This is a genomic window from Streptomyces sp. CNH189, assembly GCF_000527195.1.
The window spans coordinates 81,140-138,810 of sequence record NZ_AZUS01000021.1; the positions used below are offsets into that span (position 1 = coordinate 81,140).

At 71.9% G+C, this 57,671-nt stretch carries 52 protein-coding genes (1 of these 52 cut by a window edge); 4 read left to right on the plus strand and 48 right to left on the minus strand.

Features of this window, described 5'->3' with window-relative positions; translation table 11 throughout:
• Positions 1-126 precede the first annotated feature (126 nt).
• The 12 genes from B100_RS0126030 to fmt form a co-directional block, all read right to left on the minus strand.
• Positions 127-1,332: an MFS transporter gene (locus B100_RS0126030; protein ID WP_024887348.1), complete on the minus strand. Its 1,206-nt coding sequence runs from the start codon at positions 1,330-1,332 to the stop codon at positions 127-129.
• A 100-nt stretch (positions 1,333-1,432) separates the two neighbouring features.
• Positions 1,433-3,613, minus strand: a complete 2,181-nt coding sequence (locus tag B100_RS0126035) for a glycosyltransferase (RefSeq protein ID WP_024887349.1) — start codon at positions 3,611-3,613, stop codon at positions 1,433-1,435.
• The gene (locus B100_RS0126040; protein WP_024887350.1) at positions 3,613-4,311 is read right to left on the minus strand and encodes a hypothetical protein; all 699 of its coding nucleotides are present in this window, start codon (positions 4,309-4,311) and stop codon (positions 3,613-3,615) included. Before B100_RS0126040 ends, B100_RS0126035 begins: the two co-directional genes overlap by 1 nt.
• A gap of 88 nt (positions 4,312-4,399) precedes the next feature.
• A complete protein-coding gene (locus B100_RS0126045; protein WP_024887351.1) occupies positions 4,400-4,852 on the minus strand; it encodes an Lrp/AsnC family transcriptional regulator in 453 nt (150 codons plus the stop codon).
• 10 nt (positions 4,853-4,862) lie between these two features.
• Positions 4,863-6,341, minus strand: a complete 1,479-nt coding sequence (locus B100_RS0126050) for an amino acid permease (RefSeq protein ID WP_024887352.1) — start codon at positions 6,339-6,341, stop codon at positions 4,863-4,865.
• A 248-nt stretch (positions 6,342-6,589) separates the two neighbouring features.
• Positions 6,590-8,032 (minus strand): GuaB1 family IMP dehydrogenase-related protein, encoded by a 1,443-nt coding sequence (locus B100_RS0126055; RefSeq protein ID WP_024887353.1) that lies wholly within the window; start codon positions 8,030-8,032, stop codon positions 6,590-6,592.
• A 92-nt stretch (positions 8,033-8,124) separates the two neighbouring features.
• The gene (locus tag B100_RS0126060) at positions 8,125-8,493 is read right to left on the minus strand and encodes a barstar family protein (RefSeq protein ID WP_024887354.1); all 369 of its coding nucleotides are present in this window, start codon (positions 8,491-8,493) and stop codon (positions 8,125-8,127) included.
• Positions 8,490-8,879, minus strand: coding sequence for a ribonuclease domain-containing protein (locus B100_RS0126065; RefSeq protein WP_024887355.1), 390 nt, complete (start codon positions 8,877-8,879; stop codon positions 8,490-8,492). The genes B100_RS0126060 and B100_RS0126065 overlap by 4 nt, the downstream gene beginning before the upstream one ends.
• Positions 8,880-8,919: 40 nt before the next feature.
• Entirely contained in the window at positions 8,920-9,963 is a 1,044-nt protein-coding gene (locus B100_RS0126070) for a sugar-binding domain-containing protein (RefSeq protein WP_024887356.1), read from the minus strand.
• Positions 9,964-10,041: 78 nt separating this feature from the next.
• Positions 10,042-10,728, minus strand: a complete 687-nt coding sequence (rpe, locus tag B100_RS0126075; protein WP_024887357.1) for a ribulose-phosphate 3-epimerase — start codon at positions 10,726-10,728, stop codon at positions 10,042-10,044.
• A gap of 272 nt (positions 10,729-11,000) precedes the next feature.
• A complete protein-coding gene (locus B100_RS0126080) occupies positions 11,001-12,428 on the minus strand; it encodes a transcription antitermination factor NusB (RefSeq protein WP_024887358.1) in 1,428 nt (475 codons plus the stop codon).
• 67 nt (positions 12,429-12,495) lie between these two features.
• The gene (gene fmt, locus B100_RS0126085; protein WP_024887359.1) at positions 12,496-13,428 is read right to left on the minus strand and encodes a methionyl-tRNA formyltransferase; all 933 of its coding nucleotides are present in this window, start codon (positions 13,426-13,428) and stop codon (positions 12,496-12,498) included.
• 293 nt (positions 13,429-13,721) lie between these two features.
• Between fmt and B100_RS0126090 the strand changes: the two genes are divergently transcribed.
• The gene (locus B100_RS0126090) at positions 13,722-14,270 is read left to right on the plus strand and encodes a hypothetical protein (RefSeq protein WP_024887360.1); all 549 of its coding nucleotides are present in this window, start codon (positions 13,722-13,724) and stop codon (positions 14,268-14,270) included.
• 308 nt (positions 14,271-14,578) lie between these two features.
• Here the strand turns inward: B100_RS0126090 and B100_RS0126095 are convergent, their stop codons facing one another.
• From B100_RS0126095 to pyrR, 14 genes are all read right to left on the minus strand, one after another.
• A complete protein-coding gene (locus B100_RS0126095; RefSeq protein WP_024887361.1) occupies positions 14,579-16,726 on the minus strand; it encodes a primosomal protein N' in 2,148 nt (715 codons plus the stop codon).
• A 258-nt stretch (positions 16,727-16,984) separates the two neighbouring features.
• Positions 16,985-18,193, minus strand: a complete 1,209-nt coding sequence (gene metK, locus B100_RS0126100) for a methionine adenosyltransferase (protein ID WP_024887362.1) — start codon at positions 18,191-18,193, stop codon at positions 16,985-16,987.
• 237 nt (positions 18,194-18,430) lie between these two features.
• Positions 18,431-19,633 (minus strand): bifunctional phosphopantothenoylcysteine decarboxylase/phosphopantothenate--cysteine ligase CoaBC, encoded by a 1,203-nt coding sequence (coaBC, locus tag B100_RS0126105; protein WP_024887363.1) that lies wholly within the window; start codon positions 19,631-19,633, stop codon positions 18,431-18,433.
• A gap of 122 nt (positions 19,634-19,755) precedes the next feature.
• Entirely contained in the window at positions 19,756-20,028 is a 273-nt protein-coding gene (gene rpoZ, locus B100_RS0126110) for a DNA-directed RNA polymerase subunit omega (protein ID WP_003988945.1), read from the minus strand.
• Positions 20,029-20,090: 62 nt separating this feature from the next.
• Positions 20,091-20,684 (minus strand): guanylate kinase, encoded by a 594-nt coding sequence (gene gmk / locus B100_RS0126115; RefSeq protein ID WP_078541187.1) that lies wholly within the window; start codon positions 20,682-20,684, stop codon positions 20,091-20,093.
• Positions 20,685-20,744: 60 nt separating this feature from the next.
• Positions 20,745-21,068: an integration host factor gene (locus B100_RS0126120; protein ID WP_003977346.1), complete on the minus strand. Its 324-nt coding sequence runs from the start codon at positions 21,066-21,068 to the stop codon at positions 20,745-20,747.
• Between the two features lie 256 nt (positions 21,069-21,324).
• Complete coding sequence (pyrF, locus tag B100_RS0126125; RefSeq protein WP_024887365.1) at positions 21,325-22,170, minus strand: orotidine-5'-phosphate decarboxylase; 846 nt, start codon at positions 22,168-22,170, stop codon at positions 21,325-21,327.
• Positions 22,167-23,273, minus strand: a complete 1,107-nt coding sequence (locus tag B100_RS0126130) for a quinone-dependent dihydroorotate dehydrogenase (protein WP_024887366.1) — start codon at positions 23,271-23,273, stop codon at positions 22,167-22,169. Before B100_RS0126130 ends, pyrF begins: the two co-directional genes overlap by 4 nt.
• Before the next feature lie 48 nt (positions 23,274-23,321).
• A complete protein-coding gene (gene carB / locus B100_RS0126135; protein WP_024887367.1) occupies positions 23,322-26,636 on the minus strand; it encodes a carbamoyl-phosphate synthase large subunit in 3,315 nt (1,104 codons plus the stop codon).
• Positions 26,629-27,771 (minus strand): glutamine-hydrolyzing carbamoyl-phosphate synthase small subunit, encoded by a 1,143-nt coding sequence (gene carA, locus B100_RS0126140; RefSeq protein ID WP_024887368.1) that lies wholly within the window; start codon positions 27,769-27,771, stop codon positions 26,629-26,631. The genes carB and carA overlap by 8 nt, the downstream gene beginning before the upstream one ends.
• Positions 27,768-28,328: a PH-like domain-containing protein gene (locus B100_RS0126145; protein ID WP_024887369.1), complete on the minus strand. Its 561-nt coding sequence runs from the start codon at positions 28,326-28,328 to the stop codon at positions 27,768-27,770. Before B100_RS0126145 ends, carA begins: the two co-directional genes overlap by 4 nt.
• Positions 28,325-29,611: a dihydroorotase gene (locus B100_RS0126150; protein ID WP_024887370.1), complete on the minus strand. Its 1,287-nt coding sequence runs from the start codon at positions 29,609-29,611 to the stop codon at positions 28,325-28,327. Before B100_RS0126150 ends, B100_RS0126145 begins: the two co-directional genes overlap by 4 nt.
• A gap of 5 nt (positions 29,612-29,616) precedes the next feature.
• Entirely contained in the window at positions 29,617-30,612 is a 996-nt protein-coding gene (locus tag B100_RS0126155) for an aspartate carbamoyltransferase catalytic subunit (protein ID WP_024887371.1), read from the minus strand.
• Between the two features lie 106 nt (positions 30,613-30,718).
• Positions 30,719-31,303 (minus strand): bifunctional pyr operon transcriptional regulator/uracil phosphoribosyltransferase PyrR, encoded by a 585-nt coding sequence (gene pyrR / locus B100_RS0126160; RefSeq protein WP_024887372.1) that lies wholly within the window; start codon positions 31,301-31,303, stop codon positions 30,719-30,721.
• A gap of 263 nt (positions 31,304-31,566) precedes the next feature.
• On the opposite strand from pyrR, the gene bldD reads away from it, so the two are divergent.
• Complete coding sequence (bldD, locus tag B100_RS0126165) at positions 31,567-32,070, plus strand: transcriptional regulator BldD (protein ID WP_024887373.1); 504 nt, start codon at positions 31,567-31,569, stop codon at positions 32,068-32,070.
• A gap of 149 nt (positions 32,071-32,219) precedes the next feature.
• On the opposite strand, the gene nusB is transcribed toward bldD, so the two are convergent.
• From nusB to B100_RS0126260, 19 genes are all read right to left on the minus strand, one after another.
• Positions 32,220-32,651: a transcription antitermination factor NusB gene (gene nusB / locus B100_RS0126170; protein ID WP_024887374.1), complete on the minus strand. Its 432-nt coding sequence runs from the start codon at positions 32,649-32,651 to the stop codon at positions 32,220-32,222.
• Positions 32,652-32,653: 2 nt separating this feature from the next.
• Positions 32,654-33,220, minus strand: coding sequence for an elongation factor P (gene efp / locus B100_RS0126175; RefSeq protein ID WP_006131211.1), 567 nt, complete (start codon positions 33,218-33,220; stop codon positions 32,654-32,656).
• 70 nt (positions 33,221-33,290) lie between these two features.
• On the minus strand, positions 33,291-34,397 hold the full coding sequence (locus tag B100_RS0126180) for an aminopeptidase P family protein (protein ID WP_024887375.1): 1,107 nt from the start codon (positions 34,395-34,397) through the stop codon (positions 33,291-33,293).
• Between the two features lie 135 nt (positions 34,398-34,532).
• Entirely contained in the window at positions 34,533-35,372 is an 840-nt protein-coding gene (locus B100_RS34275) for a Pro-rich N-terminal domain-containing protein (protein WP_024887376.1), read from the minus strand.
• A 133-nt stretch (positions 35,373-35,505) separates the two neighbouring features.
• Positions 35,506-36,600: a 3-dehydroquinate synthase gene (gene aroB / locus B100_RS0126190; protein ID WP_024887377.1), complete on the minus strand. Its 1,095-nt coding sequence runs from the start codon at positions 36,598-36,600 to the stop codon at positions 35,506-35,508.
• The gene (locus tag B100_RS0126195) at positions 36,597-37,109 is read right to left on the minus strand and encodes a shikimate kinase (protein ID WP_024887378.1); all 513 of its coding nucleotides are present in this window, start codon (positions 37,107-37,109) and stop codon (positions 36,597-36,599) included. Before B100_RS0126195 ends, aroB begins: the two co-directional genes overlap by 4 nt.
• A complete protein-coding gene (gene aroC / locus B100_RS0126200; RefSeq protein ID WP_024887379.1) occupies positions 37,106-38,290 on the minus strand; it encodes a chorismate synthase in 1,185 nt (394 codons plus the stop codon). The genes B100_RS0126195 and aroC overlap by 4 nt, the downstream gene beginning before the upstream one ends.
• 178 nt (positions 38,291-38,468) lie before the next feature.
• Complete coding sequence (locus B100_RS0126205) at positions 38,469-38,828, minus strand: hypothetical protein (RefSeq protein ID WP_024887380.1); 360 nt, start codon at positions 38,826-38,828, stop codon at positions 38,469-38,471.
• A 51-nt stretch (positions 38,829-38,879) separates the two neighbouring features.
• Positions 38,880-39,707, minus strand: coding sequence for a shikimate dehydrogenase (locus tag B100_RS0126210; protein WP_024887381.1), 828 nt, complete (start codon positions 39,705-39,707; stop codon positions 38,880-38,882).
• Entirely contained in the window at positions 39,707-41,443 is a 1,737-nt protein-coding gene (gene mltG, locus B100_RS0126215) for an endolytic transglycosylase MltG (RefSeq protein ID WP_037723523.1), read from the minus strand. Before mltG ends, B100_RS0126210 begins: the two co-directional genes overlap by 1 nt.
• Positions 41,444-41,569: 126 nt before the next feature.
• Positions 41,570-42,076: a Holliday junction resolvase RuvX gene (gene ruvX / locus B100_RS0126220; RefSeq protein ID WP_037723525.1), complete on the minus strand. Its 507-nt coding sequence runs from the start codon at positions 42,074-42,076 to the stop codon at positions 41,570-41,572.
• Positions 42,073-44,745 (minus strand): alanine--tRNA ligase, encoded by a 2,673-nt coding sequence (gene alaS, locus B100_RS0126225; protein ID WP_024887384.1) that lies wholly within the window; start codon positions 44,743-44,745, stop codon positions 42,073-42,075. The genes ruvX and alaS overlap by 4 nt, the downstream gene beginning before the upstream one ends.
• Positions 44,745-45,116, minus strand: a complete 372-nt coding sequence (locus tag B100_RS0126230) for a hypothetical protein (protein WP_024887385.1) — start codon at positions 45,114-45,116, stop codon at positions 44,745-44,747. The genes alaS and B100_RS0126230 overlap by 1 nt, the downstream gene beginning before the upstream one ends.
• Positions 45,117-45,123: 7 nt before the next feature.
• A complete protein-coding gene (locus B100_RS0126235) occupies positions 45,124-45,573 on the minus strand; it encodes a DUF948 domain-containing protein (RefSeq protein ID WP_106967097.1) in 450 nt (149 codons plus the stop codon).
• 197 nt (positions 45,574-45,770) lie between these two features.
• Positions 45,771-46,385, minus strand: coding sequence for a 30S ribosomal protein S4 (rpsD, locus tag B100_RS0126240; RefSeq protein WP_019523761.1), 615 nt, complete (start codon positions 46,383-46,385; stop codon positions 45,771-45,773).
• A gap of 301 nt (positions 46,386-46,686) precedes the next feature.
• Positions 46,687-48,042 (minus strand): replication-associated recombination protein A, encoded by a 1,356-nt coding sequence (locus B100_RS0126245; protein WP_024887387.1) that lies wholly within the window; start codon positions 48,040-48,042, stop codon positions 46,687-46,689.
• Positions 48,043-48,084: 42 nt separating this feature from the next.
• Positions 48,085-48,753: a vitamin K epoxide reductase family protein gene (locus tag B100_RS0126250; RefSeq protein WP_024887388.1), complete on the minus strand. Its 669-nt coding sequence runs from the start codon at positions 48,751-48,753 to the stop codon at positions 48,085-48,087.
• 264 nt (positions 48,754-49,017) lie between these two features.
• Positions 49,018-50,280, minus strand: a complete 1,263-nt coding sequence (hisS, locus tag B100_RS0126255) for a histidine--tRNA ligase (RefSeq protein WP_024887389.1) — start codon at positions 50,278-50,280, stop codon at positions 49,018-49,020.
• Between the two features lie 11 nt (positions 50,281-50,291).
• Positions 50,292-50,999, minus strand: a complete 708-nt coding sequence (locus B100_RS0126260; protein ID WP_024887390.1) for an MBL fold metallo-hydrolase — start codon at positions 50,997-50,999, stop codon at positions 50,292-50,294.
• Between the two features lie 184 nt (positions 51,000-51,183).
• Between B100_RS0126260 and B100_RS0126265 the strand changes: the two genes are divergently transcribed.
• Both B100_RS0126265 and B100_RS0126270 read left to right on the plus strand, forming a co-directional pair.
• On the plus strand, positions 51,184-52,005 hold the full coding sequence (locus B100_RS0126265) for a peptidylprolyl isomerase (protein WP_024887391.1): 822 nt from the start codon (positions 51,184-51,186) through the stop codon (positions 52,003-52,005).
• A gap of 138 nt (positions 52,006-52,143) precedes the next feature.
• Positions 52,144-53,373, plus strand: a complete 1,230-nt coding sequence (locus B100_RS0126270) for a DUF349 domain-containing protein (protein WP_024887392.1) — start codon at positions 52,144-52,146, stop codon at positions 53,371-53,373.
• Between the two features lie 72 nt (positions 53,374-53,445).
• Here the strand turns inward: B100_RS0126270 and relA are convergent, their stop codons facing one another.
• From relA to secF, 3 genes are all read right to left on the minus strand, one after another.
• Positions 53,446-55,971, minus strand: coding sequence for a GTP pyrophosphokinase (gene relA / locus B100_RS0126275; RefSeq protein ID WP_024887393.1), 2,526 nt, complete (start codon positions 55,969-55,971; stop codon positions 53,446-53,448).
• Positions 55,972-56,164: 193 nt separating this feature from the next.
• A complete protein-coding gene (locus B100_RS0126280; RefSeq protein WP_024887394.1) occupies positions 56,165-56,713 on the minus strand; it encodes an adenine phosphoribosyltransferase in 549 nt (182 codons plus the stop codon).
• A protein-coding gene (secF, locus tag B100_RS0126285; RefSeq protein WP_024887395.1) for a protein translocase subunit SecF crosses the window boundary here: on the minus strand, positions 56,710-57,671 show its 3' portion. 157 nt of this gene lie beyond the right edge of the window; only the last 962 of its 1,119 coding nucleotides appear in the window; its start codon lies beyond the right edge, outside the window; the stop codon is at positions 56,710-56,712. The genes B100_RS0126280 and secF overlap by 4 nt, the downstream gene beginning before the upstream one ends.

Sequence of the window (57,671 nt, forward strand, 5' to 3'; positions counted from 1 at the left end):
CGCCCGCCCCCACCACACCGCAACCCTGCGCCGCAGGCGTCACACCCCAGCCCCCACCGACCGCAACGCTGCGCCGCAGGCGTCAGCCCCAAGCCCCCACCAGACCGCAACCCCGCGCCACAGGCGTCACACCTCAGCCCCCACGCGCCCCCTCCGCCGCACCAAGGCCAGCCCCACCGCCAGCACCACGTACGGCACCGCCGACACCGCGAACGCCGCACCGTGCCCGTGGCCCGACGCGATCACCGCGTACCCCGCGAACACCGTCAGCGTCACGGCCTCCGTGCAGAGCCCCGCCACCGACGTGAGCGTCGCCCGCCCCGTCGACTCGATCCGGTGCTGCAGGCGCGCCTCCGCCAGCACGGTCGCCGCCTGGAACGCGCCGAACGCCACCGCGACCAGCAGCAGTCCCGCCACCGTCCCGGCGACAGCGCCCACCGCCAGGGCCACGCCGCCCGCGCCCAGCAGCAGAGCGAGCCCGCCCGTGCCGAACCGCTCCCCCTCCCCCGCCAGCAGACTTCCGGCGGTGGCCCCGCCCCAGATCACCAGCAGCACCCACGGCACGGCCACGTCAGCGACCCCCGCCTCGCGCACCAGCAACGGCGTGTACTCGTCCAGCGCCCCCCACACCGCCGCCACCGCCGGCACCAGCAGCAACGCGCCCCGCACGGACCGGTCCCGTCGAGCCTCACCCAGACCGGCCCGCAAGGCGTCGCCCCAGCCTGGACGCTCCTCGGCCCGCGCCACCCGGTGCTCGGGAAACCTCAGCGCGGTCACCGAGGTCAGCAGGCACACCAGCACACTCGCCGCCCCCACGGCCGCATGGCCGCCCCACGCGAGCACAGGTCCGGCCAGTCCCATCGCCGCCATCACGGCGACCAGGCCGGCCGCCCGCGCCCGTCCCAGCACTCGCGCGTACCGGTCGGACGCCCCGCTCCGCTCCAGCTCGTCGTAGACGAGAGCCTCCAGCGCACCGGAGCACAGCGCCCCGCCGGTCCCCCACAGCACGAACCCCGCCGCGAAGGCGGCGTACGACGGCACGAGGATCCACAGGGCGAACCCGGCGCCCGTCAGCAGCGGACCGATGACCAGCAACAGCCGCCGTGACACCGCGTCGGCCCACGCCCCGGACGGAACCTCCAGCACCACGGCGGTGACGGACCACAGGGCGAACAGGGACGAGATCTGCCACACGGACAGCCCGGCGTCGCTGAACAGCAGCGCGTACACCGGGTACAGCAGGACGAATTCTTCGAGGAACGAGTAGCCGTACAGCGTGGTCGTCAGCCGACGCACGCGCACGTCGACGGCACGCGTGGGCGTGAGAGTCATGAGGCCTTCCCGTAAGGGCGGTTCGGACACCGGACGCTGAGGTCGAACGGCGCCCGCGGCGGCCCTCGGGAGGCACTACGGATGAATCAATGTCGCCAGGTCATACCCCCGAGGGTAGTCCTCCGCCCCTCGGCGGCACCACCACATTCCCCTTCCGCTTCATCCGCTGCCACGGCAGCCGGTACCCGCTGACCGCGGTGAGACAGGCCTGCACCAGCACGAGGTACATGACCTGCCGGTACACGACCTGCTGCACCGGCAGCGCCCACAGCGGCCGCAGCGGCTCCCCGTCGAGACGGAAGGCGTATGCGGCGCACACCCCCTGCACGGCCAGCACCCCCAGCCAGGCCAACGCGGTGAGGAGCGGGTTGCCGAACACCAGCCCGTACACGGTCAGCAGGTCGATCAGCGGGGCGAGCAGCGGCGTGAGGATCTGGAACACCGCCAGCAACGGCAGCCCCACCCGCCCGAACCGCCCCGCGTGCCCGCGCTCGACGAGGGCGTGCCGGTGCTTCCACGCGGCCTGCATCGTGCCGTAGCTCCACCGGTACCGCTGGCGCCACAGCTGCCGCAGCGAACCCGGTGCCTCGGTCCAGGCGAGCGCGTGCTCGGCGTAGCGGACGTCCCAGCCCGCCCGGTGCAGGGCCATGGTGATGTCGGTGTCCTCCGCGAGGGTGTCCCCGCTCATCATCCCGGCCTGCCGCAGGGCGGAGACCCGGAAGGCCCCGACGGCACCGGGGACGGTGGGCATGCAGCGCAGCAGGTCGTACATGCGCCGGTCGAGGTTGAAGCCCATGACGTACTCGATGTGCTGCCAGCGGCCGAGCATGCCGCGCCGGTTGCCGACCTTGGCGTTGCCGGCGGTGGCGCCGACGGACGGGTCGGCGAACGGCTCGACGAGGCGGCCGACGGTCGAGGGCTCGAAGACGGTGTCGGCGTCGAGCATCACGACGACCTCGTGCGAGGCGTGCAGCACTCCGGTGTTCAGCGCGGCGGCCTTGCCCCGGTTGGGGGTGCGCACCACGGTCACCCCGGGCAGCCCCAGCGCCTCGGCGGCGTCGGCGGTCCCGTCGTCGGACCCGTCGTCCACGACGACGATCTGCACGGGGTGGTCGCTCGCGACCAGCGACCGCAGTGTCTTGCCGATGCACACGACCTCGTTGTACGCGGGCACGACCACGCTGACCGGCCCGGTGGCGGGCGGCCCCGGCCCGGCGCGCGGACGCCGGCGTGCGAGCCGCGCGTGACGGTGTGCCAGCCCGAGCATCACCACGCACCGCGCCAGCACCAGCCCCCCGACGACCAGCAGCAGCGCGCTCAGCACGGACACCGTCGTCCCCGACACGGTCACAGCGGTCACGAACACCCACCCCTGCCACCGCTCCGCGGTGTCGACGCCGCCCGTGAGGCGTTCCACGCCCACCAGCTCGGCGACCGTGGAGAAGCGGTAGCCGTCCGCCTTCAGCCGCGGCACCAGCGTCTCCAGCGCCCGCACGGTCTGCGAGCGGTCGCCTCCGGAGTCGTGGAGCAGGACGATCGTCCCCCGGCCGGGCACCTCGGGGACGGCCGCGTCGGCGATGGCCCGGGCGCCGGGCCGGCTCCAGTCGCGGGTGTCCTGGTCGACGAAGGCCAGCACGTACCCCTTCTCACCGAGGTGCCGGGCGACGGCCCAGGAAGGGCCGTCCAGGGCGGCGGGCGTCGAGGAGTACGGCATCCGCAGCAGCGAGCTGTTGATCCCGGCGGCCCCGGCGAGGGCGAGCTGGGTGAACGCCAGCTCCCGGTCGACCGCGTCCTCGGACTGCGTGGCCAGGTCGGGGTGGGAGAAGGTGTGCACCCCGATCTCGTGTCCCGAGCGGATCAGGTCCCGTACGAGGTCGGGGTGGCGGACCGTCTGCCGTCCGGTGACGAAGAACGTGCCCGGCACGTCGTGGCGGTCGAGGACCTCGCGGATCCGGGGCGTCCACGCGGGGTCGGGTCCGTCGTCGAAGGTCAGGACGACCGTCCTGACCGGGGCCCGGTAGGTGCGCGGCGGATCGTGGCCCGCGTCGACGACCGGTCCCCCGCCCGCGACCTCCGGGGGCACGCCCGCCCCGCTCCGGCCGGCCCGCTCCCCGCGGCCCTCCTGGTCCCCGGCGAAGCCGCGGGAGGTGTAGCCCTCGACCGCGAGGACGGAGACGACGAAGGCCAGCAGGACCAGCGGCACCACGATGCGGAACCAGCGCCGCCGCGTCCCCGGTGTCGCGGGCGGTGGACCGGCCGGGCGGTGCGGTCGCCCCCGCATCAGGGGGTCCCGGCGGCCGGTGGGTCGTCGGGCAGGGAGGCGCCGGGGTTCTCGGACGGCGCCTCGGGCGTGGGCTGCGGCGTCCCGGGCGGCTCGGGCGGGTTGTCCGTGCCGGGCCCGGACGGCTCGTCGGTGCCGGGCGGCGGCGCCTCGGAGTCGCCGCCGTCGCCGGGCACGGACGGCTCACCGGCGCCCGGTTCCTGCGGGTCCTCGGGCGCACCCGGCTCCTCGGCGTCGTCGCCGGGCTCCTCGGAGGGCGCCGGCCCGTCCGTGACCTCGACCCCGCCGGCGTCCGGCGGCTCCACCGGCACCCCGGCGACGCTCCCGGGATCGGCGCCGGGCGGCAGCAGCAGGGAGCCCGCCGGATCCTCACCGGCGATGAGCGGGATCAGCGGCGTGCCCGGCCCCACCCCGGCCCCGGCCTCCTCGCGCGGCCGGGCGTCTCCCTCGGCGTCCTGGCGCAGCGGGGCGGTCGGGGAGGAATCACCGGGCAGTGGCGGCAGCAGGGCCTCCGGGGCGAACGGGGTCGCCCCCATCAGGCTCAGCGCGAGCACGCTCAGATAGCCGGCCGCCAGCCCGGCGGCCCCGTATCCGGCCCGCCGCAGCAGCCGGGCCCGCCGGCCGGAGGCGTCGACGAAAACCGGATCCGGCCCTTCGGGCTCACCGGTGACCGCACCGGAATCGGAGGGCTGCCGCATACGCCCCAGATTACGCCGATTCAGTGACCCTCACGCGGGGACGGCCCGCCGGGGCGGCCGTCCGACGTGGACGACCTCGGGTCACGGCCTAGGCCGGCGAGCCGGACGAGAACCGCCGCAGCAGCGGCGACAGCACCAGCACGGACTTGGTGCGCTCGACGAAGGGCTCGCCGGCGATGCGCTCCAGCACCCGTTCGAAGTGGCGCATGTCGGAGGCGAAGACCTGGGCGACCGCGTCCGCGTCACCGGTGACGGTGGAGGCGGCGACGACCTCCTGGTAGCGCTCCAGGCCCCGCTGGATGGTCTCCGGGGAGGTGTTGCTGCGGCAGTAGATCTCGACGAACCCCTCCGTCTGCCAGCCGAGGGCCGCGGGGTCCACCCGTACGGTGAAGCCGGTGATGGCCCCGGTCGCGCGCAGCCGGTCCACGCGCCGTTTCACGGCGGGCGCGGACAGACCGACGAGCTGGCCGATGTCCGCGTAGGAGCGGCGGGCGTCCTCGGCGAGGGCGTGCACGATGCGTTCGTCGAGATCGTTCAGCACTGCGGGTGGTTCACTTCGCTTCTGGTGCGGCGGGGACGGCGAGCCGGGAGCGGCGGTAGCCGTAGAGGAAGTAGAACACGAGGCCGACGGCCATCCAGACACCGAAGACCACCCAGGTGACGGTGGACAGGCTGCCCATCATCCACAGGCAGAGGCCGAAGCCGACGGCGGGCAGCAGCGGGGACAGCGGCACGCGGAACGTGCGCGGCATGTCGGGGCGGCTGCGGCGCAGCACCACCACGGCGACGTTGACCAGCGCGAAGGCGAAGAGGGTGCCGATGCTGGTGGCGTCGGCGAGCTGGCCGAGCGGGACGGCGGCGGCCAGCACACCGCAGAACACGGAAACGATCAGTGTGTTGGCGCGGGGCGTGCCGCTGCGCGGGCTGACCCGGGCGAACACCTTGGGCACCAGTCCGTCCCGGGACATGGCGAACAGGATGCGGGTCTGGCCGTAGAGCACGGTGAGGACGACGCTCGCAATGGCGATGACGGCGCAGAACGCCAGCAGGGTGCCCCAGAAGCTCTGGCCGGTGACCTCGCGCATGATCTGGGCGAGGGTGGCTTCGGAGTCGGTGAACTGCCGCCACGGCTTGGCGCCCACGGCGACGGCGGCGACCAGGACGTACAGCGCGGTGATGATGGCGAGCGACAGCAGGATGGCGCGGGGCAGGTCGCGCTGGGGGTTCTTCGCCTCCTCACCGGCGGTGGAAGCGGCGTCGAAGCCGATGTAGGAGAAGAACAGGGTGGCTCCGGCGGCGCTGACGCCGGCCATGCCGAGCGGCATGAAGTTGTCGTAGTTGCCGGAGCGGAAGCCCTGGACGCCGATGGCGCAGAACAGGACCAGGGCGCCGATCTTCACGAGGACCATGACGGTGTTGGCGCGGGCGGACTCACGGGCGCCGCCCAGCAGGAACGCCATGGCGAGCAGGACCACGATCAGCGCCGGCGCGTTGAAGATGCCGCCGTCACCGGGCGGGGCGGACAGCGCGGCGGGCAGGGTGACGCCGATGGTGCCGTCGAGGAGTTCGTTGAGGTACTCGCCCCAGCCGACGGCGACGGCGGCGACCGAGACGCCGTACTCCAGCATCAGGCACCAGCCGCAGACCCAGGCGATCAGTTCGCCCATCGTTGCGTACGCATACGAGTAGGAGGAGCCCGAGACCGGGATGGTGCCGGCCAGTTCGGCGTAGGAGAGGGCCGAGAAGAGGGCCGTCAGACCGGCGATGACGAAGGACAGCGTGACCGCGGGCCCGGCCTTGGGGACGGCCTCGCCGAGGACGACGAAGATGCCGGTGCCGAGCGTGGCACCGATGCTGATCATGGTCAGCTGCCACAGTCCGAGGGACCGCCGCAGCGTGCCGCCCTCGCCCTGGCCACCCTCCGCGACCAGGCGTTCCACGGGCTTGCGGCGCATCAGGCGCATGCCGATGCCCGATGACTGCGGGGCGGAGGGACCGCCGTCGTGCGAGGGTGCGCCCTGGTCGAGCACGCGCTGACTCCTTGATCGCTGCCGGGCTTCCGCGGCCGGGGACCGACGGCACCCCGCGACAGCCGGGACCCGTCGAGCGGGGTCCCCGCCACACACGTACAGCGCGTAACACTACGAGGTTCTCCGTTGCTGCTGAAATGCAGCAACCTTGCGCACCACCGCAAGATCATTGCGTTCCTCGAGGTGAGGCGGGTGTTCGTTGCGCCGGCCGTGTGGGCCGTTCCACACCCGCCTCTCCCGCCGCGGGGTCAGCTCCAGCTGGCGTGCAGCGGCTTGCCCTCCGCGTAACCGGCCGCGCTCTGGATGCCGACGACGGCCTTCTCGGCGAACTCCTCCAGCGAGCCGGCACCGGCGTAGGTGCAGGAGGAGCGGACGCCCGCGATGATCGAGTCGATCAGGTCCTCGACGCCGGGGCGCTCCAGGTCGAGGAACATGCGGGAGGTGGAGATCCCCTCCTCGAACAGCGCCTTGCGGGCGCGGTCGTAGGCGGACTCCTCGGAGGTGCGGTTGCGCACGGCACGGGCGGACGCCATGCCGAACGACTCCTTGTAGGGGCGGCCGTTCGCGTCGTGCTGGAGGTCGCCCGGGGACTCGTAGGTGCCGGCGAACCACGAGCCGATCATCACGTTGGACGCGCCGGCCGCGAGGGCCATGGCCACGTCGCGCGGGTGGCGCACACCGCCGTCGGCCCACACGTGCTTGCCGTACTTCTTCGCCTCGGCGGCGCACTCCAGCACCGCGGAGAACTGCGGCCGGCCGACGCCGGTCATCATGCGGGTGGTGCACATGGCGCCGGGGCCCACGCCGACCTTGACGATGTCCGCGCCGGCCTCGATCAGGTCGCGCACGCCCTCGGCGGAGACGATGTTGCCGGCGACCACCGGGACCTGCGGGTCGAGTCCGCGCACCAGCCGCACGGCGTTGATCATCGACTCCTGGTGGCCGTGCGCGGTGTCGATGACGAGGGTGTCGACGCCCGCCTCGAGGAGCTGCTTGGCCTTGCCGGCGACATCGCCGTTGATGCCGACGGCGGCGGCGACGCGCAGCTTGCCCTGGGCGTCCGTGGCGGGCGTGTACAGCGTGGCGCGCAGGGCGCCCTTGCGGGTGAGGATGCCCGCCAGCCGGCCCTCACGGTCGACGGCGGGCGCGTAGCGGCGGTTGGCGCCGTCGAGGGTGTTGAAGGCCTCGCGCGGGTCCATCTCGGCGTCCAGGAGGATCAGGTCCTTGGACATGACCTCGTCGAGCTGGGTGAAGCGGTCCACGCCGGACAGGTCGGCGTCGGTGACCACGCCCACCGGCCGGTGTTCCGCGTCGACGACGACGCCCGCGTTGTGCGCCCGCTTCGGCAGCAGGGACAGCGCGTCGGCGACGGTCTGGTGCGGGGCCAGCACGATGGGGGTGTCCAGCACCAGGTGGCGGCCCTTCACCCAGGAGACGACCTCGGCGACGACCTCGATGGGGATGTCCTGCGGTATGACGACGAGTCCGCCGCGCCGGGCCACCGTCTCCGCCATGCGGCGTCCGGCGATGGCGGTCATGTTGGCGACGACGAGCGGGACGGTGGTGCCCGTGCCGTCCGGGGAGCTGAGGTCGACGCCCTGCCGCGAACCGACCGCGGAGCGGCTCGGCACCATGAAGACGTCGTCGTACGTCAGGTCGTACGCGGGCTGGATGTCGTTGAGGAAACGCACGTGCTGCACATCCCAGTCGATCAGAGGTGGCCCCCGGACAGGTCAGCCAGGGGGAAGAGCACGTACTTCATTCTCCCATGGCGACCGGAATGTCAGCCCCGGTCGGATCGTCCAGCCTGGTCCGGGAGGTGCTCGGCGGATCCTCCAACGGCGAGCGCCACGGTGAGGGAGGGGGTGCGGTCCGCGGCCTCCGCGAACACCTCCTGGGCGGTCGCCCATTCCTCCGGGTGCGCCGTCGCGTACGCCCGCCAGCCGCGGACGACGAGCAGCAGCCCGCGTTCCACCGCGCCCTCGGGCCAGACGGTGTGGTCGGCGAGGGAGTCCACCAGGGCGTCCCAGTTGCGGCCGAACCACTCGGGGAGCGCCAGCGCACGGGCGCACCGGTCCATCAGGCCCGCCTTGTCGGTCACCCCGTCGAGGTCGACGGGAACCACGAGCCGGCCGGTGAGATCCTGTGTCATCTCAGTACCGCCCTGAACGATGCGTAGTGGTCGTCGGTGTAGTACGTCTCTCTGTTCCGGCCGGTGACGATGCGCCGGGCGCCCCGGTCGTCCGATCCCGGCGTCGGCACCGTGTACTCGTGGTAGTAGCCCCGGTCGTGCTGGGGCAGCAGTCCTTCGAAGTTGCCGAACACGACGCCGTCCCGCTCGTAGGGGAAGGGGCCGCCCTCGTCGATGAGCTCCAGGGTGCGGCGGGCCTCGGCGGGCAGGTCGGAGGCCTGCACGGTGGGCAGTCCCTCGGCCCACGCCGGCACCCCGCCGTCGTCGCCCGCGGTCGAGCAGCCCGCCAGCAGGGCGAGCAGCAGGCAGGCCACGAGACGCGGGAGGAGGGCGCGTCGCAGCATCATGCGGCCGATGCTGCCAGCCCCCTCCCGGTCCCACCCGCCGTCAGGGGCCGTCCGGGTCCGCGCGGTTCAGGGAGGACCGCGGGGCGGGTCCTGCGGACATCAGGTAGTCGGCGGCGGAGGTGTCGGTCACCAGGCTGGTGACGAGGCCGGAGCGCAGCACCGCGTCGATCGCCGGTCCCTTGCGCTGTCCGCCGGCGATCGCGACGACCTCGGGCACCTTGCGCAGCTGGTCGGTCTTGACCGTGATGCACCGCTCGCCCAGGTCGCGGCCGACGCGGCGGCCCTCGGCGTCGAAGAGGTGGGCCGACATCTCGGCGGCGACACCGAGGGAGGCGTAGTGCGCCCGCTCCTCGTCGCTGAGCATGTCGTGCACGGTGGAGATGCCCGGCTCCCAGGAGCCGATGGACACACAGGCGACGGTGACCTTGTCGAAGTACTCGAAGGCCCGCGCGATGCCCGTCTGGTGGCGCAGCGCCTCCGCGGTGGCGGCGTCGGGCAGGAGCATCGGCGCGTAGATGGGGTGGGCGTCGCCGCCGGACACCTGGGCGGCGCGGCGCACGGCCTCCACCGAGCCTCGCTCGGCGGTGCCCGCGTCGTACACGCCGGTCAGCTGGACGACCGTGCAGGGCGGCAGCCGGTCGAGGGCCGCCGCCATGTGGATGGTGGAACGGCCCCAGGCCAGGCCCAGCACATCGCCTTCGTTGACCAGCTCGCCGAGCAGGTCGGCGGCCACCTCTCCCAGGTTCTCCGGGTCGGGGGTCTCCTCGGCCTCGGCCGGGGACTCGACCACGACGGCGTGCCGCAGGCCGTAGCGGGCGCGGAGCGCGTCCGAGCGCTCGGCGTCCAGCTCGGCGGGCACGCGGATCTCGATGCGTACCAGATCACGCTCGAGGGCGGTCTCCAGGACCCGGGCCACCTTGAAGCGGCTGACGCCGAACTCCTCGGCGATCTGGATCTTGGACTTGCCCTCGAGGTAGAAGCGGCGGGCCATGGCCGCCGCCTGCACCAGCTCAGCGGGTCCCATCCGCATGGCTGACCGGCCCGCCGACATACCCGACACGGCGCTCTCCTCACTGCTGTTCACACTCTGGACTCGCCGTTCATCCTTGCAGATCCGGCGCTGTCGATCAGCCCTGCTGACCGCCGTTCACGTATATGACGCTCAGTGGTCGTGCAACCACGACGCCTTCGACGTCGCCGCCTCCGCCTGCTTGCGCAGGGCACGGACCGCCTCGGCCGGGTCCGAGGCGCCGTACACCGCGGAGCCCGCGACGAAGACGTCGGCGCCGGCGTCGGCGCACCGCTCGATGGTGGAGGCCGAGACACCGCCGTCGACCTGCAGCCACAGCTGCAGACCGTGCTTGCTGATCAGTTCACGGGTGCGGCGGATCTTCGGCAGCATGATGTCGAGGAACGCCTGCCCGCCGAAGCCCGGCTCGACCGTCATGATCAGCAGCATGTCCAGCTCGGGCAGCAGGTCCTCGTACGGCTCGATCGGCGTCGCGGGCCGCAGGGCCATGGACGCGCGGGCGCCCTTGGCGCGGATCTCCCGGGCGAGCCGGACCGGCGCGGTGGCGGCCTCGACGTGGAACGTGACGGAGGAGGCCCCCGCCTCCACGAACTGCGGCGCCCAGCGGTCGGGCGCCTCGATCATCAGATGGCAGTCCAGCGGCGTGTCCGTGGCACGGGCGAGCGACTCCACGACCGGCACGCCGAGGGTCAGGTTGGGGACGAAGTGATTGTCCATCACGTCGACGTGGAGCCAGTCGGCTCCCTCCACGGCTTTCGCCTCGTCCGCGAGCCGGGCGAAGTCGGCGGACAGGATGCTGGGACTGATCTGCGGGGCCATGCCCCCAGCGTATGCGCTGCGCCGCGCGGCGGTACCAACGGTCCGGGGACTGGTCAACGGCGGGTGGTGACACGGATCTTCCGTGCCGCCACCCGCCGTTGACATGTCCCACCCGGGCCCGTCGCGCACGGCGGCCCTGGCCTGGTGGCCGCTGGGCGCGGGCGGGGCGGGCCGTCCGGCGCCCACGAGAGGCTGCGTCGAGCCGCGGCTCAGGCGTGCCCCGACGACACCGGTGTGTCCGCCGAGGCCGGAGGGCGCACGCGTCCTCCGGGTCAGGCCGTGCGGCGCAGCAGCGCCAGATACATCGCGTCGGTGCCGTGGAGGTGGGGCCAGAGCTGGATGTCCGGGCCCTCGCCGAGGTCCGGGACGTCCGGGAGGAGCGGGCGGGCGTCGATCAGTTCGGCGTCCGGGAACTGCTTGAGCAGGTCCGCCACCACCGCCCGGGTCTCCGCGAGGTGCGGCGAGCAGGTCGCGTAGCCGACGACACCGCCGACCCGTACGGACTCCAGCGCGGTCCGCAGCAGTCCGCGCTGCAGGGGCGCGAAGCCGTCGAGGTCCTCGGGGCGGCGCCGCCACCGCGCCTCGGGCCGGCGTCGCAACGCGCCCAGACCGGTGCACGGCACGTCGACCAGCACCCGGTCGAAGCTTCCGGGGCGCCACGGCGGCCGGGTCCCGTCGGCGGCGACCACCTGGTACGGCCCGGGGTTGCCGGCCAGCGCCTTGGCGACCAGGCCCGCGCGGTGCGGCTGCTTCTCGGAGGCGAGCAGCACGGCACCGCGCTCGGCGGCGATCGCACCGAGCAGTGCCGCCTTGCCGCCGGGCCCCGCGCACGCGTCCAGCCACCGGCGGTCCGGCCCCTCGACGGGCGCCGCCGCGAGCGCGAGCGCCACCAGCTGGCTGCCCTCGTCCTGCACGCCGGCCCGCCCCTCGGCGACCGCCGGGACCGCGCCGGGCTCCCCGCCCTCGGTGAGCCGCACCGCGTACGGGGACCAGCGGCCGGGGACGGCGGCCTCCTCGTCGAGCAGTTCGTCGGCCGTGGACCGTCCTGGACGGGCGACCAGCGTCACCTCGGGCCGTTCGTTGTCGGCGCGCAGCAGCTCCTCGACGCCGGCGCGTCCGCCGCCGAGGGAGTCCCACAGCGCGGAGACCACCCAGCGGGGATGCGAGTGCACGACCGCGAGGTGGTCCTCGGGGTCCTCGTCGTAGGGCGGCGCGACCCGCTCCAGCCAGCCGTCCAGGTCGTCCTGGGCGATCTTGCGCAGCACGGCGTTGACGAACTTGGCACGCCCGTCGCCGAGCACCACCCGGGCCAGTTCCACGGTCGCGGACACGGCGGCGTGCGTCGGGATCCGCGTGCCGAGAAGCTGGTGAGCGCCGAGGCTCAGCACGTCGAGCACCGGCGGGTCCACCTCGCGCAGCGGGCGGTCGACGCAGGCCGCGATGACGGCGTCGTAGGTGCCCTGGCGGCGGAGGGTGCCGTACACCAGCTCGGTGGCGAGCGCCGCGTCCCGCGCGTCGAACTTCTCGGGTCCCTCGCTCTCGCGCGCCTTGCGCAGCAGCGGGGGCAGGACGAGGTTGGCGTACGCGTCACGCTCGTCCACGGCCCGCAGCGCCTCGAAGGCGAGGATGCGGACGGGGTCCTTCTTGGGGCGGCGGTAGGGCTTGGCGGGCCTGTGGGGCCGACGGGGCTGGTCGCTCACGTAAAAGGTGCTCCGGATGTGGGGTGAAGTGCGCGCTCCAGCCTACGTCGTGGAGCAGCCGGGGGCGTCAGCCGCCGAGGGTCTCCCCGGCCGCGATCCGCACCCCGCGCGCCCAGTCGGCGGCGCGCATCGGCTTCTTGCCCTGGGCCTGCACCCACAGCAGCTCCACGGCGTACGAACCGGTCCCGACGTACACGTTGTTCTTCCCCGCGTGCAGCTGCCCGGGGGCGAGGTCGGTCCGGTCCGGTACCGGCACGGCCTGGACGATCTTCAGCCGCTCGCCGCGGAAGGTGGTCCAGGCGCCGGGCGCGGGCGTGCAGCCGCGGACGACCCGGTCGACGCGCAGCGCCGGGGTCCCCCAGTCCACACGGGCGTCCTCGACGTTCACCTTGGGGGCCAGGCTGACGCCGTCGGCGGGCTGCGGTACGGCCTTCAGGGTGCCGTCCTCGATGCCGTCCATGGTCGCGGCGAGCAGCCCCGAGCCGGCGAAGGCGAGCCGGGTGAGCAGGTCACCGCTGGTGTCCGTGGGGCGGATCTCCTCGGTGACCGTGCCGTAGACGGGCCCGGAGTCCAGGCCCTCCTCGATCAGGAAGGTGCTGGCACCGGTGATCTCGTCGCCCGCCATGATCGCGTGCTGCACGGGGGCGGCTCCGCGCCAGGCGGGCAGCAGTGAGAAGTGCAGGTTGACCCAGCCGTGGGCGGGGATGTCGAGGGCGACCCGGGGCAGCAGGGCGCCGTAGGCGACGACGGGGCAGCAGTCCGGTGCGATCTCGGTGAGCCGCTCCAGGAACTCGGGGTCGCGGGGCTTCGCGGGCTTCAGCACCTCGATCCCGGCCTCCTCCGCGCGCTCGGCGACCGGCGAGGCGACGAGCCTGCGGCCACGGCCGGCGGGCGCGTCGGGGCGCGTCACGACGGCGGCGACCTCGTGCCGCCCGGAGGCGAGAAGAGCGTCCAGTGCGGGAACGGCGACCTCGGGGGTACCGGCGAAGACGAGCTTCATGGGGTGCTGAGGGCCTCTCGGGCGGGAACGTTCGGGCGACGCACCAGTCTATGGGGCGGCCCTCCCCTGCGGACGCGGGGACGACGTGCCGCGCCCGGCACGCCGCCCCCGCGGTGCAGGAACGTTCCGAGCTGGGGCCCCGCCGTACGAGGTGGTCCTCGCAGGGGCGTACGCATATGCCGCCGCGCCCCCAGCCCGTGACCCGCGGACCGAATCGGCGTTGGTCAAGAAAGAGTTGACCACGGGCCCTGACAGGGTCCATCCCTTTCAACGCCGGTTCGAGAGGCTTGTTCATGGCCGACCACGCAACCCACGACGCCCAGGCTCGGGCCAGCCTGCACTTGCTGGTGCGGGACATCGAGCGGGTCCGCCGGCAGGTGGACGCACTGCGCACGCTCACCGCCCAGCTCGGCAACGTCTACCGCCCGCGCCGCTCCGGCCCCTCCACGGGCTTCGTCGTCTACGGACGCGCCCCCGCCCCGACCGTCCGTCTCGCCCAGGAGCTGCGGGACAGCGTCGAGACCCTGGTCACGGCCGCCGTGGACTTCGACCGCTCCCTCGGCTTCTCGTGGGACGCGGTGGGCTCCGCCCTCGGGGTCACCAAGCAGGCGGTGCACCGCCGGTACGGCGCCCGCCGGGCGACCGCGCAGGCAGCGGCTCCCGTCGAGGGCGAGCGGGCCCCGGAGCCGTCCACCACCCGCACGGTCAACGTGGGCGCCGGTGTCACCACCGTGCCCACCGTGCCCGCGGCCCGCTCCATGCCGACCCAGCCGACGGCGGGCAGCCCGTCCCTCCGCGACGACCCGCGCCCCACGGCCTTCCCGACCCCCCGCAACGGCTGACGCACCAGCCCTCCGTACCGCCCTCCCGGTTCGCCGTCCCGGGAGGGCCCCTCCATCCGGCCCCGAGGGTTCGCCCCGGGCCGCATGACGCGGAACGCCGCGCACGACCGTCGGCCGGCACCCGCCGGTCGACGGCCCTCGGCCGGATGTCCGGCGGAACTCAGCCGACGCCCGGAGACTCTCAGCCCACGTCCGGCGGAACTCAGCCGACGCCCGGAGACTCTCAGCCCACGTCCGGCGGAACTCAGCCGACGCCCGGAGACTCTCAGCCGACGTCCGGGAGCTCTCAGCCGACATATCGGCGGATCTCAGCCGATGTCCGGTGGGTCGATGCGGACCCACACCGCCGTACCGCCGCCCCGCGCCATCCGCGCAGCCTGCGCCGACTTCAACGCGGCGGCCAGGGCCGCGCCGTTCCCCGGAGGCACCCGGATCAGTGCCCGGTCCCACTGCTCGCCGGGCGGGGGCGCGCCCGGACGCCGCGGGCGGCCCGCCGGGGTGACCGGCACGGGAACCGGCCCCAGCACCTCCGCCCGCGCCGGCAGCTCCACCGCCCCAAGGAACTCGGCCACCGCCTCCGCCGGCCCCGACACCGCCGCCATCCGCGACACCGGCGGGAAGCCCAGCTCGCCCCGCTCGGCCAGTTCCCGCAGCGCGTGGCCCGCCGGGTCCCAGCGCACCAGCGCCTGCACCGGCCGCAGGGTCGGTTCGGCCACCACGACCACCGTGCCGCCCGCCGACTGAGGGCGGACCAACGCCGCCGCGCCCATCCAGCGCCGCAGGGCGTCCTCACCGGCCCGCAGGTCGGGGCGGCTCAGCATGGCCCACCCGTCCAGCAGCAGCGCCGCCGCGTAGCCGCCCTCGGCCACCGGTTCGGCGCCCGGCGTGCTCACCACCACGGCGGGCGTCCCCGGCACCGTGTCCAGCACATGCTCACGCCCCGAGGTACGGACCGGGACCGCGGGGAAGGCACGCCCCAGCTCCTCGGCGGTCCGCCGCGCCCCCACCACCTGCGCCCGCAGCCGGAAACCGCCGCACTCCGGACAGTGCCAGCCGCTCTCCGTACGCCCGCACCAGCCGCACCGCAGGTCGTCCGAGCCGTGCGCCTCCAGCGGGCCGGAGCAGTGGCGGCACCGCGCCGGCGCCCGGCAGTTGGCGCACGCCATCCGTGGCACGTAGCCCCGCCGGGGCACCTGGACCAGCACCGGCCCGTGCCGCAGGCCCTCACGGACCGCCTGCCAGGCGAGGGTGGGCAGACGCGCGGCGCGGGCGGCCTCGTCCCGGGCGAGGTCCTGGTCCCCGACGGTCCGCACCAGCGGGGCGGCGGCGCGCACCCGCTCCCGCGCGGCGTGCAACGGCCTGGCCCAGCCGGTGTCCACGAGCTGCGCGGCCTCCACGGTGCAGTTCCAGCCGCCCAGCAGGAAGCCGCACCTGTCCTGCGCCGCCCGCAGCAGCAGCACCTCCCGCGCGTGCGGCTGCGGGGCGTGCTGCTCGCTGAGGTTGTCGTCCCCGTCGTCCCAGACCGCGACCAGTCCGAGGGCGCGCACCGGGGCGAACATCGCCGCCCGGGTCCCGATCACCGCGCGCACCGCTCCCCGCCGCACCGCGAGCCACTGCGCGTACCGCTTCTCCGGTCCGGCGTCGGCGGTGAGCACCGCGTGCCGGCCCTCCCCCAGCAGGTCGGTGAGGGCGGCGTCGAGCCTGGCCACGGCCCGTCCGTCGGGCAGGACGACCAGTGCGCCGCGCTCCGCGGACAGGGTCGCCGCGACCGCCCGGGCGATCTCCTCGCTCCACTGCGGTCCCGGCAGGGTGTTCCACACGGCGCGGGGACTGCCGCCCGAGGCCAGGGACTCCAGAAAGGCGGGGCCCTGTTCGTACCGCTCCCACGACCCGGCGGCCGGGGCCGGGGGCGGCGGCAGCGGATCGGGCGAGGGACGCTGCTCGGCCCGGGCGTTGCGCGGCGGCACAGCGAGCTGCAGCACGTCGGCGAGACTGCCCGCGTACCGGTCGGCGACCGCGCGGGCGAGACCGAGCAGCTCCTCGTCCAGCACCGGCTCGGGCGAGACGACCTGGGCCAGCGCGGCCAGCGGGCCCGCGTAGTCGGACTCGGGCAGGCGCTCGACCAGGAACCCGTCGATCAGTCCCCCGCCCTCACGCCGGCCGTCCCGCACCCGGTGCCGGCCGGCCCCGAAACGTACACGCACCCGCACGCCCGGCTGGGCGTCGGCGTCCAGCTCCTCGGGCACGGCGTAGTCGAAGTACCGGTCGAGGTGCAGCACGCCCTTGTCGACGAGCACCCGGGCGACCGGCAGCTCCTTGGCGAGCGCGGCGCCCCGCCAGGTGCGCGGCTTGGCCCGGGGGGTCTTGGCCTGGCGCACGCTCTCCCGGATGAGCGCGAGCTGCTCGGGCGGCGCGCCCTGCGCACCACCGTCCGCCTGTCCGTCCTCGCTGCTCACCCCTGCATTCTGGCAAACGCGACTGACACCACCGCGCGCCGCCGTCGCGGGCAGTCGTGCCTCCTCCGGTGCCTTGAGTGCCTGGGAGGTACCCCCGGGGCGGTGGGGGTCCCCCCGCTCGAGCGAAGCCGGGAGGGGGAGGGTGGGCGCAACGACACCCCTACGGCGGGCCGGCCACAAGGCAGCCCGACGCACCGAGGCCCGGCGCGCTCCCGAGAGGGAGCAGCACCGGGCCTCGGCCAAGAACAGCCCGTGGGCTTACAGCCCCGCGGCCTTCCGCAGCGCGTCCACGCGGTCGGTCCGCTCCCAGGTGAAGTCCGGCAGCTCACGGCCGAAGTGACCGTACGCGGCGGTCTGGGCGTAGATCGGCCGCAGCAGGTCCAGGTCGCGGATGATCGCGGCGGGACGGAGGTCGAAGACCTCGTCGATGGCCCGCTCGATCCGCTCGACGTCGACCTTGGCGGTGCCGAAGGTCTCGACGAACAGGCCCACCGGCTCGGCCTTGCCGATCGCGTAGGCCACCTGGACCTCGCAGCGCGCGGCCAGGCCGGCCGCCACCACGTTCTTCGCGACCCAGCGCATCGCGTACGCGGCGGATCGGTCCACCTTGGAGGGGTCCTTGCCGGAGAACGCGCCGCCGCCGTGGCGGGCCATGCCGCCGTAGGTGTCGATGATGATCTTGCGGCCGGTGAGGCCGGCGTCGCCCATCGGGCCGCCGATCTCGAAGCGGCCGGTGGGGTTCACCAGCAGGCGGTACTTCTCGGTGTCCAGCTTGATGCCGTCGTCGAGGAGTGCCTTCAGCTCCGGCTCCACGACGAACTCGCGGATGTCGGGCGCGAGCAGCGACTCCAGGTCGATGTCGGAGGCGTGCTGCGAGGAGACGACCACGGTGTCCAGGCGGACCGCCTTGTCGCCGTCGTACTCGATGGTGACCTGGGTCTTGCCGTCCGGGCGCAGGTAGGGGATGGTCCCGTTCTTGCGGACGTCGGACAGGCGCTTGGACAGACGGTGGGCCAGGAAGATCGGCAGCGGCATCAGCGTCGGCGTCTCGTCCGTCGCGTAGCCGAACATCAGGCCCTGGTCGCCGGCGCCCTGCCGGTCCAGCTCGTCGTCGTCGCCCTCGACACGGGTCTCGTACGCCGTGTCCACACCCTGGGCGATGTCCGGGGACTGCGCGCCGATCGACACCGAGACGCCGCAGGAGGCGCCGTCGAAGCCCTTCTTCGAGGAGTCGTAGCCGATCTCCAGGATCTTGCTCCGCACCAGCGTCGCGATGTCCGCGTACGTCTTGGTGGTGACCTCACCGGCGACATGCACCAGGCCGGTGGTGATCAGGGTCTCGACGGCGACCCGGGACGACGGGTCCTCGCGGAGCAACGCGTCGAGGATGGTGTCGCTGATCTGGTCAGCGATCTTGTCGGGGTGACCCTCGGTCACGGACTCCGAGGTGAACAGACGACGGGACACAATGCTCCCTGGGGTTGCAGCGGCTGCTGGCTGATCATGGGCGGACGGCGGGGGCTGCACCCGACGCCGTCCGTGGAACAGTTTATCGGTCGTGCCGCGCCGCGGGTCCCCCCGTCTCGCCTCGCGAGAGGGCTGTGACCTGCGGCACGGGCATTCTCTCCGGGCGGGGCGCGGTTCGCCAGAGGCGCCACACCCCGGAGTAGGAGGTTCCGGGACTTCGTGTGGTGGATGAGCCACTCATGCGAGGCGCTCGGCCACGAGGTCCCAGACGGTGTCGGCGAGGGCCTCCTTCGGGCCGTGCGGGACGGGCGTCTCGCTGCCGTCGGCGCCCAGCACCACGGCCTCGTTGGTCTCGGCACCGAAGGTCTTGGCCTCGCCCACCTCGTTCACCACGAGCAGGTCGCAGCCCTTGCGCTTGAGCTTGGCGCGGCCGTTGGCGAGGACGTCGTCGGTCTCCGCGGCGAAGCCCACGATCACCTGTCCGGACCTCACCCGGTCGCCGGAAACCTCCGCGAGAATGTCCGGATTCCGCACCAGGGTGATGGGCTCCGGCTCCTTGCCGTCCTTCTTCTTTATCTTCCCGGCCGCGTAGACCGCGGGGCGGAAGTCGGCGACGGCGGCGGCCATGACCACCGCGTCCGCGTCGGCGGCGGCGCTCACGACGGCCTCGCGCAGCTCCACGGCGGTCCCGACGCGGACGATGTCCACCCCGGCCGGGTCGGGCAGCGCGGTGTTGGCCGCGATCAGCGTGACGCGGGCGCCGCGGGCGGCGGCGGTGCGGGCGAGGGCGTAGCCCTGCTTGCCGGAGGAGCGGTTGCCGAGGAAGCGGACCGGGTCGAGGGGCTCGCGGGTGCCGCCGGCGCTCACGACGACGTGCCGGCCCGCGAGGTCGGGCTCGGCGGCTCCGCGGGCCAGGACGCGGCGGCAGACCTCGAAGATCTCGGCCGGATCGGGCAGCCGACCCTTGCCGGTGTCGACGCCGGTGAGGCGGCCGACGGCCGGCTCGATGACGACGGCGCCCCGGGAGCGCAGCGTGGCCACGTTCTCCTGGGTGGCCGGGTGCTCCCACATCTCGGTGTGCATGGCGGGGGCGAAGACCACCGGGCAGCGCGCGGTGAGCAGGGTGTTGGTCAGCAGGTCGTCGGCGAGGCCGTGGGCCGCCTTGGCGAGCATGTCGGCCGTGGCCGGGGCGACGACCACCAGGTCGGCGTGCTGGCCGATGCGGACGTGCGGCACCTCGTGCACGTCGTCCCAGACCTCGGTGGAGACGGGGTTGCCGGACAGGGCGGACCAGGTGGCGGCGCCGACGAAGTGCAGGGCGGAGGCGGTGGGGACGACGCGTACGTCGTGTCCCGACTCCGTGAGCCGCCGGAGCAGCTCACAGGCCTTGTAGGCGGCGATGCCGCCACTGACCCCCAGAACGACCTTCGGCTTGTCCACCGTCTCTCCCCGAGCTTCGGAAACCTGCTGCCATCCCCCATGAGACACCACAGGCCCGGCAGACGTGCTGCCGGGCCTGTGGAAAAGTCAGCTGCAAGCTGATGGTACGACGTACTGACCGATTACTGGGCGGGGCCTTCGACGGCCTCGGAGGTCAGCAGTCCCGCGTTGATCTCGCGCAGGGCGATCGAGAGCGGCTTCTCGTGGACGTGGGTGTCGACGAGAGGACCGACGTACTCGAGGAGACCCTCGCCGAGCTGCGAGTAGTACGCGTTGATCTGGCGGGCCCGCTTGGCCGCGTAGATCACGAGGCTGTACTTCGAGTCCGTGGCCTCGAGGAGCTCGTCGATCGGCGGGTTGATGATGCCCTCGGGCGCGGAGATGGAAGAGGACACGCTCTACCTTCCGATGGATGGGAAAGATTCTGTCGATCTGGTCGGCGGACGGTTGTCCACGATCACACGACGTTCATCAAGGCTAGCAGCTCGCGGGCGACCGCCTCGACGGAGGTGTTGACCAGGGTGGTGTCGAACTCCGGCTCGGCCGCGAGTTCGGTCCGCGCGGCCGCCAGGCGACGCTCGATGACCTCGGGCGACTCGGTGCCCCGGCCGGTGAGCCTGCGCACCAGCTCCTCCCAGGAGGGAGGGGCCAGGAAGACCAGCTGGGCCTCGGCCATGGACTCACGGACCTGCCGCGCGCCCTGGAGGTCGATCTCCAGGAGCACGGGCACACCCGCCTCCAGGTGCTCCAGCACCGCCGCGCGGGGCGTGCCGTAGCGGTTGCCGGCGAACTCGGCCCACTCCAGCAGCTCGCCGTTGGCGATCAGCTTGTCCATCTCCTCGTCGGTGACGAAGAAGTAGTGGACGCCGTGCTGCTCACCGGGACGGGGCGTGCGGGTCGTCGCCGACACCGAGAGCCAGACCTCGGGGTGTTCCTTGCGCATATGAGCGACGACCGTGCTCTTGCCGACCCCTGAGGGGCCGGAGAGCACGGTCAGCCGCGGACGATCGTCCGGGGGTACGGGGGACGTCCCCCGGGGTGTTGCAGCCATGCGGCGATTATTCCAGCAATCGCGGGCTGTCCGGGACGGAGGTCCCGGACGGTCCGTGACTCAGGAGCCGGTGCTGCCGAACTCGCGCTCCAGGGAGGCGATCTGGTTCGAACCGAGACCCCGCACGCGGCGGCTCTCGGAGATCCCCAGACGCTCCATGATCTGCTTGGCGCGGACCTTGCCCACGCCCGGCAGGGACTCGAGCAGGGCGGAGACCTTCATCTTGCCGATGACGTCGTTCTCCTGGCCCTGCTTGATGACCTCGTGCAGGGAGGCGCCGGAGTGCTTGAGTCGATTCTTGACCTCGGCCCGCTCCCGGCGAGCCGCGGCGGCCTTTTCGAGCGCGGCTGCGCGCTGTTCAGGGGTAAGGGGCGGAAGAGCCACGCCTACGTCACCTCGGATGTCGAACTGTCGGATACGGACCGGTGAGGAACCTGGTCGCCCCACACCTGGGAGCCACGGGCAACAGGTGCTGCCCGTTCACTCTCCGTCGGAGACTAGCGGCCCTCGGGCCCTGAGTCAGCGAGAACAGAGGAAAAGTCCTGGTCAGCCTCCGCCAGGCCGGACATTCGGAACATATTTCCTCGGATTTGAGGGTGTATCCAGAGTGCGACGACCACGGAGTTGCTCGTCGGACGCCTCAGGCGGACGTCACGGCGGCCCGGATCTCGTCCGCGAACCGCTCGGCGGCGTCACGCAGAGCGACGACGTCGGGACCGTGGCGCAACACTCCCCGGCTGACGTTCGGCACGACGTTGCGTACCGCGCGCCCGAACACCGCCGGGAGGTCGGCCGCCGTGGCGCCCTGCGCGCCGATGCCCGGCGCCAGGATCGGCCCGCCCATGTCCAGGTCGTACGACGACAGGTCGCCGAGGGTCGCCCCGACGACGGCGCCGAACGAACCGAGCGGTTCCTCGCCGGCGTTCTCCAGCGCGAGGTGCCCGAGGATCGTCGCCCCGACGGTGCGCCCGTCGGCCCGCACCGCGTGCTGCACCTCGCCACCCTCCGGGTTGGACGTCAGCGCCAGCACGAACAGTCCGGCGCCGGACTCCCGGGCCAGTGCGACGGCGGGGCTCAGCGAGCCGTAACCGAGGTACGGCGAGACGGTGAGGGCGTCGGAGAACAGCGGCGCGCCCTTGTGCAGGAACGACTCGGCGTAGGCGGCCATGGTCGAGCCGATGTCGCCGCGCTTGGCGTCCATGACGACCAGCGCCCCGGCCTCCCGGGCCTCGCGCACCGTCGTCTCCAGCACGGCGACGCCGCGCGAGCCGAACCGCTCGAAGAAGGCGCTCTGCGGCTTGAGCACGGCGACCCGTCCCGCGACGGCCTCGACGACCGTGCGGCTGAACCGCTCCAGACCGTTCACGTCGTCGTCCAGGCCCCATTCGGCGAGCAGTGAGGCGTGCGGGTCGATGCCCACGCACAGCGGTCCCCGCTCGTCCATCGCGCGGCGCAGCCGCAGTCCGAAGGGATCCAGGCCGGTCATGTCGTAGTCCTCACGTCGGCGCCCACCGCGTCGGCGAGCGTGGCGTAGGGGCTGGTGCACAGCCGCGCGGCGAGCCCCTTGTGGATGGCGCGGGCCCAGAAGGGACCCTGGTAGATGAACGCGCTGTACCCCTGGACCAGCGTGGCGCCTGCCAGGATGCGCTGCCAGGCGTCCTCGGCGTTCTCGACGCCGCCGACGCCGATCAGCGTGATCCGGTCGCCCACGCGCGCGTAGAGGCGGCGCAGCACCTCCAGGGAGCGTGCCTTGAGGGGCGCGCCGGACAGTCCGCCGGTCTCCTGGACCGCGGACGGGTCCGAGGTCAGGCCGAGGCCCTCGCGGGCGATGGTGGTGTTGGTGGCGATGATGCCGTCGAGGCCGAGTTCCACAGCGAGGTCCGCGACGGCGTCGACGTCCTCGTCGGCCAGGTCCGGGGCGATCTTCACCAGCAGCGGCACCCGGCGGGCCGGTACCGCGCGGTCGGCGGCCTCGCGGACGGCGGTGAGCAGCGGGCGGAGCTGGTCCACGGCCTGGAGGCTGCGCAGCCCGGGGGTGTTCGGGGACGAGACGTTGACGACCAGGTAGTCGGCGTGCGGGGCGAGCCGCTCGGCGGACTTCACGTAGTCGGCGGCTGCCTCGGACTCCGGGACCACCTTGGTCTTGCCGATGTTGACGCCCACGACCGTCCGGAAGACCGGGGTGCGGGAGGCCAGGCGGGCGGCGACGGCGAGCGAACCGTCGTTGTTGAAGCCCATGCGGTTGATCAGCGCCCGGTCGGCGACCAGCCGGAACAGCCGCTTCCTGGGGTTGCCGGGCTGCGGTTCGCCGGTGACCGTGCCGATCTCGACGTGGTCGAAGCCGAGCATCGCCAGGCCGTCGATGCCGACGGCGTTCTTGTCGAAGCCGGCGGCCAGGCCGAAGGGGCTGTGCAGCCGCAGTCCGAGGGCCTCGGTGCGCAGCTCCTGGTGGCGGGGGGCGAGCACGGCGGCGACGAAGGTGCGCAGGACCGGGACGCGCGCGACGCGGCGGATCCAGCGGAAGGCCAGGTGGTGGGCCTGCTCCGGGTCCATCCGTGAGAAGAGCAGGGTGAACAGAATCCTGTACATGGTGTCCTCATGAAGAGGGGGACACCGTTTCCGGTGTCCCCCTGGGGGCTACTGGTCCTCGCGGGCCGCTGTCAGGTGTTCCGCGTGTTCCTGGAGCGAGCGGACTCCCACGTCGCCCCGGTTGAGCGCGTCGATGCCCTGGACCGCGGCGGCGAGCGCCTGGACCGTGGTCAGGCAGGGCACCGAACGGGCCACGGCCGCGGTGCGGATCTCGTAGCCGTCGAGCCGGCCGCCCGTGCCGTACGGGGTGTTGACGATGAGGTCGACCTCGCCGTCGTGGATGAGCTGGACGATGGTCTTCTCACCGTTGGGGCCGGTGCCCTCGAACTGCTTGCGCACCACGGTGGCCTTGATGCCGTTGCGCTTGAGGACCTCGGCGGTGCCGGAGGTGGCCAGCAGTTCGAAGCCGTGGGCCACCAGCTCACGCGCCGGGAAGATCATCGAGCGCTTGTCCCGGTTGGCGACCGAGATGAAGGCGCGGCCCTTGGTGGGCAGCGGCCCGTAGGCGCCGGCCTGCGACTTGGCGTACGCCGTGCCGAAGACGCTGTCGATGCCCATGACCTCGCCGGTGGAGCGCATCTCCGGGCCGAGGACCGTGTCGACGCCGCGGCCGTGGATGTCCCGGAAGCGGGACCAGGGCATCACGGCCTCCTTGACGGAGATCGGCGCGTCCAGCGGAAGCTCGCCGCCGTCACCGGTGGCCGGGAGCAGGCCCTCGGCGCGCAGCTCGGCGACGGTGGCGCCCAGCGAGATGCGGGCGGCGGCCTTGGCCAGCGGCACCGCGGTCGCCTTCGAGGTGAAGGGGACGGTGCGCGAGGCGCGCGGGTTGGCCTCCAGCACGTAGAGGATGTCCCCGGCCAGGGCGAACTGGATGTTGATCAGTCCGCGCACGCCCACCCCGCGCGCGATGGCCTCGGTGGAGGCGCGCAGCCGCTTGATGTCGAAGCCGCCGAGGGTGATCGGGGGCAGGGCGCACGCCGAGTCGCCGGAGTGGATGCCGGCCTCCTCGATGTGCTCCATCACGCCGCCGAGGTAGAGCTCCTCGCCGTCGTAGAGGGCGTCGACGTCGATCTCGATGGCGTCGTCGAGGAAGCGGTCGACGAGGACCGGCCGGGAGGGGCTGATCTCGGTCGACTCGGCGATGTAGCTCTCCAGCCGGGTCTCGTCGTAGACGATCTCCATGCCGCGGCCGCCGAGCACGTACGACGGGCGCACGAGGACCGGGTAGCCGATCTCGTCGGCGATGGCCTTGGCCTCGGCGAAGGTGGTGGCGGTGCCGTGCTTGGGGGCGGGCAGGCCGGCCTCCTTGAGGACCCGGCCGAAGGCGCCGCGGTCCTCGGCGGCGTGGATGGCCTCCGGGGAGGTGCCGACGACCGGCACGCCGTTGTCCTTGAGTGCCTGCGACAGGCCGAGCGGGGTCTGGCCGCCGAGCTGGACGATCACGCCCGCGACCGGTCCGGCCTGCTGCTCGGCGTGGACGATCTCCAGGACGTCCTCCAGGGTGAGCGGCTCGAAGTAGAGCCGGTCGGAGGTGTCGTAGTCGGTGGAGACGGTCTCCGGGTTGCAGTTGACCATCACGGTCTCGTAGCCGGCGTCGCTCAGGGCGAAGGAGGCGTGGACGCAGGAGTAGTCGAACTCGATGCCCTGGCCGATGCGGTTGGGGCCGGAGCCGAGGATGATGACGGCCGGCTTCTCGCGCGGCGCGACCTCGGTCTCCTCGTCGTAGGAGGAGTAGAAGTACGGCGTCCGCGCGGCGAACTCGGCGGCGCAGGTGTCGACCGTCTTGTAGACCGGGCGGACACCGAGGGCGTGCCGGACCTCGCGGACGACGTCCTCGCGCAGGCCCCGGATCTCACCGATCTGCTGGTCGGAGAAGCCGTGCCGCTTGGCCTCGGCGAGCAGTCCGGGGGTGAGCTCGGGGGCGGCGGCCAGCTCGTCGGCGATCTCCTTGATGAGGAAGAGCTGGTCGACGAACCACGGGTCGATCTTCGTGGCGTCGAAGACCTCCTCGGGGGTGGCGCCCGCGCGGATGGCCCGCATGACGGCGTTGATGCGGCCGTCGGTGGGCCGGACGGCCTCACGCAGCAGTTCGGCCTTGTCGCCGGGGTCGCCGGTGAAGGTGAACTGGCTGCCCTTCTTCTCCAGGGAACGCAGCGCCTTCTGGAACGCCTCGGTGAAGTTGCGGCCGATGGCCATGGCCTCCCCGACCGACTTCATGGTGGTGGTGAGGGTGGAGTCGGCGCTCGGGAACTTCTCGAAGGCGAACCGGGGTGCCTTCACGACCACGTAGTCGAGGGTCGGCTCGAAGGAGGCCGGGGTCTCCTGCGTGATGTCGTTCGGGATCTCGTCGAGGGTGTAGCCGACGGCGAGCTTGGCCGCGATCTTGGCGATGGGGAAGCCGGTCGCCTTGGAGGCGAGCGCGGAGGAGCGCGAGACGCGGGGGTTCATCTCGATGACGATGACCCGGCCGTCCTCGGGGTTCACCGCGAACTGGATGTTGCAGCCGCCGGTGTCGACGCCGACCTCGCGGATGATCGCGATGCCGACGTCGCGCAGCACCTGGTACTCGCGGTCGGTCAGCGTCATCGCCGGGGCGACGGTGATCGAGTCGCCGGTGTGCACGCCCATGGGGTCGAAGTTCTCGATGGAGCAGACGACCACGACGTTGTCGTTCTTGTCGCGCATCAGCTCCAGCTCGTACTCCTTCCAGCCGAGGATGGACTCCTCCAGGAGCACCTCGGTGGTCGGCGAGAGGGTGAGGCCCTGGCCGGCGATGCGGCGCAGTTCCTCCTCGTCGTGCGCGAAGCCGGAGCCGGCGCCGCCCATGGTGAAGGACGGGCGGACGACGACGGGGTAGCCGCCGAGCTCCTCGACGCCCTTGAGGACGTCGTCCATGGAGTGGCAGATGTAGGAGCGCGCGGACTCGCCGTGGCCGATCTTGCGGCGGACCTCCTCCACGACCTCCTTGAACAGGTCGCGGTCCTCGCCCTTGTTGATGGCCTCGACGTTGGCGCCGATCAGCTCGACGCCGTACTTCTCCAGGACGCCGTTGCCGTGCAGGGAGATGGCGGTGTTCAGGGCCGTCTGGCCGCCCAGGGTGGGCAGCAGGGCGTCCGGCTGCTCCTTGGCGATGATCTTCTCGACGAACTCGGGCGTGATCGGCTCGACGTAGGTGGCGTCGGCGATCTCCGGGTCGGTCATGATCGTCGCCGGGTTGGAGTTGACGAGGATCACGCGCAGGCCCTCGGCCTTGAGCACGCGGCAGGCCTGGGTGCCGGAGTAGTCGAACTCCGCGGCCTGGCCGATGACGATCGGGCCGGAGCCGATGACCAGGACGGACTGGATATCGGTGCGCTTAGGCACGCTGGCCCTCCATCAGGGAGACGAAGCGGTCGAACAGGTAGGCGGCGTCGTGCGGGCCCGCGGCCGCTTCGGGGTGGTACTGGACGCTGAAGGCCGGCTTGTCGAGCAGCTGGAGGCCCTCCACCACGTTGTCGTTGAGGCAGACGTGGGACACCTCGGCGCGGCCGAACGGGGTGTCGGAGACCTTGTCGAGCGGGGCGTCCACGGCGAAGCCGTGGTTGTGCGCGGTGACCTCGACCTTGCCGGTCGTACGGTCCTGCACCGGCTGGTTGATGCCACGGTGGCCGTACTTCAGCTTGAAGGTGCCGAAGCCGAGGGCGCGGCCGAGGATCTGGTTGCCGAAGCAGATGCCGAACAGCGGCGTGCCGCGCTCCAGCACGCCCCGCATCACGGAGACGGGGTGGTCGGCGGTGGCGGGGTCGCCGGGGCCGTTGGAGAAGAACACGCCGTCCGGGTCGACCGCGTAGACGTCGTCGACGGTCGCGGTGGCCGGCAGCACGTGCACCTCGATGCCGCGCTCGGCCATGCGGTGCGGGGTCATGCCCTTGATGCCGAGGTCGACGGCGGCGACGGTGAACTTCTTCTCACCGACCGCGGGGACGACGTACGGCTCGGTGGTGGCGACCTCGGCGGAGAGGTCGGCGCCCGTCATCTCGGGCGCCTCCTGGACGCGGGCGAGCAGCGCCGCGTCGTCGCGCACGGCGTCGCCGCTGAAGATACCGACGCGCATGGCGCCGCGCTCGCGCAGGTGGCGGGTGAGGGCGCGGGTGTCGATGCCGCTGATGCCGACGACGCCCTGGGCGGCCAGCTCCTCGTCGAGGGTGCGGCGCGAGCGCCAGCTGGACGGCACGCGCGCGGGGTCGCGCACGACGTAGCCGGAGACCCAGATCCGCTTGGACTCGGCGTCCTCGTCGTTGACGCCGGTGTTGCCGACGTGCGGGGCGGTCATCACCACGACCTGCCGGTGGTACGACGGGTCGGTGAGGGTCTCCTGGTAGCCGGTCATGCCGGTGGAGAACACCGCTTCGCCGAAGGTCTCCCCCACCGCCCCGTAGGAGCGGCCGCGGAAGATCCGGCCGTCCTCCAGGACGAGAACGGCGGGAACCTTGTCGGCTCCCCTGGTGGAGGTTGTCATCGTGCGCCTTCCGTCTTGTTGATCATGTTGGTGAGGGTTTCCACCCAGGCGTTGTGCTCGGCGGCGTGGTCGGAGCGGAAGCCCGAGTCGATCAGCCGCTCGCCGTGCGCCCAGGTGACGACCAGCAGGCCGCCCTCGGTGAGGACCTTGCCGGCGATGCCCTTGTCGAGCCGGGCCTCGCGCAGCGCGTCCGCCGGGACGAAGAAGTCGTCCGCCCCGGGGCGTACGACGTCCAGTCCTGCGTCGGTCAGGGTGAGCTCGGCCCGGCTGCGGGTGCCCAGGCCGTGCGCCACGATGCGGTCGAGCCACTGACCGGCGGTGGTGGACCCGTGGTAGCGGCCGCTCATGGTCAGTGTCGCCGGGCCGGGGTCGTCCGGCGCGCTGTGCAGCTCCGGCAGGTCGCTCTGCAGCGTCCCTCGCCACTTCCAGCCCTCGCGCATCAGCCAGTAGACGAGCGCGACGAAGAGGGCGAGTCCGACGACCCAGCCGATCCGGGCGGCCCAGTCGGTCACTTCCGCCGATTCCTTCTCGGCGGCCAGCAGGAGTACAGGTGTCACGTGAGCTTCCCGTCGACGAGCGTGGCCTTGCCCCGGAGCCAGGTGTGCGTGACACGGCCCGGCAGCTCGCGGCCCTCGTAGGGGGTGTTGCGGCTGCGCGAGGCGAAGCCCGCGGGGTCCACCGATCCACGGTATGCCGTGTCGACGAGGGTGAGGTTGGCGGGCTCACCTGCCGAGACGGGACGGCCGTGGCCCTCGGCCCGTCCGATGCGGGCGGGCGCCCAGGACATGCGCTCGGCGACGCCGGCCCAGTCCAGCAGGCCCGTGTCCACCATCGTCTCCTGGACCACCGACAGCGCGGTCTCCAGGCCGACCATGCCCATGGCGGCGGCGGCCCACTCGCAGTCCTTGTCCTCGTGCGGGTGCGGGGCGTGGTCGGTGGCGACGATGTCGATCGTGCCGTCGGCGAGCGCCTCGCGCAGGGCCAGGACGTCGCGCTCGGTGCGCAGCGGCGGGTTGACCTTGTAGACCGGGTTGTACGAGCGCACCAGCTCGTCGGTGAGCAGCAGGTGGTGCGGGGTGACCTCGGCGGTGACGCGGATGCCGCGGGACTTGGCCCAGCGGACGATCTCGACGCTGCCCGCCGTCGACAGGTGGCAGATGTGGACGCGGGAGCCGACGTGCTCGGCGAGCAGCACGTCCCGGGCGATGACCGACTCCTCGGCGACGGCCGGCCAGCCGCCGAGACCCAGCTCGGCGGAGACGACGCCCTCGTTCATCTGGGCGCCCTCGGTGAGCCGGGGCTCCTGGGCGTGCTGGGCGACGACCCCGTCGAAGGCCTTCACGTACTCCAGGGCGCGGCGCATGATCACCGCGTCGTGGACGCACTTGCCGTCGTCGGAGAAGACGGTGACGCCGGCCGCGGACTCGTGCATGGCGCCCAGCTCGGCGAGCTTCTGCCCCTCCAGGCCGACGGTGACGGCGCCGATGGGCCGCACGTCGCAGTAGCCGTACTCCTTGCCGAGCCGCCAGACCTGCTCGACGACGCCCGCGGTGTCGGCGACCGGGAAGGTGTTGGCCATGGCGAACACGGCGGTGTAGCCGCCGCTCGCGGCCGCGCGGGTGCCGGTCAGGACGGTCTCGGAGTCCTCGCGGCCGGGCTCGCGCAGGTGGGTGTGCAGGTCGACCAGGCCCGGCAGCAGCACCTTGCCGCCGGCCTCGACGACCTCGGCACCGTCGGCGGACAGTCCGGTGCCGACCTGGATGATCGTTTCACCGTCGATCAGGACGTCCCGCGGCTCGCCGCCGAGCACCTGCGCACCACGGATCAGGGTCTTGCTCATCGTTCTCACTTCTCCTCGGCGGTACGGGCGGGGGCGGCGGGTGTGCTCGGGGCCTGGAACTCGGCTCCGCCGAGCAGCAGGTACAGGACGGCCATCCGGATGGAGACGCCGTTGGTGACCTGTTCGACCACGGTGCAGCGGTCGGAGTCCGCGACCTCGGCGGTGATCTCCATGCCGCGGACCATCGGGCCGGGGTGCATCACGATCGCGTGCTCGGGCATCCTCGCCATGCGCTCGCCGTCGAGGCCGTAGCGGCGCGAGTACTCCCGCTCGGTGGGGAAGAACGCGGCGTTCATCCGCTCGCGCTGGACGCGCAGCATCATCACCGCGTCGGACTTGGGCAGCGTGGAGTCGAGGTCGTACGACACCTCGCAGGGCCAGGTCTCGACGCCGACCGGGAGCAGGGTGGGCGGGGCGACGAGGGTGACCTCGGCGCCGAGCGTGTGCAGCAGGTCGACGTTGGAGCGGGCGACCCGGCTGTGCAGGACGTCACCGACGAGCGTGATGCGGCGGCCGTTCAGGTCGTGCCCGAGCCCCGCGTCACGGCCGACGAGCCGGCGCCGCATGGTGAAGGCGTCGAGCAGCGCCTGGGTGGGATGCTGGTGGGTGCCGTCGCCCGCGTTGATGACGTGGGCGTCGATCCAGCCGGAGGTGGCCAGCCGGTAGGGGGCGCCTGAGGCCCCGTGCCGGATGACCACGGCGTCCACGCCCATGGCCTCCAGGGTCTGGGCGGTGTCCTTCAGGGACTCGCCCTTGGAGACGCTGGAGCCCTTGGCGGTGAAGTTGATGACGTCCGCGGACAGCCGCTTCTCGGCGGCCTCGAAGGAGATCCGGGTCCGGGTGGAGTCCTCGAAGAAGAGGTTGACGACGGTACGGCCGCGCAGGGTGGGGAGTTTCTTGATCGGCCGGTCGGCGACCCGGGCCATCTCCTCGGCGGTGTCGAGGATGAGGACGGCGTCGTCGCGGGTGAGGTCGGCGGCCGAGATGAGATGACGCTGCATCTGTCAGGCTCCGTAAAAGCGGTTCTATGAGGCGAAATCGGGCAGACGGGTACGCGCGTGGGCGTGTCGCGCCGGCGCACACCGGTCCGGCGCGCGCTCCGCGGTGCTACTGGGGGATCTGCTTGGCGCCGAGCAGCACGGTGTCGCGGCCGTCCTCCTCGGCGAGCAGGACCTTGACCGTCTCCCGCAGCGACGTGGGGAGGTTCTTGCCGACGTAGTCGGCGCGGATGGGCAGTTCGCGGTGGCCGCGGTCGACGAGCACGGCCAGCTGCACCGCGCGGGGGCGCCCGAGGTCGTTCAGGGCGTCGAGGGCGGCGCGGATGGTGCGGCCGGAGAAGAGCACGTCGTCGACGAGGACGACCAGCTTGCCGTCGAGGCCGTCACCGGGGATCTCGGTGCGGGCCAGCGCACGCGGCGGCTGCAGACGCAGGTCGTCGCGGTACATGGTGATGTCGAGGGAGCCGACCGGGACCTTGCGCTCGGTGATCTGCTCGAGCTTTTCGGCGAGCCGCCGGGCGAGGAAGACGCCCCGGGTCGGGATGCCGAGGAGCACCACGTCGTCGGCGCCCTTGGCGCGTTCGACGATCTCGTGGGCGATACGGGTCATGACCCGCGCGATGTCGGGGGCCTCGAGAACGGGCCGTGCGTCCGGCCGCGAGGGATGCGGCGGTTGCGGTTCGAGCTTGTCCATACGAAACGGACCTCCTTCTCCGCCTCACGGGACGGTTCTTAAAGGACGTCGGATGTGCGTTCCTCAGGCTAACAGGTCGGTTCCCGGCCGCAGCGACACCCCCTGTCACCCGGATGGAGCAGCCGATCTTCGCTACCACGGAAGAGTCGGTGTGGACCATTCGGCTTGACGCACGAGAGTAACGCTGCGTAACCTCACAGTGAGTTACCAGCCGCGCGGCATGGAATCCAGCCATCCGCGTCGACACAGTGCCGGGGAGCTATATGTCCAGCGAATACGCCAAGCAGCTCGGGGCCAAGCTCCGGGCGATCCGCACCCAGCAGGGCCTTTCCCTCCACGGTGTCGAGGAGAAGTCCCAGGGCCGCTGGAAGGCGGTCGTGGTCGGTTCGTACGAGCGCGGCGACCGCGCCGTGACCGTGCAGCGCCTCGCGGAGCTGGCGGACTTCTACGGCGTTCCGGTGCAGGAGCTGCTGCCGGGCACCACCCCGGGCGGGGCCGCCGAGCCGCCGCCGAAGCTGGTCCTGGACCTGGAGCGGCTGGCCACGGTGCCGGCCGAGAAGGCGGGCCCGCTGCAGCGCTACGCGGCGACGATCCAGTCGCAGCGCGGCGACTACAACGGCAAGGTGCTGTCGATCCGCCAGGACGACCTGCGCACGCTCGCCGTCATCTACGACCAGTCGCCGTCGGTCCTCACCGAGCAGCTGATCAGCTGGGGCGTGCTGGACGCGGACGCGCGCCGTGCGGTGGCCTCGCACGAGGACGTGTAGGCGCTCCGCGGGGGCGCAGAAACGTGCCGCCGGGTGCCGGAACCTTATGGTTCCGGCACCCGGCGGTTTTTCGTGTGCGGACTGCGGTCACCCGACGGCCGCGGGCCGTCGGGGCTGAGCGCAGTTCCCCGCGCCCCTGGCGGGGCGCTCTACTGGTCGCGGCGCAGTGAGGGCTTGAGTTCCTTCAGGCGGCCGAGGAGGCCGTTCACGAACGAGGGCGACTCGTCCGTGGAGAACTCCTTCGCCAGCTGCACCATCTCGTCCAGGACGACCGCGTCCGGCGTCTCGTCGACCCAGATCAGCTCGTACGCCCCGAGCCGCAGGATGGAGCGGTCCACGACCGGCATGCGGTCGAGCGTCCAGCCGACCGAGTACTGGGAGATCAGCTCGTCGATGCGCTTCGCGTGTTCCGCGTAGCCCTCGACGAGCTGCATCGTGTACTCGCTTACCGGCGGCTGCCGGGTGTCGGACCGGGAGTGCCGGATCCAGTCGGCGAGGACCGTGAGGACCTCGGTGCCGCGCTGGTCGCCCTCGAAGATGATCTGGAAGGCGCGCTTGCGGGCCGTGTTGCGGGCAGCCACGGTTAGCTGTTCACCCGGCCGAGGTAGTCGCTCGTGCGGGTGTCGACCTTGATCTTCTCACCGGTGGTGATGAAGAGGGGGACCTGGATCTGGTGGCCGGTCTCCAGCGTGGCGGGCTTGGTGCCGCCGGTGGAGCGGTCGCCCTGGACGCCCGGCTCGGTCTCCTGGATCGTCAGCTCGACGGCGGCCGGCAGCTCCACGAAGAGCACCTCGCCCTCGTGCTGGGCGACGGTGGCGGTGAAGCCCTCGACGAGGAAGTTGGCGGCGTCGCCGACGGCCTTGCGGTCGACCATGAGCTGGTCGTAGGTCTCCATGTCCATGAAGACGAAGTAGTCGCCGTCCATGTAGGAGAACTGCATGTCGCGCTTGTCGACGGTGGCCGTTTCGACCTTGACGCCGGCGTTGAAGGTCTTGTCGACGACCTTGCCGGAGAGCACGTTCTTGAGCTTGGTGCGCACGAAGGCCGGGCCCTTGCCGGGCTTGACGTGCTGGAACTCGACGACGGACCAGAGCTGGCCGCCTTCGAGCTTGAGCACCATGCCGTTCTTGAGGTCGTTCGTGGAAGCCACGGTTGCGGAATCTCCTGGACTGGACTGACGTGGACGACGGCCGGGGCGAAGGCAGGCGCACTGCGCGAGGCTAGAGCGCGAGCAGCTCCTTGGTCGTGATGGTGAGTAGCTCGGGTCCGCCGTCCGCCTCGGGGCGCACGACGAGCGTGTCATCGATCCGGACTCCGCCCCGGCCGGGGAGGTGGACCCCCGGCTCGACGGTGACCGGCACACAAGCGTCCAGTTTACCCATGGCCGCCGGGGTCAATTGAGGGTCCTCGTCGATTTCGAGTCCGACACCGTGACCGGTGACGGCGGGGAGCGCCTCGGCGTACCCGGCGGAGTCCAGAACCTGGCGCGCCGCACGGTCCACGTCACGGCATGCGGCGCCGGGGGCGAGGGACTCGCGTCCCGCGCGCTGGGCGGAGAAGACCAGGTCGTACAGCTCGATCTGCCAGTCCGCGGGGGCCGTACCGATGACGAAGGTACGGCCGATCTCGCAGCGGTAGCCGCGGTAGGTGGCGCCGAGACAGACGGAGAGGAAGTCGCCCTCCTCGACGCGGCGGTCAGTGGGGCGGTGGCCCGGGCGGCCGGCGTTGGGGCCGGTGGCCACGGAGGTGGGGAAGGCGGGTCCGTCGGCGCCGTGGTCGACCAGGCGGCGCTCCAGCTCCAGGGCGAGGTGGCGTTCGGTGCGGCCGACCAGGATGGACTCCAGGAGTTCGCCCAGGGCCTGGTCGGCGATCTCCGCGCCGATGCGGAGGCAGGAGATCTCCTCCTCGTCCTTGACGACGCGCAGTTGTTCCACGGCGCCCGCGACGCCGGTGAGGCGCAGCCGGGGGGCCGCCTCGCCGATCGCCCGGTGCCGGGTGACGGTGAGGTGGTGTTCCTCCACGGCGAGGGCTTCGACGTCCTGGGCCGTGGCGAGGGCGGCGGCCTCGACGGCCGGGTCGCCGCCGATGCCGGACATGAGGTGGAGGCGGAGCGCCTCGTCGGGGCGGCTGTGCGGGGTGCGGTCGTCCGGGGGTTCCGGGCAGACCAGTACGTCCTCGGTCCTGCCGAGCAGGAGCACGGCGTTCTCGGGGGCGGCGCCGGCGAGGTAGCGCACGTTGGCGGGCCGGGACACCAGCGCTGCCGTGCTGCCGCTCGCGTTGCAGCGTTCCCGTAGCCGCGTCCGGCGGACCGCGTAGACCTCAGACATGGTTCGAGCGTAGGAGGGGTGGCGCGATGTCGCCGGTCGGGCGGGGCCGAGTGGGGGTGGGCCCCGCACCGGGCTCGGCGCCGAGCTCCGCTCGGGGCGGCCGGGGTCAGGCTCGGGAGGCCGCCTGGGAGGCGGTCACCACGTGGGCGGGCTGGCTATCGCCCGGGTGAGGACGTCGTCGAGGATGCGGGCCGTTTCGGGTATGTCCAGCTGGGAGTTGTCGATGATGGGCAGGCCCGAGCCGTACCAGCCGGCCATGCGGCCGTGGATGCGGGCCACCTCCTCGTCGCCGAGGCGGCGGTTGCCGGTGCGTTCCGCGTTGCGCTCCAGGACGACGTCCAGGCCGGGGAGGAGGACGACGGGCAGCAGGCCGGGTCCGACGTGCCGCTTCCAGCCGCCGAGGCCGACGACCGGGCGGTCGGGGAAGACCGCGTCGTCGAGGACGCACGAGATGCCGTTGGCCAGGAAGTTGCGGGCGGCGAAGCCGCAGGTGCGGCGGGCCAGACGGTACTGGGCCTCGGAGTGGTCGTTCCACCCGGTCTGGGGGTCGGCGAAGCCGGAGCGGACCCACTCGCGCACGTCGTCGAGGCTGATGTGGGCGGTGGGCACCCGGCGGTGGTCCGCCCAGTACTTGGCCACGCTGGTCTTGCCGGCGCCCGCGGGCCCGATCAGCAGCACGGCGAGGGTCGTCGCGCCCGGGTCGGGGGTTGCCGGGGCCTGCGGCGGGCTGGGCACGCCGACCGGGCCGCCGGGCGGCAGCGTGACATGGCCGGTGGAGTCCGGCGGTGGGGGCATGGAGGCGTGCCGCGGTCCCGCCGGGGACGGGGGCGCGAATCCCGGGGGCGGTGCGGACATCGGGGGCGGCGGGCCCTGAGGGTGCTGACCTGGGTGGTGCGCGGCCGGTGACCAGCCGGCGGCGGGTCCGTGCCCCGGCTGGTGGGGCGGCGGCAGCGGAGAACCCACTGCGTGCTGCATCCGGTGCCACTCCGTCTCGTACAGGCGATGGGTCGCTGACAGCGGGGGTGTCGTCCCGCGCGTACCGAACGGTACCGCCCCCTGCCGTCGTTGTGTGAACGGCCGGGGGGCGGTGACGAGTGCCCGGCGGGCGCTACTCCCCCACCTCGCCGTAGGCGGCGAGCAGGACGGCCGGGTCGGGGCCCTCCAGCACGGTGGGCTTGGCGAGCCCGTCGAGGACGACGAAGCGCAGCAGGTTGCCGCGGGACTTCTTGTCGACCTTCATGTTCTCCAGCAGCTTGGGCCACTGGTCGTAGCGGTAGGCGAGGGGCAGGCCCACGGACTGAAGGACCGTGCGGTGACGGTCGGCGGTGGCGTCGTCCAGGCGACCCGCCAGCCGGCCCAGTTCGGCGGCGAAGTGCATGCCGACGGAGACGGCCGCGCCGTGGCGCCACTTGTAGCGCTCGTTCTTCTCGATGGCGTGGCCGAGGGTGTGGCCGTAGTTGAGGATCTCACGGAGGCCGGACTCCTTGAGGTCGGAGGAGACCACGTCGGCCTTCACCCGGATCGAGCGTTCGACGAGCTCGGCGGTGTGCGGGCCCGCGGGGGTGCGGGCGGCCTCGGGGTCGGACTCGATGAGGTCCAGGATCACCGGGTCGGCGATGAAGCCGGCCTTGATGACCTCGGCGAGTCCGGAGACGTAGTCGTGGACCGGGAGGGAGTCGAGGGCGGCGAGGTCGCACAGGACACCGGCGGGCGGGTGGAAGGCACCCACGAGGTTCTTGCCCTCGGCGGTGTTGATGCCGGTCTTGCCGCCGACGGCCGCGTCGACCATGGCGAGGACGGTGGTCGGCACGGCGATCCAGCGGACTCCGCGCAGCCAGGTCGCGGCGACGAATCCGGCCAGGTCGGTGGTGGCGCCGCCGCCGACGCCGACGACGACGTCGGTGCGGGTGAAGTTCGACTGGCCGAGCGCCTTCCAGCAGTAGGCGGCGACCTCGGCGGTCTTGGCCTCCTCCGCGTTCGGCACCTGGATGGCGACGGCCTCGTAGCCCTGTCCGGCGAGGTCCGCGCGGAGCGCGTCGCCGGTCTCGGCGAGGGCCTCCGGGTGGATGATCGCCACCCGCTGGGCCTTCTCCCCGATCAGTTCGGCGAGTTCACCCAGCAGTTGCCGGCCCACCAGGACGTCGTAGGGATCGGTGCCCGCCGTGCCCGCGACGTGGATGCGGGTCACTGCCTCGTTGCTCATGCTTCCTTCAGCTCCAGTGCGTCCAGGACCGCGTCGGTGACCTCTTCGGGCGTGCGTCCGTCGGTCGGTACGACGACGGTGGCCGCCTCCTCGTACAGGGGCCGCCGGGCCTCCATCAGCTCGCGCCACTGCTTGCGCGGGTTGACCGCGAGCAGCGGGCGGGCGGCGCCCAGGCCGGTACGGCGGACCGCCTCCTCGACGTCCATCGACAGGTAGACCACCCGCTGTCCGCCGAGCAGGGCGCGGGTGCCGGCGTCGAGGATCGCGCCGCCGCCCAGGGCGAGGACGCCGTCGTGCGTGGTGAGCGCCTCCTGGACGGCCTGCTTCTCCAGGGCGCGGAAGGCGAGCTCACCGTCCTCGACGAAGATGTCGGCGACGGGGCGCCCCTCGGCGGCGACGATGTCGTCGTCGGTGTCCCGGTAGGCGACGCCGAGGCGCTGGGCGAGCAGCCCGCCGACGGTGGACTTGCCCACGCCCATCGGGCCGATCAGGACGAGACGCGGGCTCACCGGACGGCCAGGTTCTCGAGGTACGAGGTGACGTTGCGGCGGGTCTCGGTGACGCTGTCGCCGCCGAACTTCTCCGCCACCGCGTCCGCCAGCACCAGGGCGACCATGGCCTCGGCGACGATGCCGGCGGCCGGCACGGCGGAGACGTCGGAGCGCTGGTGGTGGGCCTGTGCGGCCTCGCCGGTGGTGACGTCGACCGTCTTCAGGGCGCGGGGCACGGTGGCGATCGGCTTCATCGCCGCGCGGCAGCGCAGCAGTTCACCGGTGGACAGGCCGCCCTCGGTGCCGCCGGCGCGGCCGGAGACCCGCCGGATGCCGTCGGGCGTGTTCACGATCTCGTCGTGCGCCTTGGAGCCGGGGACCCGGGCGAGCTCGAAGCCGTCACCGATCTCGACGCCCTTGATGGCCTGGATGCCCATGAGGGCGCCGGCCAGCCGCGCGTCGAGCTTGCGGTCCCAGTGGACGTGGGAGCCGAGGCCCACGGGCACGCCGTAGGCGAGGATCTCGACCACGCCGCCGAGGGTGTCGCCGTCCTTGTGCGCCTGGTCGACCTCGGCGACCATCGCCTTCGAGGTGTCGGCGTCCAGGCAGCGCAGCGGGTCGGCGTCGAGCTTCTCGACGTCGGCCGGAGTGGGGTACACGCCCTGCGGTGCCCTCACCGAGCACAGTTCGACGACGTGGGAGACGATCTCGATGCCGGCCGTCTCCTTCAGGTACGACCGCGCGACCGCGCCGAGCGCCACCCGGGCGGCGGTCTCCCGGGCGGAGGCGCGCTCCAGGATCGGGCGGGCCTCGTCGAAGCCGTACTTCTGCATGCCGGCCAGGTCCGCGTGGCCGGGGCGGGGCCGGGTCAGCGGGGCGTTGCGGGCCAGGCCCGCCAGCACCTCGGGGTCGACCGGGTCGGCCGCCATGACCTGCTCCCACTTCGGCCACTCGGTGTTGCCCACCATGACCGCGACCGGAGAGCCCAGGGTCAGGCCGTGCCGGACACCCCCGAGGAAGGTGACCTCGTCCCGCTCGAACTTCATCCGGGCACCGCGGCCATAGCCCAGCCGCCGCCTCGCCAGGTGGTCCGCCACCATCTCCGTGGTGATCGGCACGCCGGCGGGAAGGCCCTCCAGCGTCGCGACGAGTGCGGGACCGTGGGACTCCCCCGCGGTCAGCCAGCGCAACCTGCTCAACGGTGCTCCTCCGTGTTCGCGCCCCGGTACTGCCCTGCGCGCGCCTCTTCGCGTACGCGTGCGGCGGGACGGGGTGCGCGGGTCCCGGTCCGCCGTCCTTCGATCCTCCCACGTCGGGCACGGTGCCCGGCCGCCGGTCCAGCAGGCGGACGGCCGGGATCACGGGCCGGGCACCCGATCAGGCCCGGTCGTCGCCCCCGCGCGGGGGCGCGTAGGCGCCGAGGAAATCGGCCCCGCTCGGCCGGCGGGCGTCCGCTGCGGGCTCCGGCGCGTGGGCGCCGAGCCGGCCGTCGTCGCTGCCCCGCTGCGGGGCGTAAGGGCCAAGGAAGTCGGCTCCGCTCTCCGGGCGCCGCGCGGCCGCCATGGCGCGCAGAGCACGGCGGTGAACCACCTTGCGCCGGAGCTTGAGCACCCAGCCCGTCACGAAGGCCAGGACGACCAGGATCAGTACGGTGATCTGCACCCAGCCGGGCAGGAAGCCCAGCACGGACTCGAACATCTGGGTCTTCCAGGACGCCAGTGGCACGCCTGCGGACATGGAAAAGGGTCCCCTCCCTGGTTCCGCCCCCTGCGGAACCGAGGCGGGATCCTATCGCGCGGCGAGGGCGCGTTCGCCCGCCTGCCGCATGGCCTCCAAGGGGGCCGGTGACCGTCCCGTCATCTGTTCCACCTGGAGCACCGCCTGGTGCACCAGCAGGTCGAGCCCGCTGATCACGGCCCCGCCGTACGCGGACCAGCGGGCGGCGAGGACGGTCGGCCACGGGGCGTACAGCACGTCGAAGAGGGCCGCCGGGCGCTCGGGCACGGCGTGGGCGAGGGCGTCGGTGACGCCGGCCGGGGTGGTGCTCACGACCAGCGGGGCGTGCAGGGCCTGCTCGGCGTCGTCCCAGGCGGCGATCCGCACGGTGACGTCGAGCCGCTCCGCCCACTGCCGCATCTCGGCGGCCCGTGCCTCGCTGCGCACGTGGACGACGATCTCGCCCGAGCAGACGCGGGACAGCGCGGCGAGCGCGGAGGAGGCGGTGGCGCCCGCGCCGAGGATCGCTGCGGTGTCCACCTTGTCGATGCCGTGCTCGCGCAGGGCGGCGACCATGGCGGGGATGTCGGTGTTGTCGCCGGTGCGGCGGCCGTCCTCGCCGAGGACGACGGTGTTGACCGCGTCGACCGAGGCGGCGGTGTCGCTGACCGAGTCCAGCAGCGGGATCACGGCCCGCTTCAGCGGCATGGTCAGCGACAGTCCCGCCCACTCGGAGCCGAGCGTCTCGAAGAAGCCGGGCAGCGCCTGCTCGTCGACCTCGAACCGGTCGTACGTCCAGCCCTCCAGGCCGAGTTCGGCGTAGGCGGCGCGGTGCAGCACCGGGGAGAGGGAGTGGGCGATCGGGGAGCCGAGCACGGCGGCACGGCGGGCCCCCGGCATCAGTTCCCCCTCGACGCGTTGAACTTGTCGACGAGCTTCTGGTGCTCCTCGATGTTCCTGGCGAACTCGGTCTTGTCCATGCCGTCCGTGGCCACGAAGTAGATCCAGCCGTCCGAGGTGGGGTTGAGCGCCGCCTTGATGGCGTCGTCACCAGGATTGCCGATGGGACCGGGCGGCAGTCCCTTGTTGGTGTACGTGTTGTAGGGGTCGGTGTTGCTGTTGATCTCCGACTCGGAGATGTCGATGTTGCTTTGACCCTTGAGGTAGTTGAAGGACGAGTCGAACTGCAGCTTCTGGTTCGTCTCGGTGTTGGTCGGCTTCAGCCGGTTGTAGATGACCTCGGACATCTTGCGGAAGTCGTCGTGGGTCTTGCCCTCGGCCTGCACCAGGCTCGCGACCGTCACCAGTTCCCACGGCCCGTCGAGGCCGAGGCTCCTGGACTTGGCCTCGAAGTCCAGCGACTCGTACTTCTCGGTGGCACGAGCCACCATCTGCTTGAGGACGTCCTCCGGCGTCTGCCCCTTGGCGACGGCGTAGCTGGACGGGAACAGGAAGCCCTCCAGCGGGTCCTTCACGTCCGGGTGGTTCATGGCCCACGCGGGCAGGCCGAGCGTCTTCCACTTGGTCTCGGCGACCTTGGCGGTGGTGCCCTTCTTGACCTCCAGGCGCGCGTCGATGAGCTCGTAGACGGCTGCGTTGCGCTTGCCCTCGGCGATGATCAGGTTGTTGCGGCTCGTCGGGCTGAGCATCAGTTCGACCGCGCTCGCGGCCGACATCTCCTTCTGCATCGTGTAGACGCCGTCCTGGATGCTCTTGCCGTCCGGGTTGGCCGCCTGCGCCGCGACGAAGGCGTCGACGCTCTTGACCACGCCCATCTTCTTGAGTTCCTGGCCGATGGCGTAGCCGCCCGAGCCCTTGGGGATGGTGACGGTGACCTGCTCGCCGTTGCCCGACCCCGCGAAGTCCGGGGCGCTGCCGAAACGATCCTGGTAGAACTGGTAGCCGAAGTAGCTGACACCGGCCAGGCCGCCGCCGAAGACCACGACGACCACCAGACACGCCAGGCCGCTGCGTCGTTTCTTCTCCTTGCCGCCCCGGCGCTCCTTGCCACCCCTGCGGTCACCGCGTCCGCGCCGGTCCTCCGGCTCGTCGTCGCGGCCGTCATCGTCGTCGTCGCCGCCCGCGAAGAACGCGTGTTCGCCCTGGTCAGGCCCGGGATCCCAGTCCGTCTGCGATTCAGGTTCGGGCTCGGCGCGCCGGCGGCCGGGGGGCTCGGGCGGCGGGTAGGCCTCGGGCGCGCCGTAGTAGTCGGACTGCTCCCCGCCGTACGGGGCGGACGGCTGCTGGGCGTACGGGTCCACGGGGCCGCCGGCGTAGGGGTCCTGGGGGTAGGAGCCCGTGGGCCAGCCGTTCTGGTCGTACTGCTGCTGGGGCTGCTGCTGATGCTGCGGGTACTGCTGCTGGTGATGAGGCTGCTGGGGCTGCTGCGGCGCGTACTGCTGACCGTACTGGTCGTACTGCGGGTACGACTGGTCGCCGTATCCGCCCTGGTCACCGGTGCCCCAGTCGCCGTACTGCTGCTGCGCCTGCGGCTGCTGCGGGTACTGCTGCGCCTGGCCGTCGTAGGAGGGCTGCGCGGCCTGCCGGCCCTGCTGCCCTTCCCATCCGCCGTCCCCGTACAACGGGTCGTCCGGATGCCACGGTTCGGAGCCTTGGCCCCGGCCATACTCAGTCATCGATCCCCTAGAGCCGCGAGGCGGCGGCAGCCCGGCTTCCTGAAGACCGCGGCTCCCGTTCCGCCTCTCTTAGTGCGGGGCTGTTCGAACACCGCCCGCATCGCGCGGAACGTTACCGTATCGCGATCAGATGACCACTTCGACGCCCTCGCCGGGTGGTCTGCCTGACACCCGTTCGGATTCCAGTGCCTGCTGGAGGATGATCACAGCGGCGGCCTGGTCGATGACGGCGCGGCCCTTCTTGGACTTCACGCCCGAGGCGCGCAGCCCCTGACTGGCCGTCACCGTGGTCATCCGCTCGTCCACGAGCCGCACCGGAACCGGGGCGATCATACGTGCCAGCTCCTGGGTGAAGCCGCGGACCTTGGCGGCGGCGGGGCCCTCGCCCCCCTTGAGGGAGCGAGGGAGACCGACGACGACCTCGATCGGCTCGTACTCCTCGACGAGCTGCCTCAGTCTGCGGTGCGCGGCCGGGACGTCCCGGCCGGGGACGGTCTCGACCGGGGTGGCGAGGATCCCGTCGGGGTCGCAGGAGGCGACCCCGATCCGGGCGTCCCCGACGTCGACCGCGAGGCGGCGGCCGCGGCGCAGGGCCGGGCCGTCCGCCTGCTGGTGCGTGGGACCGTCGTTCACTTGGCGGTGTCCGCCACGAGACGCTCCACTGCGTCCACGGCCTCGCCGACGGCGGCCGGGTTCTGGCCGCCACCCTGGGCGACGTCCGGCTTGCCGCCACCGCCCCCGCCGAGGGTCTTGGCGGCGGTGCGCACCAGGTCACCGGCCTTGAGTCCGCGCTCGCGGGCGGCCTCGTTGGTGGCGATGACGGTGAGCGGCTTGCCGTTGACCGCGCTGAACAGGGCCACGACGGCGGCCCGGCCGCCCTGGATGCGGCCGCGCACGTCGAGCACCAGCTTGCGCAGGTCGTCGGCGGTGGTGCCGTCCGGGACCTGGCCGGTGACGACGGCGACGCCCCTGATGTCCTTGGCGGACTCGGCGAGACCGGCGGCGGCCTGGAGCACCTTCTCGGCACGGAACTTCTCGATCTCCTTCTCGGCGTCCTTCAGCCGGCCGAGCATGGCGGAGACCTTCTCGGGCAGCTCCTCGGAACGGCCCTTGAGCAGTTCGGTGAGCTGGTTGACGACCGTGTGCTCGCGGGCGAGGAAGTTGTAGGCGTCCACGCCGACCAGGGCCTCGATGCGGCGCACGCCGGAGCCGATGGAGGACTCGCCGAGCAGCTTCACCAGACCCAGCTGAGCGGTGTTGTGCACGTGGGTGCCGCCGCACAGCTCCTTGGAGAAGTCGCCGATGGTCACCACGCGGACCCGCTCGCCGTACTTCTCGCCGAACTCGGCGATGGCGCCCTGCTTCCTGGCGTCGTCGATGCCCATGACGTCGGCGCGCACGTCGAGGTCGCGGGCGAGCACCTCGTTGATCTTCTGCTCGACGTCCAGCATGACCGTGTGCGGGACGGCGGCCGGGGAGCCGAAGTCGAAGCGGAACCGGCCGGGCTGGTTCTCGGAGCCGGCCTGGGCGGCCGTCGGGCCGAGGGCGTCGCGCAGGGCCTGGTGGGTGAGGTGGGTGGCCGAGTGGGCGCGGGCGATGGCCTTGCGCCGGCGGTCGTCGATGGCGGCGTGGGCGCGGGCACCGACGGTGACCTCGCCGACCTGGACGACGCCCTTGTGGACGTAGACGCCCGGGACCGGCTTCTGGCAGTCGCGGACCTCGATGACGGCACCGGAGTCGGTGCGGATCCGGCCGGTGTCGCCGATCTGGCCGCCGCCCTCGGCGTAGAAGGGGGTGCGGTCCAGGACGATCTCGACCTCGTCGCCCTCGGTGGCGGCGGGCGAGGAGACGCCGTCGACGAGGATGCCGACGACGGCGGACTCGCCCGCGGTGTCCGTGTAGCCGATGAAGTCGGTGGCGCCGGCCCGGTCGGCGATCTCGCGGTAGGCGCCGAGGTCGGCGTGGCCGGTCTTCTTGGACCGGGCGTCGGCCTTGGCGCGCTCCCGCTGCTCCTTCATCAGGCGGCGGAAGCCGTCCTCGTCCACGGAGAGGCCCTGCTCGGCGGCCATCTCCAGGGTGAGGTCGATGGGGAAGCCCCAGGTGTCGTGCAGCAGGAAGGCCTTGTCGCCGGGGAGCACGGCGGAGCCCGCGGCCTTGGTCTCGGACACGGCGGTGTCGAGGATGTTGGTGCCGGCCTTCAGCGTCTTGAGGAAGGCGTTCTCCTCGGCGAGGGCGACCTTCTCGATCCGCTCGCGGTCGGTGATCAGCTCCGGGTACTGCTGCCCCATCATGCCGATGACGACGTCGATGAGGTCCTTGACGACCGGGCCGGTGGCGCCGAGCAGGCGCATGTTCCGGATGGCGCGGCGCATGATGCGGCGCAGCACGTAGCCGCGGCCCTCGTTGCCGGGGGTGACGCCGTCGCCGATGAGCATCACGGAGGTGCGCATGTGGTCGGTGACGACGCGCAGCGAGACGTCGGAGCTCTGGGCGTCGCCGTAGCGGACGCCGGTCAGCTCGGTGGCCTTCTCGATGACGGCCATGGAGGTGTCGATCTCGTACATGTTCTGCACGCCCTGCAGAATCATGGCGAGCCGCTCGAGGCCGAGGCCGGTGTCGATGTTCTTGCTGGGCAGGTCGCCGAGGATCTCGAAGTCGTCCTTGCCGGTGCCCTCGCCCCGCTCGTACTGCATGAAGACGAGGTTCCAGATCTCCACGTACCGCTCGTCGTTGACGGCGGGGCCGCCCTCGGCGCCGAACTCGGGGCCGCGGTCGTAGTTGATCTCGGAGCAGGGGCCGCAGGGGCCGGGGACGCCCATGGACCAGAAGTTGTCCTTCTTGCCCAGGCGCTGGATGCGCTCGGCGGGCACGCCGACGACGTCGCGCCAGATCTGCTCGGCCTCGTCGTCGTCCTGGTAGACGGTGATCCAGAGCTTCTCGGCCTCCAGGCCGTAACCGCCCTTGTCCTGAGGGCCGGTGAGCAGCTCCCAGGCGAGCTTGATGGCGCCTTCCTTGAAGTAGTCGCCGAAGGAGAAGTTGCCGCACATCTGGAAGAACGTGCCGTGGCGGGTGGTCTTGCCGACCTCTTCGATGTCGGGGGTGCGCACGCACTTCTGCACGCTGGTGGCGCGGTCGAAGGGCGGCTTGACCTCGCCGAGGAAGTAGGGCTTGAAGGGCACCATGCCGGCCGGGACGAGCAGCAGAGTCGGGTCGTCCGCGATGAGCGACGCCGACGGGACGACGGTGTGCCCGCGCTCCTCGAAGAAGCTCAGCCAGCGGCGGCGGATCTCGGCCGACTCCATCAGTGGTCCTCATTCCGGTTGTACGGGTACGTCGGGTACGTCGATTTCCGGGCCGGGGCCTCGACGTACGTGGGGCTGTTGCGGTTCTCGATCACGGCGCAGCCGCGGGGCGCGGGCAGTTCACGGTCGACGGGGGCGTTCAGCCCGAGCGCGTCGCCCAGTTCGGCCTCCCGCTGGGCCATGTTGTCGCGGACCTCGAGCGCGAAGTCCACCGCGCGGTCCTTGAGCCGGCCGCCCGCCTCGATCGCCTTGTTCGCCGCGGTGACGGCGAGGTGGTCGGGCTTGAGCTGCTTGAGCTTGCGGTTGACCTTGGTGGTGGCCCACACGCCGGCGGCGACGCCGGTGCTGAACCAGAACGTTCGGCGGAACATCGTCGGGTCAGTCCTTCTTTCCCCGGGTCCGCTTGTCGCGCCGCGCGCCCGGGACGGTGCGGCCCACGATCACGTCGCGCCGCGTCTTGGCGGGCGCGTCCTCCTTGCGGCCGCTGACGGCCCGGCGCACGCCGTAGCCGAAGGCGGCGACCTTGACCAGGGGGCCGCCGAAGGTGGAGGCCACGGTGGTGGACAGCGCGGAGGCGTTGGAGGTGACCTCCTGGACGTCGGAGGCGATCGCGTCGACCCGTTCGATCTGGGTCTGCGCGGAGCGCACCGCCGTGGAGGCGTCCGCCAGCAGGGGGACGGCCTGGTCGGTCACGTCCGCCACCAGTTTGGTGGTCGCCCGGAGCGTCTGGGCCAGCCTCGCCAGCGCGACGGCGAGGAAGGAGACCAGGATCGCCCAGAAGACGGCCACCAGGATTCCGGCCACCTCGCCACCGGACACTGTGTGCACCCGCTCCCTTGAAACGCGCCTGAACATCGAGAAAGTCGTGTCACCGAGCCTATCGCGCCGGTGGCGCGTCTCCGTACCGGATTAGTGTCCGGCACGGCCGGAGTTCCGCGCGGGGCGGGGCGAGGACGAGCCCGCCGCCTCGCCCGCCCGGAGGGGCGGGGAGACGACGGGCTCGGGATACCGCGTGCCTGCTGGGGTCAGCGGGCGTAGTACTCGACGACGAGCTGCTCGTCGCAGATCACCGGGATCTCCTTGCGGTTCGGCTCACGGTCCAGGCGGAACGCCAGGGCCTTGAGGTTCACCTGGAGGTAGCGCGGGATCTCACCGTCGGGGGCGAAGCCACCCTCACGAGCGATCGTGAAGAGGGTCTTCTCCTTGCTGCGCTCGCGGACCTCGACGACGTCGTCCGGGCGGACACGGAAGGAAGGCTTGTCGACCTTCTTGCCGTTCACCTGGATGTGGCCGTGCGTGACCATCTGGCGGGCCTGGTAGATCGTGCGGGCGATGCCCGAACGCAGGACCAGCGCGTCGAGACGGCGCTCGAGCTCGATGACCAGGGCCTCGCCGGTCTTCATCGAGGTCTTGGAGGCGCGCTCGTAGGCACGGACGAGCTGGCGCTCGGAGAGGTCGTACTGCGCGCGCAGACGCTGCTTCTCCAGCAGACGGACCTTGTAGTCCGAGTTCTGCTTGCGGCCACGGCCGTGCTCACCCGGCGGGTAGGGGCGGGCCTCGAAGTACTTGACGGCCTTCGGGGTCAGCGCGATGCCGAGGGCACGCGACTTCTTGACCTTGGGGCGGGACTGGTTCGCCACTTCTTTTCCTTTTCCTTTACGGCTGCCTCAGGGTTACGGGAGGTCGCATCCGCAGCCGGGGATTCCCAGCAGGTCCACGCGGGACGAGCTGGGCAGCCGCTCCCCTGGTCTGGGCACATACGTGCAGCACACGAACGGCCCACCGACCGGTCCCGGGACTTACGGGTGGTGGTGGGCTGCCCGCGACACCTACGGCGGTGCGCGACGCTCCTGGATCGAAAGATCCGGCTGGCCGTCCCGCCTGAGGCGCCGACCGGAGCCGGACACGGGACACAGCACTTCGCGTGAGTCTACAGGGTGCTCAGGACCGCTTGCGACCGAGGTGCTTCCTGGTCCACTCCACGGCGTCCGCGTACCGCGCCTCCGCGCCGTGCCGGGTGGGCTCGTAGTACTCGCGGTCCTTCAAGGCGTCCGGCGCGTACTGCTGGGCGGCGATGCCCTCGGGCAGGTCGTGCGGGTAGGTGTAGCCCTTGCCGTGGCCGAGCTTGCCGGCGCCCTTGTAGTGGCTGTCGCGCAGGTGGGACGGCACGGGTCCGGCCAGTCCCTTGCGCACGTCCTCCAGGGCGGCGCCGATCGCGGTGGTGGCCGCGTTGGACTTGGGCGCGAGGGCGAGGGCGATCGTGGCGTGGCTGAGGGTGAGGGCGGCCTCGGGAAAGCCGATCATGGCGACGGCCTGGGCGGCGGCGACCGCGACGGGCAGTGCGTTCGGATCGGCGAGGCCGATGTCCTCGCTGGCGGAGATCATCAGGCGGCGGGCGATGAAGCGGGGGTCCTCGCCGGCCTCGATCATGCGGGCCAGGTAGTGCAGGGCGGCGTCGACGTCGGAGCCGCGGATGGACTTGATCAGGGCGCTGGCGACGTCGTAGTGCTGGTCGCCGTCGCGGTCGTACTTCACGGCGGCCCGGTCGACGGTCTCCTCCAGCGTCGCCAGGGTCACCTCCGCCTCGCCCTTGTCGAGCGCGGCGCCGGCTGCGGCCTCCAGGGCGGTGAGCGCGCGGCGGGCGTCCCCGCCGGCGATGCGCAGGAAGTGGTCCTCGGTGTCCTCGGGGAGGGTGACGGCGCCCTTGAGACCCCGCTCGTCGGTGAGGGCGCGCCGCAGCAGGCCGCGGACGTCGTCGTCGGTGAGCGGTTCCAGGGTGAGCAGCAGGGAGCGCGACAGCAGCGGGGAGATGACCGAGAAGTACGGGTTCTCGGTGGTCGCGGCGATCAGGGTGACCCAGCGGTTCTCCACGGCCGGGAGCAGGGAGTCCTGCTGGGCCTTGCTGAAGCGGTGGATCTCGTCGAGGAAGAGGACGGTCTCCTGGCCGTACCCGCCGGAGGCGCGGCGGGCGCCGTCGATGACCGCGCGGACCTCCTTGACGCCCGCGGTGATCGCGGACAACTCCACGAAGCGCTTGTTGGTGGCCTTGGAGACGACGTAGGCGAGGGTGGTCTTGCCGGTGCCGGGCGGGCCCCAGAGGATCACCGAGGACGGGCCTGCGGGCCCCGTGGAGCCCTCGCCGACGAGTCTGCGCAGCGGGGAGCCCGGCTTCAGCAGGTGCTGCTGGCCCACCACCTCGTCGAGGGTGCGCGGGCGCATCCGGACCGCCAGAGGGCTGCCGGCCGGGTCCTTCTCCTGGCGTTCTTCTGCTGCGGCGGTGAACAGGTCGGGCTCCACCCTGAAACCCTAAAGCACCGCGCCGACAGCCCGGGCGGGCGGTCAGCTGGTCCAGAAGTCCCACCAGCGGGTCAGGATCAGCATGCCGATGATGCCGATGTGCAGCACCGGCATGACCCAGGTGAACTCGCCGAAGAAGCTCTTCAGCCAGCTCGGGGCGGGCAGGAAGCCCTTGCGGACGTTGAAGGAGGTCACGTACCAGAACATGATGATCGTGGCGACCCAGGCCAGGCAGCACCACAGGCACAGGGCGTTGATCCGGTACAGGGACTGGAACATCAGCCAGGCGCAGAAGCCGACGCCGAAGAGGGTGCCGGCGTTGAAGGTGAGCCAGTACCAGCGCGGGAAGCGGGCCCGGGCGAGCAGGCTCATGCCGACGCAGACCACGATGCCGTAGGTGACGAGGCCCAGCATCGGGTTGGGGAAGCCGAACACGGAGGCCTGGTCGCTCTCCATGACGCTGCCGCAGGAGACGACCGGGTTGAGGCTGCAGCCGGGGACGAACGTCTCACCCTTGACCTTGGCCTCGAGCAGCTTGAACTTGTCGAGTGTGATCACCCACGCGGCGAGGACGCCGGCGGCGCCGGTGATGATCAGGAGCAGCGCGAACGCCCGGCTCGCGCCCTCGGTGCGCGGCGCGGAGGCGGCACGCTGGTGCGGGGAGGGGGATTCGGGCTCCATGTCGACGTCCCTGACTGTCGTCTTGCTCATCACGCCGATTCCGTCACTGGTGAGTGGGGACCTGCTTCGGGCAGGGGCCATTGTGCCGTACGGCTCGGTGCGTGCGCCGTTGACCGTAAATAAGGACGTACACCTGTTCGCCCCGGGGCGCAGGGTTTCGGCCGACCTTCGTGGGGCGCCCGCACAGGCGTCCGGTCCCGGCTCCCCTTCCGGGTGGCGGCGGGGTGCGCGCGGTTGACGTCGCGAGAGCCGGGCCCCCTCGGGAGGGGACCCGGCGCCCGTGGAGCGGGAGTCTCAGCCGAGGCGGGACTCGAGCTCCGCCACGACCTCGTTCACGCCGACCGCGCTCTGCTCGCCGGACTCCAGGTCCTTGAGCTGGACGACGCCCTCGGCGAGGTCCCGCTCGCCGAGGATGAGCGCGTACCGGGCGCCCGAGCGGTTGGCCGCCTTCATCGCGGCCTTCAGGCCCTTGCCGCCGTAGGCGAAGTCCGCGGCCACGCCGTTCTTGCGCAGCTCGGTGACCTTCGCGAACAGCACGCGGCGGGCCTCGTCGCCGAGCGGCACGGCGAACACGCTGGTGGTGGCGGGCAGTTCCAGCTCGACGCCCTCCGCCTCCAGCGCCAGCACGGTGCGGTCGACGCCGAGCGCCCAGCCGACGGACGGCAGCGCGGGTCCGCCGATCATCTCCGACAGGCCGTCGTAGCGGCCGCCGCCGCCCACCGCGGACTGGGAACCCAGGCCGTCGTGGACGAACTCGAAGGTGGTGCGGGTGTAGTAGTCCAGGCCGCGCACCAGCTTGGGGTCGTCCTCGAAGGCCACGCCCGCCGCCGTGATCAGCTCGCGGACCTCCTCGTGGTACGCCTTGCAGGCGTCGCAGAGGTAGTCGCGCAGCAGGGGCGCGCCGGTGAGCTGCTTCTGCACCGACTCCCGCTTGTCGTCCAGGACGCGCAACGGGTTGATGTCCGCCCGGCGCAGGGTGTCCTCGTCCAGGTCGAGGCCGCGCAGGAAGTCCTGCAGCGCGGCCCGGTAGACCGGGCGGCACTCCTTGTCGCCGAGGCTGTTGAGCAGGATGCGGAAGTTCTGCAGGCCGAGCGAGCGGTACGCCTGGTCGGCGAGGATGATCAGCTCGGCGTCCAGCGCCGGGTCCTCGGCGCCGATCGCCTCGGCGCCGACCTGGGAGAAGTGGCGGTAACGGCCCTTCTGGGGGCGCTCGTAGCGGTAGTACGAGCCGGAGTACCAGAGCTTGACCGGGAGGTTGCCCGCCTTGTGCAGGTTGGCCTCCAGGGCGGCGCGCAGCACGGAGGCGGTGCCCTCCGGGCGCAGGGCGAGCCGGTCGCCGCCCTTGGTCTCGAAGGCGTACATCTCCTTGGTGACGATGTCGGTGGACTCACCGACACCGCGCGCGAACAGTTCGACGTTCTCGAAGCCGGGCGTCTCGATGTAGCCGTAGCCGGAGCCGCGCAGCGGGGCCGCGATCGCCTCGCGCACGGCGAGGAACTTGGCGGAATCGGGCGGCAGCAGGTCGTACGTGCCCTTCGGGGCCTTGAAAGTGCTCACGGAAGTAGTCGTCACATTCCTCGTCGGGGAGCCTGGGGCGCTCCCTGGCCGGCCGCCACCTGCCGCAGATACGGGTTGGTGGCGCGCTCCTGGCCGATGGTCGTCTGGGGGCCGTGGCCGGACAGCACCACGGTCGAGTCGTCGAGCGGCAGGCACACGCGGGCCAGCGAGTCGAGCATCTCGGCCATGTCACCGCCGGGCAGGTCGGTGCGTCCGATGGAGCCGGCGAACAGCAGGTCGCCCGAGAACATGACCGGCGGGACGTCCGCCGACTCGGGCAGGCCGAAGGTCACCGACCCCTTGGTATGGCCCGGCGCGTGCGAGACGCCGAACTCCAGGCCCGCCAGCCGTAGTTTCGCCCCGTCGGTGAGCTCCTTGACGTCGTCAGGCTCCCCCACCGTCAGCTCCCCCATGAGCGGCATGCCGAGGGCCCGGCCCATGCCCTTCTCGGGGTCGCTCATCATGTACCGGTCCTCGGGGTGGATCCAGGCGGGAACGTCGTGCGCTCCGCACACCGGGACCACCGAGGCGACATGGTCGATGTGGCCGTGGGTGAGGACGACGGCGACGGGCTTGAGCCGGTGCTTGCGGACCGCCTCCGCCACGCCGTCGGCGGCCTGGTGGCCGGGGTCGATGATCACGCACTCCTCACCGGCGGCGGGGGCGACGAGATAACAGTTCGTCCCCCAGGCCCCGGCGGGGAACCCGGCAATGAGCACGATCGTCCTTCGTTTGTGTCGGTACGGGAGGCTTGCGACGGGGCTGCGCCCGTGGTCAGAGCCTACCGGCGCTGCCGATTCCTCAGCGAACCCATATACGGTACGGGGCACACGCAGGCGGTCGGCTCACCGCACGTACGCACGCGTACCGGCCGGCACACGAGACGTATGAGGAGAGAACCCGGTGGTCAGCCAGGAGCAGCGGCGGCGTCAGCTCGCCCGGGAGAAGTTCTTGCGGCAGCAGCAGCGGCGTACCGAGGCGCGTCAGAAGGCGCGGGTCCGCAACGCGGTGATCGCGTCGGTGCTCGGTGTGGTCCTGATCGGCAGCCTCGCGCTGTACACGACCGGGGTGCTGAAGCAGGACGACGACAAGACCACCACGAGCGCGGAGGCCACGCCGGGCGCGGAGACGCCCAGCAAGGCTCCGGACCCGTGCGAGGAGCCCGCGAAGGGCGAGGTCGCGAAGAAGACCTGGAAGAAGGAGCCGGCGATGTCGATCGACAAGTCGGCGAAGTACACGCTGAAGCTGGACACCACCTGCGGCGCCATAGACGTGGCGCTGAAGGCGTCGGCGGCCCCGCACACGGTCAACTCGTTCGACTTCCTGGCGAACAAGGGCTACTTCGACCACACGAAGTGCCACCGGCTCACCACGAACGGCATCTACGTGCTGCAGTGCGGCGACCCGACGGGCACCGGCACCGGCGGGCCGGGCTACACCATCCCGGACGAGAACCTGAAGGACGCGAGCCTGAAGGACAACGTCTACCCGGCGGGCACGGTCGCCATGGCCAACACCGGCCAGAAGGACAGCGGCGGCAGCCAGTTCTTCCTGGTCTACCAGGACAGCCAGCTCCCGCCGAGCTACACCCCGTTCGGCACCATTTCGGACGCCGGTCTGAAGGTGCTGAAGAAGATCGCCGACGCCGGGGAGAGCACCGGGGCCGGCGACGGGGCGCCCAACGCGACCGTCGTGATCGACAAGGCGACAGTCGCCGCATCGTGAGCCCCAACTGCGTAATTTCGGTCGCGCGGGATGCGGACAGGCATCCCGTCGGTCGCCTATGTTGGCCGTGACGAAACTGTGGACGATGCCCGGGGGAGCACACAGGCCCCCTCGACGGCATCATGTGGAGGAGGCGCTGTGAGCAGCGACCCGTGGGGCCGCGTCGACGAGACGGGGACCGTGTACGTGCGTACGGCCGACGGCGAGAAGGTCGTCGGTTCCTGGCAGGCCGGCTCCCCCGACGAGGCGCTGGCCTACTTCGAGCGCAAGTACGAGGGCCTGGTTGTCGAGATCGGCCTCCTCGAGAAGCGAGTGAAGACCACCGACCTGTCGTCCAAGGACGCCATGGCCGCGATCGGCCACCTGCGCGAGCAGGTCGACGCCCATCACGCGGTCGGCGACCTGGCGGCCCTCGGGGCCCGGCTGGACAAGCTCGTGGAGCTGGTGGAGGCGCGTCGCGAGGAGCGCAAGGCGCAGCGGGCCCGCCAGTCCGACGAGGCGCGCCAGGCCAAGGAGGCGCTGGTCACCGAGGCCGAGGAGCTGGCGCAGTCCGACCAGTGGCGGGCGGCCGGTGAGCGGCTGCGGGCCCTGGTGGACACCTGGAAGGGCCTGCCGCGGCTGGACCGCAAGTCCGACGACGAGCTGTGGCACCGCTTCTCGCACGCGCGGTCGGCGTTCTCCAAGCGGCGCAAGCAGCACTTCGCGCAGCTGGACGCGCAGCGCGAGGAAGCCCGCCGGACCAAGGAGCGGCTGGTCGGTGAGGCCGAGGCGCTGTCGAACTCGACGGACTGGGGCCCGACGGCGGCCCGGTACCGCGAGCTGATGGCGGAGTGGAAGGCCGCGGGCCGCGCCCAGCGTGAGCACGAGGACGACCTGTGGAACCGCTTCCGCGGCGCCCAGGACGTCTTCTTCGCCGCCCGCGGCTCGGTGTTCGCCGAGCGTGACGCGGAGCAGGCCGAGAACCTCAAGCTCAAGGAGGAGCTGGCCGGCGAGGCGGAGAAGCTGCTGCCGATCACGGACCTGAAGGCCTCCCGGGCGGCGTTCCGCGCGCTCAACGAGCGCTGGGAGGCCATCGGCCATGTGCCGCGGGACGCCCGGCCGCGGGTCGAGGGCCGGATGCACACCGTGGAGCGCGCCCTGCAGGAGGCCGAGGAGGCCGAGTGGCGCCGGACGAACCCGGAGGCCCGTGCGCGGGCCGAGGGTCTGACCGGCCAGCTGCAGGCCGCCGTGGACAGGCTCAGGGGCCAGATCGAGCAGGCCAGGGCGCAGGGCAACACCGCCAAGGCGGACAAGCTGGAGCGCGAGCTGCAGGGTCGCCAGGCCCTGCTGGACCAGGCGCTGAAGGGTCTGCAGGAGTTCGGCGGCTGAGGCCGCCCGCACGGAAGGGGGCCGCCGTACCTTCGGGTACGGCGGCCCCCTTCCGTGTGTACCGCGTGTGTTCTACGTGCGGTTGCGGGCCGAGGTGACGCGGTAGACGTCGTAGACGCCCTCCACGCCGCGTACGGCCTTCAGGACGTGTCCCAGGTGCTTGGGGTCGCCCATCTCGAAGGTGAACCGGGAGGTGGCGACCCGGTCGCGGGAGGTCTGCACGGCCGCGGAGAGGATGTTGACGTGCTGGTCGGACAGCACGCGCGTGACGTCCGAGAGCAGCCGGGAGCGGTCGAGGGCCTCGACCTGGATGGCGACCAGGAACACCGAGGACTGGGTGGGCGCCCACTCGACCTCGAGAATCCGCTCGGGCTCGCGGGACAGCGAGTCGACGTTCACGCAGTCGCTGCGGTGCACGGAGACGCCGCTGCCGCGGGTGACGAAGCCGATGATCGGGTCGCCCGGTACGGGGGTGCAGCAGCGGGCCAGCTTGACCCACACGTCCTCGACGCCCTTGACGATGACGCCGGGGTCGGCGCTGGAGCGGCGCTTGCGGCGGCTGCGGGTGGGCGGGACCGACTCGTCGATCTCCTCGGTGGCCGCCTCCTCGCCGCCGAGGGCCTGCACCAGCTTCTGCACGATGTTCTGCGCGGAGACATGGCCCTCACCGATCGCCGCGTACAGCGCGGAGATGTCCGAGTAGCGCATCTCGTGCGCCAGCGTGACGAGCGAGTCGCCGGTGAGGATGCGCTGGATCGGGAGGTTCTGCTTGCGCATGGCGCGGACGATGGAGTCCTTGCCCTGCTCGATCGCCTCGTCGCGGCGCTCCTTGGAGAACCAGGCGCGGATCTTGTTGCGGGCGCGGGGCGACTTCACGAAGCCCAGCCAGTCGCGGGAGGGCCCCGCACCGGCCGCCTTGGAGGTGAAGACCTCCACCAGGTCGCCGTTGTCCAGGGTCGACTCCAGCGGCACCAGGCGGCCGTTGACCCGGGCGCCTATGGTGCGGTGGCCGACCTCGGTGTGCACCGCGTACGCGAAGTCCACGGGGGTGGCACCGGCGGGCAGCGCTATGACGTCGCCCTTGGGGGTGAAGACGAAGACCTCGTTGCGCGAGAGGTCGAAGCGCAGCGACTCCAGGAACTCGCCCGGGTCCTCGGTCTCCTTCTGCCAGTCGAGGAGCTGGCGCAGCCACGCCATGTCGTTGAGGTGGTCGTCCTTGCTCTTGCCGGACGACTTGGGCGCGTCGGTGCGGATCTTGGAGGCGCCGGCGACGGCCTCCTGCTTGTACTTCCAGTGCGCGGCGATGCCGTACTCGGCGCGGCGGTGCATGTCGAACGTGCGGATCTGCAGCTCGACGGGCTTGCCACCGGGGCCGATGACCGTCGTGTGCAGCGACTGGTACATGTTGAACTTGGGCATCGCGATGTAGTCCTTGAACCGGCCGGGGACCGGGTTCCATCGCGCGTGCACCGTGCCGAGGGCCGCGTAGCAGTCGCGGACCGTGTCCACGAGGACGCGGATGCCCACCAGGTCGTAGATCTCCGCGAAGTCACGGCCGCGGACGATCATCTTCTGGTAGACGCTGTAGTAGTGCTTGGGCCGGCCGGTGACGGTGGCCTTGATGCGGGCGGACCTGAGGTCCTGCTGCACCTCGTCGGTGACGATGGCGAGGTACTCGTCGCGCTTGGGCGCGCGCTCGGCGACCAGGCGGACGATCTCGTCGTACATCTTGGGGTAGAGGATCGCGAAGGCGAGGTCCTCCAGCTCCCACTTGATGGTGTTCATGCCCAGGCGGTGGGCGAGCGGCGCGTAGATCTCCAGGGTCTCGCGCGCCTTCTTCTCCTGCTTCTCGCGCTTGAGGTAGCGCATGGTGCGCATGTTGTGCAGGCGGTCGGCGAGCTTGATGACCAGGACGCGGGGGTCCTTGGCCATGGCGACGACCATCTTGCGTACGGTCTCGGCCTGCGCGGCCTCGCCGAACTTGACCTTGTCCAGCTTGGTGACGCCGTCGACGAGCAGGGCGACGACGTCGCCGAAGTCTCGGCGCAGGTCCTCCAGGCCGTACTCGGTGTCCTCGACGGTGTCGTGCAGCAGCCCGGCCATCAGTGTCGCCGGGTCCATGCCGAGCTCGGCGAGGATCGTGGTGACGGCGAGGGGGTGGGTGATGTACGGGTCGCCGCTCTTGCGCTTCTGGCCGCGGTGCCAGCGCTCGGCGACCTGGTAGGCGCGCTCGATCTGGCGCAGCGTGGCGTTCTCGATCTTGGGGTCGTTGCCGCGGACGATCCGCAGCAGCGGCTCCAGCACCGGGTTGTACGGGTTGGCCCGCTGCACGCCGAGCCGGGCCAGGCGGGCGCGGACACGGTTGGAGGAGCCGGAGCGCGGCTGGCCGGTGTTGGTGCGGGCCGACGGGGCGGAGCGGTCGGGGGGCGGCGGCTTGGGCCGCGGCTGCTCGGGCTTGTCGACGGGAGCCGCCTGGGCGTGCTGGACCGGCCCGCGGGTGTCGTTCTTCGCCTGTGGCGCGCTCGGCGCGGGCTTCGCCGCGGCTGCCGAGGCGGACTCGGGCTTGGCGGCGGTCAGGTGCTGGGCCTCGTCTGGCAAGAGGGCTCCTCGTGCGCGATCCGGATCCCCGGTCAGGCTCCGGAGACCCCATGGTAGCGAGCCAGGGCCCGACGATCGCCTCCGGAGCGGTGTGAGGACCGTCAACAGGAGAAACGCACGAGGCGGACGCCGGATTCCTCCGGGTCCGCCTGCGTGGTGTCGTCGGGTCCGTTCTCCGGGGCCCTCAGGGCCCTCAGACCGTGAGCAGCGCCTCCAGCGGGGCGCCCGCCAGGGCGGGTTCCAGCCGGGCACGGCCGCCGAGGAAGCCGAGCTCCATCAGCACGGCGAGGCCCGCGACCTCGGCGCCCGCCCTGCGGATGAGCTGGAGCGAGGCCTCGGCGGTGCCGCCGGTGGCCAGGACGTCGTCGACGACCAGGACGCGGTCGTCGCCGCCGAGGTCCTCCGCGTGCACCTCGATCTCGGCGGAGCCGTACTCCAGGTCGTACGCCTGGCTGAGCGTGGCTCCGGGGAGCTTGCCCGCCTTGCGGACCGGGATGAAGCCCAGGCCGGCCCGCAGGGCGACCGGGGCGCCGAGGATGAAGCCGCGTGCCTCCAGCCCGACCACCTTGGTGGCGCCGGCCCGGCGGGCGACGTCCGCGAGTGCCTCGGTGAGCGCGTCGAACGCCTTGGGGTCCGCCAGGAGCGGGGTGATGTCCTTGAACATCACGCCCGGCTCCGGGTAGTCCGCCACGTCCCGGATCCGGCTCAGCAGCAGGGCGGAGAGGTCGGTGTGCCCGGTCATCGGCGCTTCCCCGAAGGACGGCCACGGCCGCGCGCCCGGGAGGCGGGCTGGTTACGGGGGCCGACGACCGCGGCCGCGACGTCCTCGGGTTCGTCGTCGTAGTCGCTGTCGGTCGCGGGGGCCGCCTGGTCGGCGTCCGTGTCCCCGCCGTGGGCCCGCTTGGCCAGCACGCGCTTCTTGAGGGACCTCATCGCCGGCTCGCGCTCCTTGAGGTCGGCGACCAGCGGGGTGGCGATGAAGATCGAGGAGTACGCACCGGCGGCGAGGCCGACGAACAGCGACAGCGAGATGTCGTTCAGCATGCCGGCGCCGAGGACACCGCCACCGATGAACAGCAGGCCCGCCACCGGCAGCAGCGCCACGACCGTCGTGTTGATCGACCGCACCAGTGTGCTGTTGATCGAGCGGTTGGCGATCTCGCTGTAGGTCCAGCGGGTCTGCTTGGTGATGTCCTTGGTCTGTTCCTTGAGGCTGTCGAAGACGACCACCGTGTCGTACAGCGAGTAACCGAGGATGGTGAGCAGACCGATCACCGTGCCGGGGGTGACCTCGAAGCCGACGAGGGCGTAGATCCCGACCGTGATGGTGATGTCGTGGATCAGCGCGACGAACGCCGCGAGCGCCATGCGCCACTCGAAGGCGATCGCCAGATAGATCACCACCAGGATCAGGAAGATCCCCAGGCCCTGCCAGGCCTTGTTGGCGATCTGCTCGCCCCAGCTGGGACCGACCAGTTCGGCGTTGATCTGCTCGCCGTCGACCTTGAGGTCGTCGGCGAGCCGGTCCTTGATGGTGTCCGAGGTCTTGGTGTCGATACCGGCGACCTGGATGCGCAGGCTGCCGTCACCGAGCTTCTGGACGATGGCGTCGTGGCCGGAGGCGTCCTCCGCGAAGCCCTCGGCCGTGGACACCGAGACGCTCATGTTCTTCGGGGTCGTGAAGACCGCCCCGCCCTGGA

Excerpts from the sequence above, each read along its gene's own strand:
- B100_RS0126030 (WP_024887348.1), bottom strand. The coding sequence starts at position 1,332 with ATGACTCTCACGCCCACGCGTGCCGTCGACGTGCGCGTGCGTCGGCTG.
- B100_RS0126035 (WP_024887349.1), bottom strand. The coding sequence starts at position 3,613 with ATGCGGGGGCGACCGCACCGCCCGGCCGGTCCACCGCCCGCGACACCG.
- B100_RS0126040 (WP_024887350.1), bottom strand. The coding sequence starts at position 4,311 with ATGCGGCAGCCCTCCGATTCCGGTGCGGTCACCGGTGAGCCCGAAGGG.
- B100_RS0126060 (WP_024887354.1), bottom strand. The coding sequence starts at position 8,493 with ATGACACAGGATCTCACCGGCCGGCTCGTGGTTCCCGTCGACCTCGAC.
- B100_RS0126065 (WP_024887355.1), bottom strand. The coding sequence starts at position 8,879 with ATGATGCTGCGACGCGCCCTCCTCCCGCGTCTCGTGGCCTGCCTGCTG.
- rpe (WP_024887357.1), bottom strand. The coding sequence starts at position 10,728 with ATGGCCCCGCAGATCAGTCCCAGCATCCTGTCCGCCGACTTCGCCCGG.
- fmt (WP_024887359.1), bottom strand. The coding sequence starts at position 13,428 with ATGAAGCTCGTCTTCGCCGGTACCCCCGAGGTCGCCGTTCCCGCACTG.
- B100_RS0126090 (WP_024887360.1), top strand. The coding sequence starts at position 13,722 with ATGGCCGACCACGCAACCCACGACGCCCAGGCTCGGGCCAGCCTGCAC.
- gmk (WP_078541187.1), bottom strand. The coding sequence starts at position 20,684 with ATGGCTGCAACACCCCGGGGGACGTCCCCCGTACCCCCGGACGATCGT.
- pyrF (WP_024887365.1), bottom strand. The coding sequence starts at position 22,170 with ATGACCGGCCTGGATCCCTTCGGACTGCGGCTGCGCCGCGCGATGGAC.
- B100_RS0126130 (WP_024887366.1), bottom strand. The coding sequence starts at position 23,273 with ATGTACAGGATTCTGTTCACCCTGCTCTTCTCACGGATGGACCCGGAG.
- carA (WP_024887368.1), bottom strand. The coding sequence starts at position 27,771 with ATGACAACCTCCACCAGGGGAGCCGACAAGGTTCCCGCCGTTCTCGTC.
- B100_RS0126150 (WP_024887370.1), bottom strand. The coding sequence starts at position 29,611 with ATGAGCAAGACCCTGATCCGTGGTGCGCAGGTGCTCGGCGGCGAGCCG.
- B100_RS0126155 (WP_024887371.1), bottom strand. The coding sequence starts at position 30,612 with ATGCAGCGTCATCTCATCTCGGCCGCCGACCTCACCCGCGACGACGCC.
- pyrR (WP_024887372.1), bottom strand. The coding sequence starts at position 31,303 with ATGGACAAGCTCGAACCGCAACCGCCGCATCCCTCGCGGCCGGACGCA.
- bldD (WP_024887373.1), top strand. The coding sequence starts at position 31,567 with ATGTCCAGCGAATACGCCAAGCAGCTCGGGGCCAAGCTCCGGGCGATC.
- B100_RS0126180 (WP_024887375.1), bottom strand. The coding sequence starts at position 34,397 with ATGTCTGAGGTCTACGCGGTCCGCCGGACGCGGCTACGGGAACGCTGC.
- B100_RS34275 (WP_024887376.1), bottom strand. The coding sequence starts at position 35,372 with ATGCAGCACGCAGTGGGTTCTCCGCTGCCGCCGCCCCACCAGCCGGGG.
- aroB (WP_024887377.1), bottom strand. The coding sequence starts at position 36,600 with ATGAGCAACGAGGCAGTGACCCGCATCCACGTCGCGGGCACGGCGGGC.
- B100_RS0126205 (WP_024887380.1), bottom strand. The coding sequence starts at position 38,828 with ATGTCCGCAGGCGTGCCACTGGCGTCCTGGAAGACCCAGATGTTCGAG.
- B100_RS0126210 (WP_024887381.1), bottom strand. The coding sequence starts at position 39,707 with ATGCCGGGGGCCCGCCGTGCCGCCGTGCTCGGCTCCCCGATCGCCCAC.
- mltG (WP_037723523.1), bottom strand. The coding sequence starts at position 41,443 with ATGACTGAGTATGGCCGGGGCCAAGGCTCCGAACCGTGGCATCCGGAC.
- alaS (WP_024887384.1), bottom strand. The coding sequence starts at position 44,745 with ATGGAGTCGGCCGAGATCCGCCGCCGCTGGCTGAGCTTCTTCGAGGAG.
- B100_RS0126230 (WP_024887385.1), bottom strand. The coding sequence starts at position 45,116 with ATGTTCCGCCGAACGTTCTGGTTCAGCACCGGCGTCGCCGCCGGCGTG.
- B100_RS0126250 (WP_024887388.1), bottom strand. The coding sequence starts at position 48,753 with ATGAGCAAGACGACAGTCAGGGACGTCGACATGGAGCCCGAATCCCCC.
- B100_RS0126280 (WP_024887394.1), bottom strand. The coding sequence starts at position 56,713 with ATGACCGGGCACACCGACCTCTCCGCCCTGCTGCTGAGCCGGATCCGG.